The organism is Paracerasibacillus soli, from assembly GCF_042432965.1.
Lineage (GTDB): Bacteria > Bacillota > Bacilli > Bacillales > Amphibacillaceae > Paracerasibacillus > Paracerasibacillus soli.
In genome coordinates this window covers 72,900-130,570 of record NZ_JBHLWL010000017.1, presented here as the reverse complement: position 1 = coordinate 130,570, position 57,671 = coordinate 72,900, and the positions used below count along the sequence as shown (strand labels likewise).

Here is a 57,671-nt window from a genome sequence, read left to right as displayed (position 1 = left end):
TTATCGGTTACATTGGACCAAATGGTGCAGGGAAAAGTACGACGTTAAAAATCATTTTAGGTCTTGTTGATGGGTATGGTGGAAAAGTAGAGGTGTTTGGAGAAGATATTTTAACTGGAAATCATGCCTATAAGAAGAAGATTGGTTATGTACCTGAGAATGCGGAGATCTATGATAACTTGACTGCGTGTGAGTATTTAACCTTCGTAGGGGAATTGTACGGTCTTGATGCGGAAGAGGCTGAGCAAAAGGCAGAGAACTTAATGCAGGCGTTTGAAATGGCAGATGTTTTCCATGCGCGTATTTCCTCATTTTCTAAAGGAATGAAGCAAAAGGTGTTGATCACTTCTAGCCTCCTACATGATCCGGATTTAATATTTCTGGATGAACCATTAAGTGGTCTGGATGCAAATAGTGTCATGATTATGAAAGACATTTTAGAAGAACTTGCTAAACGTGGTAAGACAATCTTTTATTCATCGCATATTATGGATGTTGTAGAGAAAATAAGTAATCGCATTGTGTTAATTGCTGATGGACAAATTCGTGCAGATGGTTCATTTGAGGAACTCCAAGTGGAAAGTAAGGAAGGTTCCTTAGAAAATATATTTAATCAATTAACAGGATTTGACGAACATAGAGAAAAGGCCGAGCAGTTTGTCAAAATTATTACGAATGAGAGTGTCCGAGAGCAAGTAACGGAAAATGTGAGAGATGGGAAATCAGTAGGTGATGAAAATGAGTGATTTTCGTTCCCTAAAGATTTTAGATCGCTTTCAATCTCTGTTTCATAAATTACATATTGATTATGACATGATGCGAAAGATTATTAAGATGAAATTGACAATGGATAAGCGAAGAGTTCCAACCATTTTTAATCAAGATATGTCTAAAAAGAAAGCAGACACGAATCAGTTTTTGAAGTCATTGCTAATTTATGGGCTTTACGGATTAATACTAGTTCCGTTTATGTGGATTGACCATTATATGATGCAGATGGCAATTATATTTGGAATGGCAATGTTTATTTTAATGACATCTATGATTGCTGATTTCTCGTCGGTATTACTCGATGTCCGTGATAAAACAATTTTAGGTACGAAGCCGATTGATACACGAACAATTAATGCAGCAAAATTAATTCACGTTGGTATATATTTGTCACTTATAACCGGGGCGTTTTTAGTTATCCCGTCTGTATTTATGATTGGTGTGCAAGGCTTTTTTGTATTTCTGCTCTTTTTTTTAGAAGTTATTTTTTTAGTGTTATTTATTTTGGCGATAACTGCACTCATTTATATTTTTATCTTGAAATATTTTGATAGTGAGCGACTAAAGGACATTATTAATTATGTACAAATATTTTTAGCCATTGCCGTTGTTATCGGCTATCAAGTGCTCATTCGGCTATTTGATATAGTTGATTTAAATATTGTCTATCAATTTTCTTGGTGGCATCTACTCATTCCGCCTATATGGTTTGCCGCTCCTTTTCAACTGTTCTTTAATCAAGACTTTTCTTTTGGCATTGCATTACTTTCATTGTTAGCGGTGATTGGACCGGTTGTAGCCTTTATGCTGTACTATCGATTCATGCCTGTATTTGAAAGCAATTTGCAGAAGTTAATGGAAGAAACGGAAAAGAAGAAAAGGAAACGCCGGCCTCTTTTAAACCTTTTTGCGAGAGTTGTTTGTTTTAATAAAACGGAACGGGCTTATTTTAAGTATGCATCTCTTATGATGAGTCAAGAGCGTGATTTTAAATTGAAGGTATATCCATCGTTAGGTATGGCACTCGCTTTTCCGTTTATTTTCTTACTTAATAATATGAACATGGGGACATCTGTAGACTTTACAACGAGTAAATTATACTTCATGATTTATTTTATAAATATTATTATTGGTACAGTCGTCTTTATGTTGAGGTTTTCGAGTAAGTATAAGGGGAGTTGGATTTTTCAAGTAACGCCTTATACGGATAGTGCTACTGTGTATAGCGCAACATTGAAGGCGTTTATTGTGAGGTTATATGTACCTATATATCTTCTTGTAGCAATCTCATTTGTTTTTATATTTTCAGTAAGAATTATTCCAGATTTAATCGTTATATTTGTGGCGGCCATCTTATATACATTGATTTCTTATGTAATTGTAAATAAAGGAGCTTATCCATTTTCTGAACCGTATGAGGCGGGACAACAAGGTGGAAACTCGTTAACGCTTTTCTTACTCATGATTATTGTCGGAGTGTTGGCATTCATTCATTTTATTATGTTGCATGTAACTTTTGGCTTGTATATTTATTTGGGAATATTGCTTATCGCCACGTTTGTAGGATGGAAGATAGTTTTCAAAAGGAAGTAGTAAGTAGTGAACAAAAGATAGCTAGCAATTGGCCTTTACTAGCAGTCTTGGCAACAGTTATCGTGATTGGTGGAGCGGTATTTGTTGTGTATAGGTGAAAGAAAAGGGGGGTGCATTATCATATGCCAGTCTGTAACCAGTGCCAAACGAAATGGACGTTTGGCCAAACATGTAGAAAGATGTTTACATTAAATACAAGTATGACTTGCCCAAGTTGCGGAGAGTCACAATATCCGACAGCGAAGACAAGGAAAAAGAATACACTCATTTTATTGATATTGCCAATAACGTTTATTTTAAAATTAATATTCTCCCTTAGCCCTGTAACAACGCTTGTCATATTGATTAGTACGTTAATAATTGCAGTAAGCACATATCCCTTTTGGCTTGAATTATCCAACGAAGAAGAGGCATTGTTTTAGTGCTGCCTCTTTTCATTTTGCCTGTTTTTTAAAAGGATTGTTGTTTTGACACAATCGTCGTTAATTTTCACATGCCTCTCATGTTTATAGCAAACTTGGAAAGGAAATATGCAGGAAAGAGTACGTTAAAAGGTGGGGATACGATGGATTTGGCACGTTTATCTCAATCGTTTCAGGTCTTTGCTGAAAGGGAATGTCGTCATTCAAGTCAATTATACTACCATTTAGCTAAACAAATTTCCCGTGATGATCGTTTGCTAGAACTATGCAAGCAGACAAGATCAGGGCAGCCTGTACCAAATATGTTGTTTGGTGCTGTACATTATTTATTGTTAAAAGGAAAAGGGAAGCAACAACTTCACAACTACTATGCGAGTATGACAGAAAATCCAGTAGATGCTGTAGAAGCATATCCCGTATTTCGAGCTTTTTGTCTTCAAAATGAACAGGAGATGACGCATCTTTTACAAACGAAATTGGTGCAAACAAATGAAGTGAGACGTTGTGCATATTTATTACCTGTTTTTTCCTATATTTATGAGAAGATAAATAAGCCGCTTGCCTTAGTAGAAATCGGCACAAGTGCTGGCTTTCAATTGTTGTGGGATACATATCGCTATGTGTACAACGGGAGTACGATTGGAGACGATAAGGACGGTTATATTATTTCAGAGGTTAAAGGGGAGCAGCAACCATACATACCAAAAGAAATGCCAAGTGTAAATTGTCGGTATGGCCTAGATTTGCATATTAATGATGTGATGAACGCCGAAGATTACTTGTGGTTACAAGCATTAATTTGGCCAGAACATGAAGACCGCCGCATGTTATTCCAGATGGCTGCTAATCAAGTGGATCGATATCAAGATGAACTTCATTTCATGGAAGGAGATGGTGTACAATTACTTCCACAAGTTGTGGATAAAATCTCCGAAGATGCGATTGTTTGTGTGTTTCATACACATGTAGCAAATCAATTTCCAGAAGCATTAAAAAATCGGTTACTTGAAAACATTCGTTTCATTGGAAAAAGGCGCGATATCTTTCATGTTTACAATAATATGTGGGATACAAAGCTGCATATTGATTCCATTGTGGACAAAAAAGAACATAAAAAGATTGTGGGGACAACTGATGGACATGGACGCTGGTTCACATGGGAACTTTAAATCGTAACTTTTCTCCGCGTAGGTCATAGTATAGGAGTATGATATGTTTCGTGTGGGGGAATTTCATGAATACGTTTTATAATGGTTACTATGTTCCCGTAATATGGGGAGCAGCATTTTATCCATACCGCTGTTATGACAATCCTCATTCTTTAATCTCTTGTGGAAGAAATGAATATATAGATTATCCACATGTGTATAGAAAGGATTGTGCGTATCCCCAAAGAACAACTATGTATGCGGAGACGCAACGGCAATTTCCAGAAGTTGATCCAAAACTTTTGCATGAGTCGGCGAATATCTCAAGAAAGTTAATGCAAGATGCAACGCTTGTTTTAAATCGGTTTGCTAGTTCATTAGAGTTTGGAAAACAGGTGATGACCGCTGCCCAGGAATCTAAAACAGAAGAGGTGCTTCGGTTAATTAAATCAACCGGTGCAGATTCAGCATCAGAAGTTCACTTTAATCCAGATTCTTTGCGTGTAAAATTTGAGTCAAAGACGAGTCAGGATGCGGATTGTTGTCAGCTATTGATTATTTTGAAATGGAGATAAACTGAGAGTACGATAAAAGCGTCGTGTGGCGCTTTTTTTATTTGCATAAAAACTCCCATTTACATTTGTTTATAAGTATAAATCGTAATGATATCTCCAATATCCATGAGAAGTGTGCTTGAAAAAAACTGTTGACAAGTTTATCATTTTTTGAAATACTAATCTAGGAAATTAAATATTGGTACCTTTAAATCAGTCCTGTGAGGCTGACAAGGGCAGCGGATGAGTGAAGCGATATTTGACCTACGTGCTTAGTGGGGGAAATATCGTATATTCACGGTAAAAACAGGCTACTTGTCGGAACACGGCAAATAGCCTGTTTTTTTATGTAGTCAAGCTACCATGGTACCAAATTCAAATAGAGGAGGAATTTGGTATGAAAAAAGTAGATAAAGAGTTCTCATTGGAGGCTGTACCCCAATCAAGTAGACATGGATTTTGGCGGATGTTAGTGGTTATGTTAGGGTTGACATTCTTCTCGGCGAGTATGTGGTCTGGGGGAACACTTGGTGAGGGGTTAACCTTTATACAATTTATGGGGATTGTTTTAGTAGGTAACCTTATTTTAGGTGCTTATACAGGTGCACTTGCATATATGGCTGCTAAAACTGGATTGTCCACACACTTACTTGCTCGCTATGCTTTTGGAGAAAAGGGATCCTATTTATCTTCCTTTATGCTCGCGTTCACACAGATTGGATGGTTTGGTGTAGGGGTAGCAATGTTTGCTGTTCCGGTTCATAAGGTAACAGGAATTGATACGTATGTATTAATTGCAATCGCGGGTGTGCTTATGTCGATCACCGCATTTTTTGGTATGAAGGCATTGGCTATCATTAGTTTTATTGCTGTACCACTTATTACAATTTTAGGGACAACATCTGTTTTCAAAGCGACAGAATCAGTTGGTGGCATGCAAGGTCTACTAAACTATGAACCGTCAGAAATGATGGGGCTTGCTGCAGCTTTAACAATTTGTATTGGCTCATTTATTAGTGCTGGAACGCTAACACCGGATTTCACACGATTTGCAAATACGAAAAAATCTGCGGTTATTTCAACTGTAATTGCATTTTTTATTGGAAACTCACTGATGTTTGTTTTCGGTGCGATCGGTGCGATTGCAACTGGACAAGCGGATGTATCCGAAGTGATGTTTATCCAAGGGTTGATTGTTCCGGCAATTATTGTTCTCGGCTTAAATATTTGGACGACGAATGATAATGCGCTTTATGCTTCTGGATTAGGTTTATCAAACATTACAAAGATTCCAAAGCAAAAGCTTGTCGTGTTTAATGGAATTCTTGGGACACTTGCTGCAATGTGGCTATACAACAACTTTGTCGGTTGGTTAAATATTTTAGGAGCAGCATTACCACCAATTGGTGCAATTATTTTAGCGGATTTCTTTATATTAAACCGAGGGAATTATACACCATTTGCTGAAGTAAAACATAAAAAGATAAATTGGATAGCAATAATTGCTTGGGGTTTAGGTGTGTGTGCTGCACAATTTATACCAGGAATACCTCCAATTAATGCATTGCTTGGATCGGCATTTGTGCATGTAGTAGGCACAATACTTGTACGTAAGTTTGCTGGGAATCGCATGCAGTTAAATAAAGTGGAGGAAACAAAACCTGCACATGTTCAAGGATAGTGTGAAATAAGTAAAGTAGGAGTGGTAATGATGATTATAAAAAATGCAACATTGCAAAATAGAACTGGTAACTGGCATATAGAAATTCAAAATGGAAAGATTGTGCGTATTTTCCAAGGGGAATTTGAAGAAAAGGATGTATTGGATTTGCACGGAAAACTAGTACTTCCACCATTTATTGAACCACATATTCATCTTGATACGACACTAACAGCGGGCGAGCCGGAGTGGAATAAGAGCGGGACGTTGTTTGAAGGAATTGAACGCTGGGCACAACGAAAAAAGTCAATTACAAAAGAAGATGTTAAAAATCGTGCAAAACAAGCATTGAGCTGGCAAATTGCCCAAGGTATTCAATATGTACGGACACATGTTGATGTGACGGATCCAGAACTAACTGCACTGCAGGCCCTATTGGAAGTAAAGGAAGAATTGGCAGATGTTATCACATTACAACTTGTCGCATTTCCGCAAGAAGGTATTTTATCTTATCCGAATGGAGCGGAATTATTAGAAGAGGCATTGAAGCAAGGCGCGGATGTTGTTGGTGGCATTCCACATTACGAGTTTACGAGAGAAGATGGCGTGAACTCACTAAAGGTAGCATTTGATTTAGCTGAAAAATATGATAAGCCGGTAGATATTCATTGTGATGAAATCGATGATGAACAGTCGCGCTTTGTAGAGGTAGTTGCTGCAGAAGCGTATAAACGCGGAATGGGTGCGCGGGTAACTGCTAGTCACACTACGGCGATGGGTTCGTATAATGGCGCATACACATCAAAGTTATTTCGCTTACTTCACTTATCTGATATAAACTTTGTTTCCAATCCATTAGTTAATATTCATTTACAAGGGCGATTTGATACGTATCCAAAACGACGTGGGTTAACACGAGTGAAAGAACTACTGCAAGCGGGAAGAAATGTTTGTTTTGGTCATGATGATATTTTCGATCCGTGGTATCCACTAGGAACTGGTAATATGTTGCAAGTCGTGCATATGGGAATTCATGCTGCGCAACTAATGGGTTATGAGGAAATCATGCAATCTATTGATTTGGTAACAACAAACAGTGCGAAGACTTTGCAAGTAATGGATGAATACGGTATCGAAGAAGGAAAGGCAGCAAACTTTATTGTACTAGATGCTGAGAATAGTTACGAGGCAATTCGAAAACAGGCAGCTGTGCTATATTCCTTTAGAAATGGAAAAATGATTGCACAAACAAAACCGAGCGAAACGCATATTTTCATAGCTGACAAAGAAGCCGTTCATTTTAATCGTGCATAATAAAAAAGTAAAGCCTCAGGCATAAGTTGAACTACCATCTCCATTGTTAGGCACCATTTAACAGTTGGGAGGCAGTTCACGTGCTTGAGGCTTTTTTTAGTTTATCAAATAAGAAATATAATAATAATTAGAAAATTTATTTCAATTACAGAAGGAATATATTATAATTGGCATGATCTGTCGAGGGGGAGGGTCCAATTTGTTACAGTTTTTATTAAAAAGAAAAAAGATTATTGGTTTGCTTGTCGGGTTTATTTTTTTGTTAGGTACATATGCGACGATGAAAATGGATGTGGAGTTATTTCCGAAAATTGATTTTGATCAAGCGATTGTAATGATTGATACAGATGAATTACCTGCAACGGATGTGGAACAACTTGTGACGATACCGACCGAGCAAATGCTGACAAACGTAGCGGGAGTTAAAAGTTATCAATCATCATCTACAACGAGAGGGACTTCATTCACCATTGAGATTGATAGTGGAAAGGGAGATGAGGTTACAAAAGAGCTTCAGTCAGAAGTAAGTAGCTTGGCAAAACAGATTCCACAGGTCAATGACATTTTTGTGATGCAAGTATCCACGGATAATCCGTATGAATTTTATATGGATATTACCGGGGGAACAATGGTAGAGATGAGTGAATTTGCTAATCAAGTCGTAAAGAAGCGGTAAGAAGATTTACCACAAGTTCGGGAAGTTTTACTAGTAGGAACAGAAGAAAAAGAAATTGTTATTTCGTTAAATGTAGAAAAGATGAATGAATTCGGAATCCAACCAGACTTTATTACCTCAGCAATTCAACAGACGAACACAAGTACATCTATTGGTACACTCACCAAAGAAACGGGAAAACCAACACTTCGATTAGACACAACTTTTAAATCCATAGCGGATATTAAAAATATAAATATACCCTATCATGAAGGTACAAAAAAGTTAGCAGAAATTGCAACGATAACAGAAGAAACGAATGAACAAAGTCAAGTTGCTTGGCGGAATGGAGATACTGATTTTATTTTATTACAAATTGGCCGGACGAAGGATTATACGCAACTTGACATGTCTGAAGCAGTACGAACAGAAATTAGTAAAATAAAGCAGGAAGGATTACTTGAAAATATGCAAGTCGGAGAAATCGTGAGTCAAGCTGATTATGTTCGTAATGCCATTGATGGCGTGGTGGATAACATATTAATTGGTGGTGTTATTGCGATTATCGTGCTCCTGCTATTTTTGCGAAATATACGGGCGACAATGATTATCGGTTTATCAATTCCGGCGTCTATTTTATTAACAATGCTGATGATGAATTTGTTTGGTTATAGTTTAAACCTAGCAAGTTTAATTGGCTTAGGCCTTGGGATTGGTATGTTGGTAGATGCGTCTATTGTTGTTTTGGAATCTATCTATAAGAAAAAGCGACAAGGCATACCAAATAAAACTGCGGTAATTAGTGGTACAAAGGAAGTATTTACCGCTGTTATTTCATCCATGTTAACGACAATTGTCGTCTTTCTTCCAATCGGGATTTTAGATGATGATGTCGGGCAAATTGTATTTGTATTAGCTATTGTGATTGCTTTAACATTAGTTTGTTCGGTCGTCATTGCTTTTACATGGATTCCTGCGCTAGCAGAGAATTTCCTCAAAGTAAAAGTAAAGAAAACGAAGCAAAATAGAGGAATTATTTATCGATACGGTCAACTCATTGCATGGATTACAAAGAAAAGACGCCGTAGTGTTGGGATTATTACGCTGTTCTTTGCTGTTTTTATTAGTTCCTTTTTACTTGTAACAAAAATTCCAATGACTGTTATGCCAGATATTTTTAACCGTTATGCGGAAGTGATGATTGAGTTGGAGCCAGGAGTTGCGCCGGAGCAACGGAAGGAAATTGCTTTAGAAGTTCATGAGCAATTACAAAATATTACGGATGTCGCGTATGATTTAGTGATTGATAATGATGATATGCTCATTACGCTTATTAATATGACGCCTGAAGACGAACAAACGATGGAACAAGTAAAAGTAAATGAAGAAATTATGCGTTCCTTGCGGCAATTGGAAAAGGATTACCCAATTGTAAATGTACTATCTTCAACGGAAGGTACATTTGGTTTGCCGGTGCAGTTAACAATTAGTGGGGAAAGTCTAGCCGGCTTGGTAGAAGTTAGTAAACAAGTTACAGCAGAACTACAAAACATAAACGGGATTCGTTCAGTCGTGTCTGATGCAAATCATTTTTCTGAGGAATTACTCGTGCAATGGAATGAAGTGAATTTACAAAAGGATCATATATCCAAGACGGATGTGCAACAGCAAATGACATTTTTATTTCAACATGTTCCAGTAGGTTCATTGGTGAAAGATGGCCTAGCAAAGCCGATTAATTTAAAGGCAAATCAAGCTATTACGAAACAATCTACATTGTTAGATTATGAAATTAATACAGCGATAGGTCCTAAAAAATTAGCAAACTATATTTCTTTAATGCCAGTTACGACTCCAACAACGATAGAACGCCAAGATGGTGAAAGGTATGTTCGAGTAATGGCAGATATTGAAGATAGGGATTTGGGTGCTGTGAATCGTGATGTTCAAGCGTTATTAAAGAATATGGAAGTTGAAGATGGTTACACGGTTTCGTTAGCTGGTGAACTAGAGGCACAGCAAGATGCGTTTATTGATTTGCTCGTTATCTTTGCTGTATCATTATTTCTTGTTTTTCTTGTCATGGCAGTGCAGTTTAATAGTATAAAACATCCCATTATCATATTATCCGTCATTCCTATCACGATAACAGGAGTAATCGTAGGATTATTTATCACGCAAAAGGAGTTAAATATTTTATCTGGAATTGGCGTTATTATGTTAATTGGTATCGTGTTAAATAACGGTATTCTTCTTATTGATCGCGTGAAGCAGTTGCGTGCACAAGGTATGCATACAAATGAAGCAATCGTATTGGCGGGTAAAGATCGGATTCGTCCAATCTTTATGACAACATTAACAACTGTAGGTGGGATGATTCCACTCGCCTTCGCTACTGGAGCATCAAGTGGCTATCAATCACCACTAGCTGTTGTCATTATATCTGGACTACTGTTTTCAACATGCATCACATTAGTATTGATACCTGCTATTTATTTATTGTTTGAACATATGGAAAGCGGATTAAAGAAAATATTTACTAGAAAGAAAGAGAAAAAGGAATTGCCCCAAGAAGATATAGCATGATAAATTAATTCCTGGTAAAATATCATTGAAAATTAGACTTAAAGTATGATAGACTTTCTAGCGTTTCGTGTTAAAATAGAAGTATAGTGTAGATAGAACAGTCTGAATCTTGATTATCATATGTTTTATATAGTAATTTTACATGAAGGAATTGAAAATGCGATAAAGAAGGTTATATCATGAAACTTTGGATGAGAAAAATTGCAGTCACGCTCATTGCTATCGTTACGCTTGGTATGTATGTTCCGCCATTTCATGTGACAGATGAAGCGGATAATAAAGATGCATATGCATCCAAGTCAAATGTAGATGAAACAGTATCAGCAATATCTACTGTTGAAATTGAAGAAATCAAACATTTAGATGAAAGTCATCATTTCGTAAAAGATGATTATATACAAGACTTAACAGAAAAGGCAAAGGAACAGGCGGTTACGAAGCTTGGTCCTAAAATTGCAGAGCAAGTAGAGGATGAATTTGCAGCAAATATTTTACCGGCGATGGAAAGTGTATTAACGACGGTTTTGGAACAGGCGGCAGATGATGATGTACCATTTTATGCCATAACAGAACAGCCAGCACCTGGAATTGGTGAGAGAATTTTTCATGTTTATGATGAACGAAATCAAAAGGACATTGCCCGATTTCACGTACGTCGTGACAACCGTCCACTAGAAGGGTATTGGTTTAACTTTCATTATCATTTAAGCCATGATAATTTTGAACAACACCATGAAATTGGCGAAATTTATTGGGATAAAAATATGCCACCAAAGTGGATGGCGTAATTTCATATAAATCTAAAAGTCTAAAAAGCTAAGTATCTGCAGGGTACTTGGCTTTTTTGTATGGGCATAATTGCTTGAAAACTTGCTGCAATTATGTATTCCTCCCACTACATGATGAAAAGACAAACTGTCCTAAAGAAGTGATTCCCATCTAGTGGGCAATCAATAATGGTGGTGCTCTCAACTAGATAAATGGATAAAGTAATTGTAGCTAGACGAAGGATAAAAGTTACGGCTCTCCTAAATAGTTACCTGAATCTGTTGACATTGTATGAATATTTATTATATATTGTATTCAACAATGTTGAATCAAAGTAAACCTAATTGAATACGATATAGTAACGTATTGAACGTTATGAAATGAAAGGTTGAAAATATATTATTTTTGACGGAGGGGAGTTAGGAGTGAAACGTTGGCCGGAATTTGTGCAAATCAAAGAAGTAGGACCACGAGATGGGTTACAAAATGAGAAAAAACGTGTAGCAACAGCTGATAAAATTGCTTGGATTAACATGTTATCGGAATCCGGCGTTACCGAAGTAGAATATTCATCTTTTGTCCATCCAAAATGGGTACCGCAGTTGTCAGATGCACATGAAGTTGGGAAAAAAATTGTACGGAATCCACAAGTTTGTTATTCTGCCCTCGTTCCAAACATGAAAGGACTTGATTTAGCATTAGAAGCGGGAATTGATAGTGCCTCTGTTTTTATGTCAGCAAGTGAAACACATAATCAAAAGAATATTAATAAAACCATTGCAGAAACTTATCCAGTATTAGGTCAGGTAATAGAAGAGGCAAAAAGTGCAGGCAAACGTGTAACAGGTTATGTTTCTACCGTATTTGACTGTCCTTATGAAGGAAAGATAGAACCAGAAGCAGTTATCCGGGTTTGTGAACAGTTATTTGAGTTTGGTGTGGATGATTTGTCACTCGGTGATACAATTGGATCAGCGGTGCCATCGCAAGTTGAGGAGTTACTTCAAGCAGTATTAAAAAGATATCCGAAAGAGAAAATTATTATGCATTACCATGATACACGTGGAATGGCTATCGCAAACATTATGACATCCATGGAGTATGGTATTAACCGTTTTGATAGTTCCATCGGCGGTCTAGGTGGTTGTCCTTATGCACCGGGTGCTGCAGGAAATGTGGCGACAAATGATATTTTATATTTATTGCACGGTATGGGAATTAAAACAGGTATAGATGAAAAGAAGATTCGTGATGCCTCCTTATATATTCAAAATAAGTTGGGAAAACTGCTCCCAAGTAAATCATTGGCAGTCGCAGCAGCAAAGGCTAATGGATAGAGCCAGATATAAAGGGGTCAGACCCATGTGGGGGTCTGACCCTTTTAATTAGTCATACGTTAACGCGTACCATCCAGCAATTTCAACTATATCATGTGTCATGCTTGATTTCTCTCCAAAAACGAATAGATTCTCAGTCTAAATAAATATTCAATCTAAATATGGATTAATATGGACAAGTACGTCCTCTACCTCTTTATGGTTTTGAATGAGCGCCTGTTTTACATATAGCGCTATATCGTGTCCCGATTTTACTGTTATATTTGGATCAACACTTATTTTAATATCAATAATAATATAACTGCCGTGTGTTCTTGCGAGTAGTTGATCAATCCGTAGAACGCCATCTACATGTTGCACTGTAGCTTGATAAACTTGGATTTCATCTTTGCTAAGTACTTCTTCTAGAATGACCGAGGAAGAGGTCTTCACCAATTCGTAGCCAACCTTCATGACAATAATAGAAACGATAATACCAGCAACCGCATCTCCGTAAACTAAAAACGTAGCTTGTAACTTATCTCCTAGTATCGCTAATCCCACTCCAGCAAGGGCTGCCAGAGAAGATAGCGAGTCAGAACGGTGGTGCCAAGCCTCGCTAATTAATGCTGTACTTTTATATTTATTTCCCAGCCAATATTTGTAATAAAACAGTATTTCTTTTATGATTACGGAAGCGATTAAAATGATAAGTGCTAGTTTACCAGGTGCTTGGGGAACTTCTCCAAAGAAGACCTTGATAGATGAAATGCTAATTTCAATGCCGACAATAATTAATAATAAAGCGACAATAACCGAAGCAATATTCTCCGCTTTCCCATGGCCATATGGGTGTTCCTCATCTGGAGGTTTATTTGCTATTTTAACTGCGAATAAAATGACGACAGATCCAACTACATCTGAGGCAGAGTGAAGTGCATCGGCTAAAAGTGCACGGCTTCCAGATAAAAGGCCACCAATCGCCTTTAAAATTGTAAGTAAAATATTTACAACGATACCAATCCATGTTGCAATAATGATTGGCCGTGAGTTTTCCCGCATCAAATCACCACTCTCTATCCATTCCTATCTATCGTAACAAGCGAACCCCATGTGGGTCTATAGCAAGGTTTTTTTAAATTTAAACAAAAGAAGAAAGGTGCAAATTTGTTTCGTCTGGTAAAGATGTGAATGGTGAGAATTGTTGCGACTCTTGACCATGTGGGATTCGTATTCTATGATTAAGGCACGATACAAAGAATAGATAATGTTGGAATATAATGCCATGCCTATTGTTTTCACATGATGAAAGGGGAGAATGAAAATCGACCTGCAACAGATCGGAAGAAAAATTAGACAAGCGAGATTAAGCATAAAAAAGACCCAACAACAAGTTGCTGATCAATGTGGCATTTCTAAAAGTATGTTATCAAAAATAGAAAATGGCCAAACAGCCTCTGCAGTTGCAACACTATCAAAAATTAGTGATGCACTTGAAGTACCGCTATCATGGGTACTTGATAATCGTCCCGAGACAGATTTAGTGCTACAAGCAAAGTCTGACCGACAATATCGAGTAGATGATAATAATAGTATGGGATATTCATATGAGCTATTAGCACGTCCGCGTTTTGCAAATATAGAACCAACGATTGTGCATGTTACACCAATGGATTCAAATTATCGCAATGAGCCATACACCCATTCCCAAGATGAATTTATTTATATATTAGAAGGATCTATTTATTTGTTTTATGATGGGGAAAGGCATTTGATGGAAAAGGGAGATACTGCTTACTTTAAAGGCACAAAGCCACATTTGTTTATGCCTGTAGATAACGAAGGTGCAGAAGTTTTGACGATGTTTATGAATCAGGTGAATGATTCATTGTAATCCTATCATGCATATACAATGTCTAGGTCAATATAACAAACCTAGGAAAAGGATGAAAAAAACTGCATGAAATCGACGTTCACTTCATGCAGTTCATGCATTATCAATTTTATCCTTTAGCTATTTACTAATTCACGTTCTTCCATTTTATAGATTACTTGTTCGGTTGATTTTTCAGGTTCTTCTTTTACACTTGATTTTGAGTCTCTATGGGCTTGGATAAAGTCATGCGTTTTTTTATCATCTGTAGATTCACTTCTAGATGGCGTACTTCCTGTAAAAATATGATCGTATTTGCGCACTTCATTATCCGACTTTCTTAGTGCGATATGTTTGTAATCAAATGCAGTTGGTGAACTTAATCCACATGAAGCCCCTAACATAAATAATCCCTCTCGCATTGTTCGTAAGTAGTTAGCAGTACGGAATCTCTTCTCTTCTACAACAACACCGGCCTCTAGATGTGGTAAATGTGATGTAATACCAACTGGACATAAGTTTGTATGGCATTTCGCTGCATTAATGCACCCAACTGTATTCATGGCGGCACGTGCTACATAAATTAAATCTGCTCCAAGCGATAAGGCAACAGCCATTTTATTTGCAGTAGCTAGCATTCCTGAAGCAATGATTTTAACTTGATCACGTACACCATATTCACGTAATGTTTCATCTAATATTCGAATACCAGAGAAAATTGGTAAACCAAGGCTATCCGCCATTTCTTGATAGGTTGCACCTGTTCCACCTTCTGCACCATCAATCGAGATAAAATCTGGGTGTTTGCCAGTATCGCGCATATACTTAGCGAGTTCGTCAAAGGTATGTTCGTCACCAGCAACAACTTTTATTCCAATAGGTTTACCAGTAATGTCTTGCCAATGGGTAAGTAACTGAAATAATCCATCCATGTCGGAAAATAACGGAAATCGATTTGGACTTTCTACATCATGTCCCATTTCAACACCGCGGATTTCAGCAATTTCTGGTGTGATTTTTTCTTTGGGTAACTTGCCACCACGCACTTTTGCACCTTGTGCTAGTTTCATTTCAATTGCTTTTACCTCTGGACGCAATGCATTTTCTAAAAATGTCTCTTCATCATATTTGCCATCTTTTCGTGCGCCGAATAATCCGGAGCCAACTTGGAAAATTAAATCTGTCGTTCTTTCTTTGACGATACCGTGTTCGAGTAATAAAGCTACACCCTTTTCGGCGTCTTCACCAAAGCGTTTTTTTAATTCGAAATGAGAGGCATACGTATTTTCTTCAATAAACTTTATCATTCTTCTACTTAAACGATCGCTTGGTACAAAGCTCGAATCGATAATTTCGTACACTTTTGACAAATGATATGGTGAGATGCCACCTTCACCTGTATTCATAAAACTACCGCCACTAATGGCTACCCCTTGTGCTAATGCTTTTACTGCGCTCTTAGATAATGCCCCATAACTCATAGCTGAAATCCCGATTAATCCTTTTACATAAAACGGATGTCTTCTATCTTTTCCAAGCACGACTCGATTCTCATCTGTTAAGTACCAAGGTTTGATATCTACTTGATTACGTTTTTCTTTTCTACTCGTAATAGATTCATTCACAATTTGGTACGTATATGTTTTCATTAGTGGTTGATTATCAACTTCTAATTCATCAACATTTAACGGAAACATTGCATTTGTGAGATAGAAATCTGTTTTCTGGAAGTCCTTTTTTGACCCGAAGCCAATGACAGTGTTTGCGTATTTGCCCGCCTTTGCAATTGTCTCCTGTGTATCTCGATCAACTGGACGCCCCTCTTTATCATTTAAAAACCAATACTGTCTAAATTCTGGTCCAATCATTTCAAAGAGATAACGCAATCTTCCCAAAACTGGATGCGTTTTCAAAATGGAGTGCTGGTTTTGATATTTATCTTTAATAAATAAATAGATTAAAAGTACAATGAATCCATAAAACATGATTAAAGGAAGCATTTTAAGAAAAGATATGAACATGGACAGCATAAACACCTCTACTTTTGTTTGATCTGAATCCCAGGTACTATTGTACCAAAAATAATAGGAAAATGATGCCCTTTCGTTAAAAGATTTTTTAAAAAAGTAATCGCTTCATTTTGACCAAGTAATATCACTATATTCAAAGGGAGTAGGGCTTAGAAGTATTTCCCTTTCCTCCGTGTTTTTTAGTTGGAGCATTTTTATTGTCGGATAAATGGGCTGAGACTTCCGCTTCAAAAAAATGGCAGGATTAAAGTTTTTGGTTGATTGTGTATATATTCATTATTACAATTTTTAAAATAATATGTACTTTTTAAATTTATTGTTATATAATAGGATATAAGCGGATATAAAGGATTGCTGTCTCTGAAACCTTTTTTGTTGAAATAACAATCAACTAATTGGTGATATGAAAAAGTCTTAAAAGAAAGATGGTGATAATATGATTAGTGAAAAGATTAAACAATTACGTGAGGAACGAGGCCTTTCCCCTGATCAATTAGCCATTCATCTTCAATTTGCAAAAAGCACAATTTGGAGTTATGAAATGGGGAAAAGAGAGCCAAGCGCGATACACTTAAAGAAAATAGCAGATTTTTTTGATGTGTCCACAGACTATCTATTAAACAGAGTAACAGTATCCTCCACTATGTTAAACCTCCAAGATCAAGATCTCACAGAAAAGTATACATTTCTACTTGATAAACAAAAAATCACAAAAGAAGAATTAACAGAAGCTATTGCATATATCCGTGCAAAGCGGATGATGGATGATGAAAGTATATCTGTATAACTTAACGATACTTAAATAATAATGAAAATACAGTCGGGCTTAGATGCTTATCTAAGCTCTTTTATGTCGAGTCTATGGACGGAAAATGATGTGATTGTTGATGATGAAAGGTATTCATTTGAAAAAACAGATTGTTGTTGCGTCGTTTTTCACGTACCATATAATTATAGTATTAAACACTAAAATAAGAGTAGGTGCATGCGTATGCTTACAAGTGAAGTAAAAGCAAAATTAATGGATGTTGTTGGCGTAGATAATGTGGAGGATGATCAAGCAAGTTTGCTAGCTTATTCCTATGACTCTACTCCAGGTTTTCAAGCAATGCCAAATGCGGTTGTTTCCCCACGCGATAAATACGAAGTAGCCGCAATCGTAAACATATGCAATGAATATCAAATACCTATCGTACCACGTGGTTCAGGTACAAATCTTTGTGGAGGGACGACACCATTAGAGGGTGGGATCGTGCTCATATTTAAACATATGAATCAAGTGTTGGAATTGGATGAGGAAAACCTAACAATAACCGTGCAGCCAGGTGTTTATACGAAAACGATTCTTGATGCAGCACTCGAAGTTGGATTGTTTTACCCACCAGATCCAGGTTCTATGCACATCTCGCAAATTGGAGGTAATATTAGCGAGAATTCCGGTGGTCTTCGTGGCTTAAAATATGGTGTTACCCGTGATTATGTATTAGGACTAGAAATCGTTCTTCCAAATGGAGAAATAATTCGAACTGGCGGGAAATTAGCCAAGGATGTTGCTGGTTATGACTTAACTCGCTTATACGTGGGTGCGGAAGGAACATTAGGTGTGATTACCGAAGCAACCTTAAAGCTAATCCCTAAACCTGAAACAAAGAAGACGATGCTAGCTTTATATCATGACCTAGAAGCTGCGGCAACGACAGTATCGGCTATTATTGCCAATCAGATTATCCCCGCAACACTGGAGTTTTTAGATCAACCAACTGTACGAGTTGTCGAGGACTTTGCTAAAATCGGATTACCAACGGAAGCTGCAGCAGTTTTATTAATTGAGCAAGATGGACCGCAGGAAGTCGTGGCGCGTGATATTCAGAGGATTACACAACTTTGTCGAGAAAATGGAGCTTTTGAGCTATCTGTTGCAAAGTCAGATAAAGAAGCGGAACAATTAACAGAGGCAAGAAGATCCGCATTGTCGGCTCTGTCACGGCTTATGCCGACAACCATATTAGAAGATGCAACTGTACCACGTTCGGAAATTGCAAATATGGTAAACGCGATTACAGAGATTGCTCATAAATATAATGTAAATATTTGTACGTTTGGTCATGCCGGTGATGGGAATTTACATCCGACGTGCTTAACTGATGCACGAAATACCGAAGAAATGGAACGTGTGGAGCAGGCGTTTGAAGAAATCTTTGCAAGGGCTGTAGAACTTGGTGGAACGATTACGGGCGAACATGGGGTAGGCGTGATGAAATTACCATATCTACATATGAAAGTCGGAGAAGCAGGGATTGAGGCCATGCGCAGTATTAAAAAGGCCCTTGATCCACATTACATTATGAACCCAGGCAAAATGTTTACCAAATCTTCTCGTGAAAGAGTGGTGATTCATAAATGATGGATATGGTAGAAAAGGAACGTATACAGCAGGCCTTTAAAGAAAAGATGGACTATGATGAATTAATGAACTGTACGCGTTGTGGATTTTGTTTGCCAAGCTGTCCCACATATATTGAAACAGGGCATGATGAAGTCCATTCCCCACGTGGTCGTATCGCATTAATGAAAGCGCTTGTAGATGGGGAGATTGACCCAACTGAAGAAGTGAAGGCATCTATTGATATGTGTCTAGGATGTCGGGCATGTGAACCGGTTTGCCCTTCTGGTGTAAAATTTGGCCGTTTATTAGAGCAAGCCCGTGATGCTATATCTCAAGCGCATAAGCAATCGCTAACTGAAAGAGCTTTACGGGGTGTATTTTTCAAAAATATTTTTCCATATCAAAAGCGGATGATTGGCTTAACTGGTTTACTCGGATTTTATCAACGTTCAGGCGCGCAAAAACTAGCGCAATCGATTGGTATCATGAAAATTTTCCCGGGAAGTATGCGTGATATGGAAAAGGTATTACCAAAGGTTCCTAAGAAAAAGGCGCTAAAAAATCGACCACACCATTTGCAGCCTTTGACGGAAAATAAAACGAAAAAGGTCGCATTTTTTTCGGGTTGTTTAATGGACACGATTTTTATGGATACAAATGATGCTACAACGAAGCTTCTCCAATATGCAGGGTGTGAAATTGTCATACCAAAACTACAAGGGTGCTGTGGGGCGCTTCACGGTCATAGTGGTGAATTAGCGCAGGCCCGTGAACTAGCAAAAAGAAATATTATTGCATTTGAAGAGGCGGAAGTAGATTATATTATTACAAATGCAGGTGGGTGTGGTGCATTTTTAGTAGAGTATGGGCATTTATTGAAGGATGACCCGGAATGGTCTGAACGCGCATCGTTATTTGCACGTAAAATTAAAGATATTACAAGCGTTTTAGTAGAATTAAAGTTTCACCAGTTACCATTAAGACTGGATGAGCAAATTGTGACGTATCAAGATTCTTGTCATTTGAAAAATGGCCAGAAAACGTTTAGAGAGCCCCGGGAATTACTTCAATCTATTAAAGGTGCTCAATACGTAGAAATGAAAGATGCAAGCCGATGTTGTGGTTCAGCTGGCATATATAATATTGTTCATGCTGACATGGCCATGCAAATTTTAGATTATAAAATGGAGCAGGCACAGCAAACAAAAGCAAAGACAATCGTGACAGCTAATCCGGGTTGTTTATTACAAATGAAACTCGGTATTGAACGTGAAGGATTGACAGGAAAAGTGGAAGCGGTTCATATTGTAGATCTCCTTCTACAAGCATATGAAAATGTACATCCAATAAATAATGTTGAAGAGGAAGCGGCTGTGACGGTTTAATCATGTTAAATAAAGAGAACCATAAATAGATAGGTAACGCATCGCTTATCAAAATAAGCAGTGGGTCTATATTTTGCTATCACGTCCTGTGCGTCAAAGGCTCAAGCCATGCCCGTGGAAAGTGACCGCCTGTAGTGCAAAGTAACGGGTCTAATAGATGTAAAAGTTTTTAGAAACAGTGAGAAACAATAGGCGGAAAAAAATAATGCCTAAACATAATATACGAGGAGTACACATATGGATAAATGGTTATATGTAGTTTATGCGATCATACTTGCAGCGTTATCTTTTTTTACTGGTGAAATTGTAACATTTATCATGCTTGGTTTTATTTTATTAGCTTTGATCAATATAAATAATACATTAAAAAAACTAGTGCAACATCAAGAAACAAATAAGTAATAACAAGGAGGATAAAAGTGGCGACAATTGAAGATTTTACGAAGTTGGATTTGCGAGTAGGTACAGTTGTAGCGGCTGAGCCTTTTCCGGAAGCGAGAACCCCTGCGATTAAACTAGACATCGATTTTGGAAAATTAGGCATGAAACAGTCATCAGCCCAAATAACAAAACGTTATGAACCAGCACAATTGATTGGCAAGCAAGTGGTGGCTGTCGTTAATTTTCCACCAATGCGTATCGCGGGCTATAAATCAGAAGTACTTGTGTTAGGTGGCGTACCTGAGCAAGGAGACGTTATATTATTAAATGTAGATGAACAAGTGCCAAATGGTACGCGTATTTCTTGATAAGCTGCGCGTGTTCATCAGCGATATCGTTGCATGTTGTTCAAAAATAGCATGACGCGAAAATATGAGGATTCGTTGTATAGGATATCATGACTTAGGGGAGGAATTAATGATGAATGAGAAGATCACCATAAAGGTAAATGATAATGGGTCATTATTAGTGAAAGGTAATGTAGAATTGGTGGATGCAGAAGGAAATACATTTGAGACTAAAAAGGCCTTTTCCCTCTGCCGTTGTGGACATTCTAGTCGTAAGCCTTTTTGTGATGGAACACATAAGAAAATAGACTTTGTAAGTGCACCTCGAGCTGAATAAAATAATAGTAAAAAAACCGTAATGACTTTAAAAGATGTTTCCCAAAAGAGAGATTTTCTACTTTAACATTCGGGAGATACCAAAGCTCACTACGGTTTTTTTATAAATTTCTTAGTTGTCCGGGTGACTAGCTTCTAATGCAATTACAATCTTATCATGTGTAATGGTATATTTTATACTGGAAATATTTATTTCAATTTGTTTGGCAGCATCTAGCAAATTATTTGTATGAAAGGTATCTTTTATCTCTTGTTCATTTATAAAATGAAAGAAGTATGTTTGTTGATTTTGATTTTTTTCTGTTAAAGGAAACTGTTTATTAGGTAAATGGTTTGTAATAAAACCGAGTGCTCCATTTTCTAATGTAAATGTTCCGGATAGTGCGATGTTTCCTGTGAATGTAATGATCGTTTGCGCGTCGTTTTGCACAACATCGCTAATGGTCATGTTTCCATATTGTTGTCCCTTTTCCACATTATCTGGGTGAAATACAGGAGAATGCTGTACAGAGGATTTCTCCATTTTTTGGTTTGACTCAATAGTAGCATCATATCTCTCCATATACATATCGGCATCTTCTTCTGCGTCCATCATCGCATCCATTTTAGACTCTGCTGATTCTGAGGCGGACTTTTTATCGTATGCAAACTGATTATGAGGGAAGATGTCAGTAATAAAGATAATGCCAATCATTACAGACATGATAACAGCTCCTAAAGCAATAAAAAACTTCGGTTTAAAATATGGGCTTGTCGGTTTTGTTGTATGCTTTTTTTCTTCTAATAGTTTTATTTTATTAAAAACACGTTGTTTATCGTGCTTTGAGAATTTTACAGGTAATTTTTTTTCCAGTTCCTTATTTATTTGACGATACTGCTTATCCATGGATTGCACCTCTTTCCGCTGAAATAAGCGTTTTTAAACGGCTTCGTCCTCTATTTAGTCTTGTACGAACAGTAGCTTCCTTCACATGCAAAATTCGGCTCATTTCTGCTGTTGTTAATTCTTTAAAATAAAATAGGATAATAACTTCGCGATATTTTAATGGAAGATCCATAATGGCAGTAATCATTTCAGAACTTTTGCTTTCCTCTAATACATAATCCTCTGGCGTCTTTACGTCATTCTTATGGGGGCTACCGCCAAACTGGATGAGCTTATCTTTTAATCTTTGATTGCGATTTTGCCAACTTCGCAAATGGTCCTTGCATTTATTAATGGCAATCGAATAAATCCAGCTTTTTAAGGCGGATTTTCCATGAAATGTATGCAGCTTCTGATAAACCGTTACGAATACTTCCTGTGTTACATCATCTGTATCGGCAAAGTTTTTCATGTATGTATAAACAAGGCGTTTTATTTCATCCCCATATGTGTCCATGATTAGTTCAATCGCAGCAACTGGATCATCAAGTTGCAAAATGGTGTTATCTATATGAGATTGTTGCATAGAATTTGAGTGGCCCACTCTTTTTCCTCCTATGTGGATCGTTCATTTGTATGACGTTATGACTTGGAATAATGTTTCTTATTTTTAGCGTTAAAGTTTATATTCGTGATGATACAACAATTTCCCTGCTTTTTAATCATCTTTGGAAATGTATTGCAACATCCACCGATTCACTTCTTCCTCAGATTCCGGATCGTGCTTGCTGGCGCATCTTTTCGTAATATTATGCTTGCGTTCCGCTATCATCGTATCGAAATAACATAAAATTATTTTTGTATACAACATTTGAACAGTAGTCCCAATAAGGTAAGGTGAATAAATTGTTTTAGAATACAAAAACTAACGAATAGCAAGAATGGAGGTTATTAAAATGGGAGACCATGGAAGTGAAAAAAATAATCAGTTCAAGGAAAATAAAAACTCTGGCGAACATCGTAATGGGAGAAAAAGTCAGTTTAAAAATCATAATTCCCAAGGCGACGAAGAGCCGAACGAGTATATAAGTAGAAAGAGAAAGTAAGTGAGAGGGTCTGACCCCTTAACGAGGGGGGCAGACCCTTTCTGTGTTAGCCTCTTCTTTACATGTCGGGAGGAAAGTCCTGTGTGAAGTGGAAATACGTATTATTAGGACTTTTGTTTCGGGATATTTATTATATGGTATACTCTTTATGGAAGGAATAGGGGGGTCTTTTTGTGAGGGGTGTACTATTAAGTACGGTTCTTCTTTTTGTAATACTAACAGGATGTTCCCATAGTAGAGAAAACGTAGAGGAAATAAAACAACAAGAACTGGAAAAGACAAACAATAAAAATAAAATAGATAGTAAAAATAAAAAAGATGAAGCGCAAGCAGAAGCGGATATTGATCATAACTTTGGTAGCGATTATAAAGAATCTGGTTCTTATGTTGCATATCATGATGCGGAAGATCGACTTATTTTGTTTCATAAACTGGATGGAAAGGAAATTGTTTTAGAAGATACCTTTCCAGTAACGTCATATGAGTGGTATGATCACTACTTATATTACATTGTTAAAACAGATGAACAAAGTGAAAGGGTACCCATTCAATCATTATATCGAGTAGATACTTCTAAACGTAAAATACAGCCTAAAAGCTTATTTGTTGGAGAAGTGGAAAATGAACATAACAGTTTTTCTAGTTTTGCTAGTTTCGATATTAATAAAGATGGAGAAATCGCTTACGTTTTACAGTTAGGTTTTTTAGAATCAAATTATTGGTATGACTATTACATAACGGATGTAAAGTTTAAAAAGCATGATCAAATTTTAAGGCAGCTAGGCGAATACGAAAGCGTAATGAATGATTTTAAATGGAGCGATAAGCAAATACCTTTAGTTATTGATTTGCTAGTCCAGTATCAATTTGCCATTTATGACAGTGGGGAAGTACATATTTTGATTGATGATGTATCCCCAATTATAGGAGAAGATATCGCTCAAATTCAAACGGTATCAGTCTTGAACCAAGATAAGTATGAAGTAACACAATATAATGAAGATACGGCACAAGTAGAACGTTATGAGTTAGACATTGTAGAAAAAACATATCAGAGGATGCCAAAATAAAAAAGCTGTAGCAACTTGCTGCAGCTTTTTGCCTGTAAAATATTTTCAATGATAAGTAAAAGATGAAAAGTCCAAGTCAGTTTACTTATCGTTTGCTAAGCCATAATACCCCTGTTTTTACCCACCTTGGAACGAGTCCTGTTAACGGCTGTTGAAACATATTTCCAAACCCGTCATTTTTGCCAAGCGAACCGAGTGTCCCTCTTAATTTAATTTCTTTTGGTACTTTTGGTTCTTTGTTTTGTAAAATGGCACAAAGAACATCAGCAACTTGTTCCCCTTGAATCCCTGCAAGTTGTGCACTTGGTGAATAATCTGAGGATGCACAATCACCAATTGCATATATATTTGGTTGCGCTGGAATTTGGAAGAACTCGTTCACAACAAGTTGATCGAACTTATTCTTTTCGTAAGGTAATGCAACTGCCAGGTGATGTGGTTTCACTCCAGCTGTCCATATCGTGACATCGTTTACATAACATACCCCATTATTACAAACACCATCTTTTTCCACATATTCCACATTTGCGTGATGGAGTACTTCTACATCGTTTTTTAGCATCCAATCTGCGACATGTGCTTGAATGATGGGATCAAATCCGCGCAGTACGGAACCACCACGGTCTAGTAAACGGATGTTGAGGTCTTTACGGCTTTCTCTAATTTCTGAGGCAACTTCTACTCCGCTCAAACCAGCCCCTACTACTGTAACCTTTCCATAGGCATTTAAGTTTCCGACAGACATTCCCGCATGCCTGGCTTTAGAAAAGGACTGCACACTTTCAGTATATTCCTCTGCACCAGGAATACCGTGATAATTATCTTCGCATCCAAGCCCAATTATTAAATAATCATAGGAGACAACGGTGCTTTTGCCTTTAAAGTAAATTTTCTCGTTAGCTGTATCGATTTTGTTAACTTCTCCATAAACATATGTCATACATGCAGCTTCCGGATAATCTACTCGCACATCTCGATCGGCTGAAGTCCCTGCTGCAATGGAGTAAAATTCAGTTTTTAAAGAATGATACGGATTTTTATCAATTAATGTAATTTGTATATCTTCTGGTAGATTTTTATTTATTAGTCCAGTAGCAACTTTTAAACCACCATATCCCCCACCAAGAATCACAACGTTTTTCATAAGCAAGCCCCCTCATCCATGTTGTAAATGAATCTTGTTATAAATTTGCAAAAAAACGAAGCAAACTCATATTGTTTGATCATGTGCTCTTGTAATCAATCTATCCATCTTCAAGATTATCAAAAAAGGGCAGTAAAAACTAGAGAGATGTGATATTTCTTTAGAATAGAAGGAGAAAAGGGGATATTTAACAATTTCTTGCGTTTTCTGAATGGATGATTGTGATTGGAACAACTTGGACTTTTACTAGATATGGGTACCTTACTTATGAATCTGTGCGTCCCTTTGGCTTTTTAAAAGGACGTTTTACAAGCGGAAAGTCTGTTATCAAATAGATGTTTCATGCAAGACTCTTGTGTGATGAATAGGAAGTTTATTTGTTATTGCTGTCATGCTCATGATGAGGAGGAGTAGAAATAGAAATGACCATTGTTTCAACAGATGTATGATCATGAATCCCAAAGTTAGGACAAAACAAAAAGGGTGACCATCTCGTTACTATAGTAAAACGAGGGGTCAGACCCTTATAACGGTTTGCTTTTAATTATGCTAGGCGTTTGATACGCTCGTCTAAATCAGGGTGAGTAGAAAATATGGCTGTCTTTTTTCTACCGCTAATTTTAAAAGCTGCAATCGATGTGTCATCTTTGCTAATCCGGTTTGTGTAAGCTTTTAATGACTCCAATGCATGACGCATTTTGTCTTTACCAGCTAAATCTGCTCCGCCACGGTCTGCATGGAATTCACGGTGCCGTGAGTAAGCAAATACAACGATGCTTCCTAGAATTGAAAAGACCAGTTGGAAAACAATGATCGCCGCAAAATGTACAATTGGGGCCAATTCATCACGAACGAAACGTGAGACAGCAAACGCAACAATACGAGCAAGGAATACGACAAATGTGTTTACAATTCCTTGTAATAACGTCATGGTTACCATATCGCCATTTGCAACGTGTGCAACTTCATGCGCGATAACACCTTCTACTGCATCCTCGTCCATTTCCACGAGTAGTCCCCGAGATACTGCGACAAGTGAACGTTTTTTAGTAGGACCAGTTGCAAAAGCATTCACTTCTGCAGATTCATAAATACCGACTTCTGGCATGTGAACCAAGCCAGCTGCACGTGATAGGCGGTGTACCATGTCTACTACCGCGCGTTCTTCCGACGATAAAGGCCCGTTCGGATCAAGAACACGAACACCCATCATTCGCTTTGCCATCCAACGTGACATTGCTAGAGAAATGAATGATCCCGTAAAACCGATTACAGCACTAACAATCAATAGTGGCCCTAATAATAATTGTCCATTTTGAATGTAGTTACTACCGAAGATTGAAAAGATGATTGAAATCGTGAGTAATACAAGCACGTTCGTTAATAAGAAGTAAAATATTCGCTTCCCCATTTTTTCCCCTACCTTTTATTTTTAAGTAATTATATTATATGGTGGTATCCAATATAAAACAACATAATTGAGATATTTGATATAAAGGTCCTATATGAATTAAAAGAGAGCGTCAATTGGAAAATTATTATTTAAAAAATGCAACACGATTCGTCAGAAATAGACGTAAGAGCGAATAAGTTCATCCACTATATTTACTCTATTAACATCATTTAAAGACCATATATTTTTATTGTATGAATGGATGAGGATTAAAAACATATTCTGTTATACTAGAATAAAAGATGAGATAAAGGGGAGAAGATAAATGTCAGATATGATGAAAGCCATTCAAGATGAATATGCAGACGATTATGCTTGGTGTTATGGATGTGGTAGATTAAACGAACAAGGGCTACATCTTAAAACATATTGGGATGGGGATCAAACTGTAACAACGTACACACCACGTGAAGTACACATGGCAATTCCAGGCTTTGTATATGGGGGGATTCTTGCATCTTTAATTGACTGTCATGGGACTGGCTCGGCTGCGCTTGCGCTACATCGAAAAAATGGTCATGAGCCAGGCGATGGAATTGAACCGCCAAGATTTGTTACGGGATCGCTCCACGTTGACTTTATGAAGCCAACCCCGAGTGATGTTCCATTAAAAGCAATTGGTACAGTAGAAGAAATTCATCCAAAAAAGTGGAAAGTGACGACTCGCGTTTTCGCTGCAGATACGTGCTGTGCGAAAGGAGAAGTGGTTGCTGTCGTAATGCCTGATACTTTTAAAAATTAAAATGTTTCGGATGCGTAAGGAGCGTACTTATGATGGAAAAGTTAACGATAGATGCACTATTAAATGTGCTGGGTGAATTATTTTCTGATGAAATTTCTATTGCTATTACGAATAAAACTACTTATACATATTATCGTCCTAGTAAGCGTATCGACTTGAAAATTAAGCCTGGTGATCTTGTTAAAAAAGGAACGCTTGCTTATAAAGCTTTAGAAAATGAACAAAAGGTTTCTGAATTTGTAAATCGTGAATTGTTTGGTGTGCCATATCATGGTATGGCTGTTCCGTTCTATGAAGATGGGCAAGTAAAAGGAAGTGTATTAGCAATCCATCCAGCTTTAACGGAAGGTAAATCAGTTATTACGGTCCGAACAGCTGATGGTTGGAAGCCAATCCCATTTAGTGATGTGAAATATATTGAAGTAAAAGATCGTAAGACACACGTCTATGCTGCGAATTTCAAAGGCACACATAATAATACATTACAAGAATTTGAATATACATTACCCCATGATTGGTTTATTCGCTGTCATCGTTCTTTTATTGTGAACGTGAACCATATTAAAGAAATATATCCAGACACACATTCCACCTTTTTACTTGAAATGAATGATGGGCAACAAATTCCAGTGAGCCAAAATTATGCAAGCTATTTTCGTAAGTTATTAGGATTTTAGACATACAGTGGACCCTAAAAGTCTCGTCTCACTTTGGAACAGCATCATTTATATGGCATGCTAACTCAAAATATGGTCACTTAAGAAATATATTATGTACTTTAAACGGAAATATTGTTTTTCCGACAGTAATTCCCTCACAGAACAATCTGTAAGTTAAAATAACTTTTACAATGATGAAGTGAAGAGGGATGAATGTATGGGGGAAAAACTTGAACGTATCCAAGCCTCGAGTTTGCAACAACGTGTTGTAACGGCTCATGAGGCAGCTAGTTGGATTCAAGATGGAATGACATTGGGGTTAAGTGGATTTACACGTGCAGGTGATGCAAAGGCTGTTCCGTTCGCATTAATCGATAGAGCGAATATAGAGGAATTTAAGGTAAATATATTTACAGGTGCTTCATTAGGATCAGATATTGATCGGTTGTTTGCTGAAGCAGGAATTGTAAAAAAACGTCTACCTTTCCAAGCGGATGCTACCATGCGACGCAAGATAAATGAAGGGGCACATTTATTTGTTGATCAACATCTGTCACACACTGCAGAAATGTTACGAACTGGTGCATTGAAGCAAATAGATTACGCTATTTTGGAAGCGGTTTCTATTAAGCCTGATGGCACCATCATACCTACTACGTCGGTTGGAAATTCATTGTCATTTGCGGAGAATGCAAAACATATTATCGTGGAGATTAATATGGCACAGCCGGCAGACTTAGAAGGATTACATGATCTGTATAGTCCAGAAATGCAAGGTGAACGAAAGCCTATTCCGTTAATGAACTGTGCTGATCGTATCGGCCATGATGGAATTAAAGTTGACTTAGAAAAGATAAAGGGAATTGTCTTTACAGAACAACTAGATTCACCATCACCTATTGTGCCGCCGGATGAAGAGACACAACAGATTGCCGACCATTTAATTACATTTTTACGTGAAGAGATCAAGGCAGGTAGATTATCAGAAAATCTTGCACCACTACAATCGGGGATTGGTTCCGTGGCAAATGCTGTATTACACGGTATGTTAGCATCTGAATTTGAGAATTTAGAAGTATATTCTGAAGTATTACAAGATGCTGTTTTTGATTTAATGGATGCTGGTAAAGTTAAAACTGCATCATGTTGTTCTATTACACTATCAGATGAAAAGATGAAACAAGTGTATGGAAATTTTGATCAGTATAAAGATAAGCTGGTCATGCGTCCACAAGAAATATCGAACCATCCGGAAATAATTCGCCGACTTGGGTTAATATCTATTAATACGGCACTAGAGTTTGATATCTATGGAAATGTAAACTCTACACATGTTACGGGAACAAAGATGATGAACGGCATTGGAGGGTCGGGAGATTTTGCTCGTAACGCGCGGTTAGCAATTTTTGTTACCAAATCTATCGCTAAAAATGGGGATATTTCTAGTGTTGTTCCATTTGTTTCACATGTTGATCATACAGAACATGATGTCGATGTTGTCGTTACGGAACAAGGTTATGTTGACTTAAGAGGATTAGCACCAAGAGAACGCGTACCATTCATTATTGAAAACTGTGTTCATCCAACTTACCGACGACAAATGTGGGATTATTATGAGGAAGCACTTGAACGTGGCGGACAAACACCACACGTGTTAGAAAAGGCATTTTCTTGGCATGAGTGTTTTATGAAACATGGTACGATGCTGCAAAATATAACTGTATAACTTGTGCTTATATGGTGGGGATTCAACATAGAAGAAAAGCCAGTTTTCCTTGGGGGAGGAGGACTGGTATTTTTTGTTACATCATGGATGAATGTGCTGTGAAAATGAGGAATTGTCATCTAATCACTTGTATGCCATAATAAACTTGTGATAGAAAATGACTACGGAGGGGAACCTTGTCATGAAACGAATATATACGGGAAAGACGAAAGACGTTTATGCGTGTGAGGATGGAAATTACATATTAAAGTTTAAGGACGATATGACAGGAGAGGACGGCGTTTTTGATCCGGGTTCCAATACAGTCGGTTTGCAAATAGAAGGGGCAGGAAAGGCAGGATTACGACTTACAACTTATTTTTTTGAGTTATTAAAGAAAAATAATATTCCTACCCATTATCTATCAGCGAATATGGATGAAGCAAAAATGAAAGTGGTACCAGCCACATCATTTGGTGATGGGCTTGAAGTTATTTGTCGTTATCGAGCTGTCGGAAGTTTTATGCGACGTTATGGGAAATACGCATCAGAAGGACAGACTTTGGATGGTTTTGTAGAAGTGACGATTAAGGATGACGAACGTGGTGATCCGCCTATAAGTAAAGAGGCTTTAGAAATGCTTCATATTATTACCCCAAGTGAATATGACCAAATGGTGGTGCTCACGAAGGAGATCTCAGCAATTGTGAAGGCAGAATTAGCTCGTAAAGACATAACATTATATGATATTAAGCTTGAGTTTGGAAAAAACCAGGCCGGAGACATAATCTTAATTGATGAGATTTCTGGCGGAAACATGCGTGCTTTCAAAGGGGGACAAGCTGTGTCGCCACTTGAACTAACAGAACTGATTGTTGAAAAGGTGTAGAACAATAGGCATGATAAATAACCGGCTATCACTCCTAAATAAAGAAGCGATAGCCGGTTAATATATCTTTGGTATTTCATGTAATCTCCAAGGGAATAGTTATCATGCCATTAATGCCGCAATAATTTCATAGGATCGCAACCGCTCTTGTTGGTCGTAGATTTGTGAAGTAATAATTAATTCATCAGCGGCTGTTAATTCGATAAACTTTTCTAATTCCCTTTTCACTGTATCAGGTCCACCAATAATGGAAGAACGAATTTCATTTTCCTTAGAAGGTTCCACTGGTGAAAAATCAGCTATTTCTCCAATTGGAGGTTTTAAAGTTGTTGGCATTCCGCTACGTAAGGCGATTAGCATTTGCTTCTGAGTAGTGGCCAACCATTGTGCTTTTTCATCGGATTCAGCTGCAATGATATTTAAGCCGAGCATCGCATATGGCTTGCTTAGTGCAGCGGAAGGTTCGAATTGTTCCCGATAAGATCGCAGTGCTGGTAATGTATAATCAGGTGAAAAATGGCTAGCAAATGAGAATGGTTTCCCTTTTAAGGCGGCAAGTCTTGCACTAAAGTCACTTGATCCTAATAGCCAAATTGGAATATTTGCTCCTTCACCTGGAATAGCACGCACACGTGATTCCCCTTTAAAATAACTTTCTAATTCTTCTACTTGTAACGGAAAATCTTCTACTCGTTGATTTAAAGTACGGCGTAATGCGTAGGCTGTTACTTGGTCAGTGCCAGGAGCTCGTCCGAGGCCTAAGTCAATCCGTCCTGGAAACAATGCTTCTAATGTACCGAACTGTTCAGCAATAACAAGCGCAGCATGGTTTGGGAGCATGATGCCACCAGAACCAATTCGAATTTCATTAGTAGCTTGTCCAATTTGTCCCATCACAACGGAAGTTGCCGAACTTGCAATACCAGGATTGTTATGATGTTCCGCGATCCAATAACGATTAAAACCCCATCGTTCTGCGTGCTGTGCTAAATCTATACTATGATACAATGCAGTAGGAATATCGCTACCTTCACTTACAGGTATTAAATCTAAAACAGAAAGCGGTATATGATGAAATGTTTTTGCATTTGTTCTTTTCATGATAGAAACCCTCCTTAAGTCAAGGATACGACGGTTTGCATTTTAATGCGAAATATTTGTTTAATATAATATGGTGGAAACTTCTTCTTATTGCAATCAAACAAGTGTTAGAGTAGTATAGAAACGGAATGAAAAACCAACGCTGATAATAATAGTAACGATTAGAAATGAGGGTAACAAATGGACAAAGTATCCATTTATGGCATGACATTTGAGAATCTCCAAGCTTGGCTTTTAGAACATGGACAAAAGCGTTTTCGCGCGCAACAAGTTTGGGATTGGTTATATAAAAAAAGAGTACGTGCATTTTCAGATATGCGAAATGTGAACAAAGATTGTATTGAACTACTCGAAAATCATTTTGTTTTGGATTCATTGGAAGAAGAAATTAAACAAGAATCAAAGGACGGAACGATTAAATTTTTATTCCGTTTAGCAGATGGACATTTAATTGAAACGGTTTTAATGCGTTTTCCTTATGGGCTTTCTGTATGTGTTACAACGCAGGTTGGCTGTAATATCGGATGTTCTTTCTGTGCAAGTGGCCTATTAAAAAAGAAGCGTGATTTAAACGCAGGCGAAATCGTTGGGCAGATTATGAAGGTGCAAGCTCACTTAGATGAAAAAGGGAAAGATGAGCGCGTCAGTCACATCGTTGTGATGGGCATTGGGGAGCCGTTGGATAACTTTGAAAATCTTATGGCATTTTTACATGTTGTAAATGACCAAAATGGATTAGCTATCGGAGCACGCCATATCACGGTTTCCACGAGTGGTTTGGCACATCGAATTTATGAGTTTGCGGACCAGAAGCTTCAAGTAAACTTGGCTATTTCTTTACATGCACCGAATAATGAATTGAGAACACAAATTATGAAAATAAATCGTGCTTTTCCAATTGAAAAGTTAATGAAGGCTGTCGATTATTATTTAGAAACGGCAAATCGCCGAATTACGTATGAATATATTATGTTAAAAGATGTGAATGACCATAAGGAAGAAGCACGCCAACTTGCTAAACTACTTCATAAAAAACGTCATTTATCTTATGTGAATTTAATTCCGTATAATACTGTTGATGAACATAATCAGTATCAACGTAGTGACACCGATCAAATTCAAGTATTCTATGAAACATTAAAGGAAAATGGCATAAATTGTGGTGTGCGTTGGGAAAATGGGGCAGATATTGATGCAGCGTGCGGACAGTTAAGAAGTAAACAAATAAAAAAAGAACAAGTAGGATAATAACTTGAAGATGAAACTGTACAACATGTTTAGCGTAAAAAAGCTAACTGATGTGCAGTTTTTTGTTGTTTAACTTATGTAGATGTCCAGTCAGCCAGAGGGATGTCAGGAAACAAGTGTATAAGTTAAGCATTATCGGTAAAAGGAACCGTATTACAACATTGGTCTTAAACAATAGAAGTATTTCATTTCGTAGATGAAGAACAATATGTGACAGAAAAGGTTTGAGAACTTTATTATGAGAAAAGGTCCCCTTCTTTATACACATTAAAATAGGGGACTGTTCTAATTTCCGAGATTTATCCGCTCTGATATTGGCAAATCTAGTAGACCATTTTTTGCTGTTACTCTATTTTTACCATATTTTTTTGATTCAAAAAGTAGTTGATCAGCGTATATATATGCTTTGTTCATCTCCAACTCCTCACAAGTTTTATAGTAGTACATGCCGAATGAAGCCGTTAATTGAATGTTGATTTGTTGTGATTTGTATTCAGCCTTTATACGTGCAGCCGAAACCGAAGCCCGTATTTGTTCTACTAAATCGACACATTCAACATAAGACCTTCCGCGGAGGAAAATTGTAAATTCCTCGCCTCCACTACGAAATAAGTAATCCTTGTCATCTAACTGACCTTGGATGGTGGCTGCAAAGTGTTGGATTGCAAGGTCCCCTACAGCATGATTGTATGTATCATTAATTTTTTTAAAGGAATCAATATCAGCAACAATGACACCGATAAATTCATCTGCGTTATTTAAACTATCCATTGTTTTATCCATAAATGCTCGATTATAGACTTCTGTTAGAAAGTCTGTATAAGCCATTTGTTCAAATTTATCGCGTTCGACTTTATGTTGCATGCTTTGGTGTTTTTCCATGAAGGAACGACTTACAATATAGTTTAAAATAAAAAGTGCAATGATCATTTCCCAGCGTTCTTCTAAAAGTAGCAGGTAGAGTAGTCCATTTGAGAAGGCCATTTTTCCCATGTCTAACATATCTCTCGTTTTAATGAATGAAATTGCTTCTTTAAATGTTTTTAAGTCACCATTAAGAAAGAATACGGTAATTAAATTGATATCCGAAATTAAGGAAGAGACGATAACGAGTAAAATCATTAAAAACCAAAAGGAAAACGGAATATGTGCAACCTTTGGATAAAGACTGTGAAATATAAAGAACATGGTTGTATTACAAATGACAAATGATCCGATATTATAAAATGTATGTAAGAATTCCTCGTCGTCTGCGGTGTTGGTTATTTTTCTATAAAAGAAGTCAATAAAACGCTGTACAAATTCAAACATAAAAATCCCAATCGGGCCCGCGAACAAGCCGAATGACGAACTGTAGTGGATACCATAGTTCATTTTAACGGCACCTTTTGTCACGACAATTTGTAAATGTGAGTAAAGGGTTGTAAAAAACCAGTAAAGAAAAATAGCCTTTATAAAGAGAGAGTTTTCAATTTGAGCTGTGCCAAATAAAATAGTGGAGATAAATGAAATAGAAAATAAAGTAAGGATATAAATTTTTAACCGCAATTTCTCCCTCCATTCTCTAAATATTACTTTGGAATTTAAAAATAGGACTTATTTACTAGATTGTAACATAAAAGGTTCAGGGAAAACCATAAAAAGTCTATATTGCGAATATTTGAATCGATGGGTGAAGGTGCGAAGTAGTAATTTGCAAAGTATAAAGCAGAAATATCGTCGTGTGGATGTTAGCACTCATGAATCTTCCTCCTTCAATTACCTATAAATACTCGCTACGGTACTTAAAAAGCACAAAAAAATACCTATAGATGAAACACATTTTAACAGTGTTAAATCTATAGGTATCAATTTCATTTTGTATAATGAAATCATGCTATTTTTATAATGCTGTATATCCACCATCAATAGGAAGTTCTACACCAGTAATATAAGAAGCGTCATCGCTAGCTAAAAATAGGATAGCGCTTGCGACTTCTTCTGGTTTACCTAAACGGCCCATTGGAGTCATTGCGTTGATTTGTGCAAGTGCTTGATCACTTGATTCAAGGCTAGCTACCATAGGTGTTTGGATTACACCAGGGAAGACAGCATTTACTCGTACACCATTACGAGCATATTGTGTTGCAGCAGCTCTTGTAATTGCACGTACAGCCCCTTTTGATGCGGAATATGAGTTTAAGCCCATTCCAACTTGAGATGTAATAGATGATAAGTTAACAACGGCACCTTTTTTGTTTTCAGTCATATAAGGAACTGTATATTTCATTCCAAGCATTGTTCCAAAACCGTTAATTTTGTTGAGAAATTCCCAATCTTTATAATCAAGTTCATCAATTGTTTTTTCTGTGCTAACACCAGCGTTATTTATAAGTATGTCAATTTTACCAAACTTTTCTTGAACATCTTTTGTTAAGCTTTTCCAACCTTCTTCTGAAGTTACATCTAACTTCATTCCGTACACATTTTCCTTTTCGCTTGCTTTATTTAAAGCATCTTCATTGATATCAGCTGCGATAACTGTAGCACCTTCTTTAACAAAGCGGTCCACGATCATTGCACCAATACCAGAAGCGCCACCAGTTACTATTGCAACTTTATCTTGTAAACGTCCCATATTAAATTCCTCCTAATGTAATGAGTAATAGAATGAACTACGTTTTTTGAGCATTAATACTACATTCATCCTAAATAAACATACTACACCTATTATACTTCGTTTAAAAACAAAAAATATCCACTGAAAAAACGATGTCAAAAAAAATTCGCGAAAAATTCACAGGTCAGTCAAATTCTGCCAAAATTTTTAATGAGATTTAAGCATTTTAGTAGAAAAAAACTTAAGAAAGTGCTAGTTATCACTGCGATTGGAAAAATCCCCTTTTTCAAGTACAATAAGTATATCATTTACGTCGGGGGAAATAAGTATGATTACGATTAAGGAAATCGCGAAATTAGCGAATGCATCAAGCTCCACTGTCTCGCGTGTTTTGAATGATTCAGGGTATGTTAGTGAGGAAACGCGTAAACGAGTATTAAAGGTGATTGAAGAAACAGGATACATACCTAGTGAACAAGCTAAATCATTACGTACGAAAAAAACGAGTGTAATTGGAGTTATTATTCCGCGACTTAGCACAGATACTACAAGTCGATTAGTAAATGCGATAAATGACGAACTTGCGAAAAAGGGGTATCAAATTATTTTAACAAATACAAATTTACATGCTGAAAAGGAAGTTGAGCACATAAAATTATTGCGCAGTCGTCAAGTGGATGGGTTAATTTTAATTGCAACGAATGTAAATGATGTACTATTAAAGGAAATTAGGAATTCCCCTACCCCAATTGTCGTGATTGGTCAAGAAATTCCAGGAGTTTCTGTTATTGTGAATAGAGATTTTGAAGCGGCTAAGCAAATGACACAGCTCATAATAGAGAATGGACACAACAAAATTGGGTTTATTGGCGTACATGAAACGGATAAAGCAGTTGGTGTGGATCGAAAGGCCGGTTATTTAGCCGCGCTAAATGGTGCAGGTATTCCTGTAAATGAACAGTGGATAGTGGATGCTAATTTTGATTATCAAACTGGCTATCGTGCAATGAAACAGATGATGGAGCAATCTACAATAAAGCCGACAGCTGTTTTAACTGTGACAGACACGATTGCAATTGGTGCGATGCAATATATGCATGAACATCATCTTGCTATACCAGATGATATAGCAATTACAGGTATGGGGAATTCAAAAGTGTCGCAATACATTGTACCTTCATTAACGACCATTGACTTTTTGAATGAGCAAACTGGAAAAGAAGCTGCACGCTTAATTTTAAACATAATAGATGGAAAAGAAAAAAGGCCAAAAAAAATTCAAATGAAGTATAGAATTATTAAAAGAGATAGTGTATAATTCGTTTTACAGGATATGGGATCGATTTCATAATTTAAAAATAGGATTGTATGCGTCATATTTTTGTGGGGAATCCGTGCTTAAATAGATAGGCACGATTTTTATCATAAATATGGGAACGATTCCATATGCATAGAGTAAATAAAAAGGTGTTTCAACATATGTATGAATGGGAATTGTGGTATCGATACCACACACCTGAAATACATATATAAAATAAATATAATAAAAAGGAGAGGTGAAAAACAATGAAAGAGAATCAACGTATTGCGAAAGGGATTATAGCAGCTGTTGGTGGTGAGGGAAATATACGTTCCGTTGCGCACTGTGCCACAAGGCTGCGTATTATGGTGAATAATAAGGATGAAATTGATCAAGAGAAAGTGGAGAACATTGACAAAGTGAAAGGTGCCTTTTTTAATTCTGGTCAGTTTCAAGTTATTTTGGGGACAGGTACGGTAAACCGTATTTATGAGGAAATAGAAAAACTTGGAATAACAGGAAAATCAACATCTGAACAAAAAGAGGAAGTGAAGGAAGAACAAAAAGGTTGGAAGCGGGCCATTCGTACTTTTGGTGACGTGTTTGTTCCAATTATCCCTGTACTTGTTGCAACCGGTCTCTTTATGGGTGTACGTGGGCTCGTGATGCAAGAGGAAATACTTGGATTGTTTGGGCTGACACCAGCAGATATCTCTGATAACTTTCTATTGTTTACAGAAATATTAACAGATACAGCATTTATATTTTTACCAGCATTAATAACATGGTCAACATTTAGGGTCTTTGGTGGTACACCGGTAATTGGTCTTGTACTCGGTTTAATGCTCGTCAGTCCTTCTTTACCTAATGCTTGGGGAGTAGCTGGTGGTGATGTACATGCGCTCATGTTCTTAGATTTTATCCCTGTCGTAGGTTATCAAGGTTCTGTGTTACCAGCATTTATTGCGGGAATAATCGGGGCAAAATTAGAACGGAAAATACGAAAGCATGTACCTGAGTATTTAGATTTAATTGTTACTCCGTTTCTAACATTGCTCATTATGATTACGCTTGCATTATTCTTGGTAGGCCCGATCTTCCATATTGTAGAAGATTATATTTTGGATGCAACAGTTGCAGTTCTAAATTGGCCATTAGGAATTAGTGGTTTATTGATCGGCTTTTTTAATCAAATTATTGTGATATCAGGTGTGCATCATATATTTAATTTAATGGAAATAAAACTACTTGAACAGTTAAATTTTAATCCATATAATGCAATTGTTACTTGTTCAACTGCTGCGCAAGGTGGTGCGGCGTTGGCGGTAGGATTAAAAACAAAATCGAAAAAATTAAAAGCATTAGCATTACCTTCATCATTATCGGCATTTTTAGGCATTACTGAACCGGCTATATTTGGGGTTAACCTTCGTTATGGTAAACCGTTTATGATGGGATTAATCGGTGGTGGCATAGGCGGGTTTGCTGCTTCGTTATTAAAATTAAAAGCTACAGGTATGGCCATTACCGTTATTCCGGGTACGTTACTTTATTTAAATCACCAGATCATTGGATATATATTTGTAAACGTACTTGCAATTGTGGTGGCTTTCGCATTAACATGGATGTTTGGTTATTCTGATAAGAAAAATATTGTGAAAGAAACGAATTAGATGGTATGTTATGCTGTACATTGCAATGAGGCTGGGACAATGTGAAGGGGTTAGCCCCTACGTCCTAGCCTTATTGTACGAAAAGGAAGTTTTATACAACAGCGTGGCTTTTATGCAACATGACCAAATTGTAAATTTTATCGCTATTGAGCGGTTTAGGTCAATTTAGGGAAATGAAGAGGTTATAAAAATGTGAAAAGAGGAGTTTGTTATGGGAAAAGGTGTTATTACGCTTGGAGAAGCTTTAATTGACTTCATACCTGTTGATAACAAGCAATTAACTTATTCAAAAAGTCCGGGAGGTGCCCCCGCTAATGTAGCGGTTGGATTAGCAAAGCTTGGGACAAATGCAACATTTATTGGTAAAGTTGGCGACGATTTACTTGGCCATTTTTTAAAAGACACATTAGCATCTTATCAAGTGGATATAAGTGGAATCGTGATGACAAGGGAGGCACGAACTGGATTAACATTTGTGTCTCTAGATGCGACTGGTGATCGCTCTTTTGAATTTTTCATTGACCCAAGTGCTGATCAGCTTTTACGTAAAACGGACGTAAGAGAAGAACTCTTTCAGACAAGAAACATATTCCACTTTGGTTCCATTTCATTGATTCATGCTGATGCCAAACAAGCAACTTTGCAGGCCATTCATTATGCGAAGACAAATGAGATGCTTATTTCCTATGATCCCAATTTACGACTAGCTTTATGGGAAAATGAACGCGCAGCAAAAGAGACGATACAATCAGTTTTAGAGGCGGTTGATGTGCTTAAACTTGCAGAAGATGAATTAATGTTTTTAATGGGAAGCATGTGTAAATCATCATTACAAAAATTAGCAGAGCAATATCAGATTCCGCTTATCTTTGTGACGCTAGGAAGCGATGGCAGTATAGTTTATTTTCAGGGTGAGGTTGTTCATGTACCTGCATTAGAAGTGGAAGTAGTTGATACAACAGGTGCTGGAGATGCATTTATGTCAGCAATACTTCATCAATTAGATACATTTTCAAAACCTTTACAGCAAATCATGATAAGTGAAATAAAGAAAATGACTGAATTTGCAAGTGTATCCGGTGGATTGGCTACGACATCAAAAGGAGCAATGACAGCATTGCCAAATAAATCAGCGCTCAAACAATATTTATCTACTTAATTAATTCAACATGTAAAGGAGTTATGCTGGATGAACGAACGGGAGCGACAACTAATCGCATCTGTACAACAACGTATAGAGAAGATGCGTAATCAAGTGCAACGAGACCCATATCGTTTACATTATCATCTCATGCCACCTGTAGGCCTATTAAATGATCCAAATGGATTCGTACAATTTCATGGTGAATTCCACATTTTTTATCAATGGAATCCATTTGAAACAACACACGGTGCTAAATTTTGGGGGCATTATGTATCCGCTGATTTTGTGGCATGGAAGGAGCAACCTATTGCGTTGGCACCGGCGGAAGATTATGAACGGAATGGATGTTATTCAGGTAGTGCAGTAGAACATCTGGGGAAGTTGTATCTCTTTTATACTGGAAATGTAAAAAAAGGTACTAAGCGTGAAACGTATCAATGTTTAGCTGTATCAGAGGACGGTATCCATTTTGAAAAGAAGGGACCAGTGATTGACTTACCTGAGGGATTTACTGCACATTTTCGCGATCCGAAGGTGTGGAAGCGTGGTAATACATGGTATATGGTAATTGGCGCACAAGATAAGCAAGAACAGGGCTGCGTTGTGATGTATTCCTCTGCTGATTTATATAACTGGAAATATGAAAAGATCCTAGTTGGTTCTATGCGTAATGGGCTTGGGGAATTCGGATATATGTGGGAATGCCCGGATTTGTTCTCTATAAATGGAGAGGAAGTTCTTATTTTTTCACCACAAGGAATCGAACCAAAAGGGACGTATTATCAAAATGTGTTTCAGTCAGGTTATGTACTCGGAAACTTAGACTATGAACAACTTCAATTTGAACACGGAGCATTTGCGGAACTTGATCGTGGGTTTGACTTTTATGCCCCGCAAACGACAGAAGATAATCAAGGTCGCCGCATACTAGTTGCCTGGATGGGGATTACAGATGAACAAGAACAACTACAGCCAACTATAAAAAACGGTTGGGTTCATGCGCTAACAATTCCGCGAGAAATACAATTGCGGGGTAATAAAATTTATCAGCAGCCTGTTCAAGAATTAAAAAAACTAAGGGGACATGAAGTAGCATACGCTGGTATTACCATCAATCATGAAACAAAAACTTTTGCGGGTATATCTGGAGCGGCACTCGAATTAGTCATAGACAATATGGAAACTCATGAAGTAGAGGAATTTTCAATTACATGTCGTAATCATGTTGAAATAGTCTATCGGAAAGAACAGCATCATTTAACTTTGCGACGGAGAACATTTGATAACCAAAAATGGGAAGAAAGGGTATGTGCGATAGACAATTTAAGGAAATTACAAATTTTCTTAGATGTATCCTCGATAGAAATATTCGTAAACGATGGGGAGGAAGTTTTTACCGCTAGATTCTTCCCTGACCCAGAAAATAAGGAGATTGTTTTTGCGAATAAGGGAAGTGTTTCTTTTGATTTACAAAAATGGTCTCTGCAAGCAAGCGGAGGAAATGAACAAACTACACGGCTAAAGTAACTACTTTAGCCTTATCCGTCTGCTAGGTGATATCTGCATGGGATGGTAATTCCTGAATGCGCTGAGGGTTTGTATATACATTCATTTTCTTTCCGCGGACAAAGCCAATCACTGTAACACCGAGGTCATTTGCAAGTTCTAATGCCAAATCAGTTGGTGCGGATTTCGAAATGATAATGCCTATTCCAATCTTTGATATTTTTAATAATACCTCGGAAGATACGCGTCCACTAAAAACAATTACTTTATCTTTTAAATGGACATTATTTTGTAGAACATGCCCATATAACTTATCCAGCGCATTATGACGCCCGATATCTGTTCGAACTTCTAAAACGCAATCAACAGTACATAATGCAGCGTTATGAACGCCACCTGTTTGCTGGAAGTACTCAGATTGGTTTTGCATTTCTTCCATCAAATGATAACACTGTCTAGGTGATATCATTTGATGACTTGTTACTGTTTTTGCAGTACGGACATCACTTTTAAAGTAAAATTGTCTACTTTTTCCACAGCATGAGCCGATGACTCGTTTAGAATGATCGTGATGTTCCATGTTTAAAGGAACATGTAGTTCAACATACGCAAATCCACGTTCTTCATCTACCGTAAGTGCCATCACGTCATCACGTTTTCGAATAATTCCTTCTGATGCAAGAAAGCCAAAGACGAGATCATTCATTTCAGTTGGGGAACAAACCATTGTCGCAAACTCTTCTCCATTTACGAAAATGGTCAGTGGATATTCAGTTGCAATGGATTCATCGACGACTGCATAATGATTATCTTGATAGCGCACGATTTGCCAATCATAGCGGACTGTTTCATTCATGCTTATCACCAACCTTTCATATATGATGTGTTATAGAATATGCAAGCGGAATAAAGTGTGTGTTGCAAAAAAATCTTGCCGAGACTGGGACAAACACAGTATCAGACCTCGCCATTAGTACATGTAGAATGGGGTGCTGAAGTTTTTATTCGTTATAGTAATGCTCAGCCCTTGATGTCCCAGTCTCTTTAAACTTGGCAATGGTATGTGTCTTTATTATCAACAAGTTAATGCACGCATTTAATCATGAGTAGATGAAACGTGGAAACTCCTTTCATTAAAGCTCCACATGATGATTAACTTGGTTCCATTTCTAATTCCTCAACTCTTTTTTCTACATATTTTGTATCTTTTTGAGCGTAATATGTTTCTGCCCGTTCAACAATGGCGGCTGCTTGATATTCGGGAATACCCGCAAATTCCTCATAAACTCCTTTTTCAATGAGAACATTACCTTCTGGCCAGTGTACTTCAATATTACCTTCTCTAATTGGTACAAATTTTGCCCGTCCGTTAAACGTACCATACTTGTTATAGACGACAATTGCTTCCCCTTCTGCAATTTGGTGTTTTTCTCCATCCTTTTCATTCATTAATACATCATAACGATCCGCATCGTTAAATGGATCCTTTTCTCCATAAATCATAGAGTTAAACTGTTTACCGCGTCTTGTTGTGACGTAAAAATGCCCTTCTGGCTTTCTTAATTCAGGAATTTCTACTGTTATGAGGTTCCCTTTTCCATCAGGGGTTGGGCAAACGCCATCTTCACAGAGCCAAGCTCCTCCCCATTGGAAGACGTCACCTTTTTCCTTTAAATGTTGTATGCCATCATAATTTGGTGCTGCTTCAGCAATTTCTGCACGTATTTCAGCGGCTTCTTTAAAGTCAATAAGCTCGGCTGCTTCTGGCTTTACACGTTTTGCTAGATCAACATATATTTCCCATTCACTTCTTGCCTCCTCGATTCGTGGCCCTTTGATTTCGGGCGAAAAATAGACCATTCTTTCAGTAGAAGTAGATGTACCACCACCAGGTTGCTCATACCTTGTCATGGCGGGTAATACAATGACGGCCTCTTTTGCATCAACAAGAGTAGACGTATTGAAGATAATATCTTGGTGAACGCGAATGTCAACGCTAGCTAAACATTTTTCCACGAACTCAGGATCTGGCATTGTTTCTAGAAAGTTACCACCAGACATATAATAGAGTTTGAGTTTTCGTTCATGATCTTCGGGCAATTGGGTGTTTTCTAGAGATACTCCTACGATATCACCTTGCCATTCAGGGATATCGAAGTTCCATACTTTTTCGACTCGTTCTCTATTCGGTGCATCCATATTCCCTCCAGGTAAGACGAATGGATCTGCTCCCATTTCTCCGGAACCTTGTACTCCAGAATGTCCTCTTATTGGCATGACACCACAATGTTCTTTACCGATAAAACCGCGTAATAATGCGAGGTTTGCAACTTGAGATACATTATCTGTAGCAAAGCGGTGCATCGTTAAGCCCATTGACCAAACAAAAACTGCAGACTTTGAGTTTGCGAGTAATGTAGCGAGTTCGGCCATTCTTTCCCTCGTCAATCCTGATGATTTTTCAAGCTGTTCCCATTTGTAAGCGGTTACCTTTTTCTTTAAATTTTCATACCCATTGACATGTTTTTGGACAAATGTGTGATCAATGGCAGAACCAGCTATATTATCTTCCATTTCAAACCAATGTTTCATAATACCGTGCATAAAGGCAATGTCGCCGCCGATGTTTACTTGATATACATCATCCGCAATTTTTGTGCCGAAAAGCGCAGACTCCGCGACAGAGGGAATCCAATATTTATCCATGGATGGTTCGTAGTATGGATTAATGATAATAATTTTTGTACCTTTTCGTTTTGCTGCATACATATATTTTGTTGAAACTGGTTGGTTGTTAGCTGCTACCGAGCCCCAAAATAATAAGACGTCCGTTCCAATCCAGTCTTTATAATTACAACTAGAGGCACCGATTCCAAGTGATCGATTTAAAGCGGTTTTTGATGGTGAGTGACAAATTCGTGATGCATTATCGATGTTATTTGTACCTAAAAAGCGGGAAATCTTTGCAGCGGTATAGTATACTTCGTTCGTTATCCCGCGTGATGTTAAGTAAAATGCTAACTGTTTTGGATCGATAGCACGAATTTTCTTAGCAATTTTATTTAGCGCGTCATCCCAGGATATCCGTGAGAAACTACGATCACCCGGTTTCCGGATTAATGGATATGGGATTCTGCCTAATTTCCGTAGCTCTGTACTAGATAGTTTTCGCAGGTCATCAATGTCCGCGTGTAGCATATCTTGTTTCATTGCACCGATTGTATTAAGACGTAGGACATTTAATCGCGTTGTACATAAATGTGGACCAGTTAATGTTTGGTCCTTTAATCCCGCAACACCTAGTGCACAACCATCACAAACACCTTGTGTTAAAATTCGTGTTGCATAAGGTAAGTTATCTTTGTTTTCCCAGACAACTTTAAGTGTATCCCGGACATGATGGGGCTTTATTTTCCCCAAACCGAACGGTACCTTGCTTACCCATAAACTTGGATCGGGCTTTTTTGATAGTTTAATAGGTCCGGTATGTTTCGTTTTACCCAAATATATCTCCTCCTCGTATTATATGTATTGATTAAAAAAGAGAAAATGTTTCTTTTACCAAACTAATTCAGCAGGGATTGCCATACAAGAGAAAACGCCGCCTCTACTGGTACGGCGTTCGCCTAGATTCTAGCATACAAACCGGATAATTGAAATGAAACGGAATAGTCTTATGTGTGAATGGAAACTAATTTGTTACTTTTACAGGATGTAATGTACTCTTTTCCGTCTCTGTTGCTTGGTTCTCCCTTAATCGTTTCATATCAACTCGAATATATAGGGATACGAAAAGTGCGATAGCAAACATGGCTCCAAATATAAACATTGTTAAATTATAACTATTAGATGAATCATAGATAATGGATAATAAGATAGGACCTGCCAATCCGGCCATTGCCCATGCAGTTAAAATATACCCGTGAATGGCACCAAGTTGTTTTGTACCAAATAAATCTCCTATGTATGCCGGGACCGATGCAAATCCACCACCGTAACATGTCATGATTGCAAAGATAAGAACTTGGAAAATGATTGGATTCGTAGTAAATGGAATCATGACAAAAGCAATAACTTGAATGATGAAAAATGCAGTATACACATTTGGACGGCCAATATAATCAGAGAAAGAGGCCCACATAATTCTTCCTCCACCATTAAATAATCCCATGACTCCAACCATTGCGGCGGCAGCAACAGCTGTCATTCCGGTTATTTCTTGTGCCATAGGGGAGGCAACTGACAAAATTGCAATTCCACATGTTATATTAATGAAGAGCATCAACCATAACATCCAAAAGCGACGCGTTTTAACTGCTTCATTTGCTGTCAGTTGTGAAAGGTCTGGTTTAATTTTTGTCTTATTAGCTTGCCCGTCTTCGATGAATCCCTTTGGTGCCCAACCTTCAGGAGGTGGTGATAAATATTGAGATGACAGCATCATCACGATAAAGTATATGGCACCCAGAATAAAGAATGTATTCGATATACCGACTGAACTGAGTAATGATTCTGCGGCTGGTCCACTAATGAGAGCAGCAAAGCCAAATCCCATAATTGCGAGTCCAGTAGCTAGACCACGACGATCTGGAAACCACTTTACTAATGTAGAAACAGGCGCGATATAACCAATGCCTAAACCAATTCCACCGATAACCCCATAAGATAAATATAATAAATAGAGCGATTCGATTGACGTAGCTAGTCCCGAACCAGCGACCCCGACACCGAAAAATAAAGCTGCAAGCATTCCGGACTTTCGAGGTCCGTTCTTTTCGACGAATCTCCCCATAAATGCGGCGGACGTTCCTAAGAAGAAAATAGCGATACTAAAAGCAATGGAGATTTCAGTTGTATCCCATCCATATTGATTAGCTAAAGGATTTGTAAACACACTCCAAGCATAGGCAGATCCAATTGAAATATGAATACCTACGGCAGACAAGGCAATAAGCCATCTGTTTTTTACTTTGTTCATTTGCTATCCCCCTTTGAAAATTCAAACGATTATAAATTTAATTCATATCGTAACATGACAACGTTTACATTGCAATACTAAAAATGAATAATAAAAGGGGTCAGACCCTTTCAAGTCTAACCCCCATTTTAGGAATCTTGTGCTCTTTGTTTTGTTTCATTAATTGGTGATGGTGATTCCTGTTCCGATTCGACATACAATTTTCTACTTGGCAGGGCAATCACAACATTTTCTGCATCTAAAATATCTAGTATTTTTAAATTTATTTCTTCTTTCACCTTTAAATACGCACCCCAATCGGTCGTATTCGTAAAGAAGTATAAATATAAATCTAATCCATTTGCGCTGAAGTCATCACATGTTACAAATATTGTTTCCGGATGTACCTCTGGATGGTTTTTAAGCAATTGGTCGATTTCGTTCACGACTTTTTTTATCTTTTGGGAGGGGGTATCATACGCAATCGTAATGGTGAACGTAATGCGTCTTTTTCCCATCTTACTCCAGTTTGTAATCGATTCATTTGCTAATGTTGCATTTGGGACAGTAACAAGCGCTTGGGCGAATGTCCGGATTTTTGTACTACGGAAGGTAATATCTTCAACGGTTCCTTCAACACTAGGTGTTAAAATCCAATCCCCGATTGTAAAAGGTCTTTCTGTTATGATAATGACCCCGCCAAATAAATTAGCGAGTGCATCTTTAGCAGCTAATGAAAAGGCAAGACCACCAAGACCAAGTCCGGCGATAAGTCCGTCAATTGGATAATCTAGTTCTTTTAAAATGATAGTTAATCCAATTGCGATAATTACAATTTGCAAAGCTCTTGATAAAAAGGGGATGAGGATTTCGTCAATTTTAAAATTTGTCTTTTCATTAATTTTATTAAATAAAGTAGAAGTTGTGGCAGCCATGTTTAATAGCCCCCATGTAATACAAAGTATAATCGCTATCCGAATAAAACGAATAAACATAATACTTTCATGTTTTAAATATGGGTAGTAATATACAGCAACATATAAACCAATGATCACGACAATCCATTGTATAGGTTTATTAAAAGCGTGGTAGATTGTAGAAAATAGATTTCCCTTAGACTTTTTACTAACTTTTAATAGGATGGAAAAAATATATTTTGCAAATATCTTTCTAAAGAATAGAAAGACAAGTAAGATTCCAATTGAAATTCCTAGTTTTATTAAGTGTTCTGGCGATATGAACAATTCCCATGTCATAATCCGTACCCTCCCTATTACATCACACTATATGATAAATAAAAGCGTAATATACAAAAGTTTACCATATATAGTAGACGTTCAACAATGAATGAGTAGGATAAATGAGTAGGATTAAAGTGATCGATTTGCTTTTTTAACTTGTGGTTCTTCCAGGAATTCCTCTAATTCTCTTAATTTCGCCTGAATGATACTATGCATCATATCATAATGATATAAGTTCATCGGTAAAGCACTCCTTTTATGTTTGTTAATATCATCATATATTTTTTTATAAGCTTCGTCGTCGGCTCAGAGATTGAATTTGAAGGTGGATTTTATCTGGCTTTTGATTTACTCTGCATACTACTAAAGTCGGAGTCACACATATAAGATAGATAAATGGAAGGGTATGGTGTGAAACTTTCATCCATCCTTATCCGTAATATGATTGAGAGTGAGGAGAGTAAATATGCTTCAAATAAACGAACCAAATCATAGGATTGCCAAAGAGGCCATTGCCGTTTGGCGAATTTCCAGTGTAATTTCACAAGTGATTGTGCTAATCATTGGTGGTGCACTAATATGGGCTAGTTATAACTTCCACTGGTACGCGTGGATACCTACCGTTTTATGGGTTTTACTAGGCATTGATATTGTATATGCGTGTTGGGAAGTAACGATAGAACCGAAGCTCAAACAGAAATATTGGCGTTACGGAATATCAGAGGAGTTTGTAAAAATCAAACAAGGGATATTCCATAAGAGTTATACGGTTATTCCAATGACAAAAGTACAATATGTGGAAGCAGAACAAGGACCAATACTTAGAAAATATAAGCTACATGCAATTCATATAGGAACGATGACATCTTCACACACGATTCCGGCACTCCCAGATGAGGAAGCATTACAACTGCGAGAGAAAATAGCCCACCTTGCCAAACTGAAAGAAGTGGAGTGAATATTTTGGAACCGAAAAGAATGCATCCAATGAAAATTGCTTTCCTATTTTTAACAACGTTGAAAAATAGCATTTTTGTTTTTTTATATTTATTTGTACTTCATTTTAATGACGTATCCATGTTTATTAAAATAGCACGGATTATCTTTTGTGTATTTCTAATTAGTAGATTAATTGCGATTATCGTTGAGTGGTGGAAGACGACATACGTGTTAACAAACCAATCCATTGATGTTTCACGAGGCTTATTTCGTAAAAAATATAGTCGCATACCGTTAGAGCGTGTACAAAATATTCGCTGGCAAACGCCGTTTTACTTTCAGCCTTTCCAGTTGACGATATTATTATTGGAAACAAGTGCAACAGATGATCGTGCTTCTGTGAAGTTAGTTGGAATTAAGCGTGATGAAGCAAAGCGAATTGAACAACAATTACATGATTTTAAAGTGGCCAAAACGACAGACATTCCAGATTTTGCACAAAAAGATGATGAATCGGTGCAAGCGGAGCAAGGTGAAGAGCGGATCGTTCATTTCAATCCGACACGAAAGGATGTAATAAAGGCTTCTTTCTTATCCTTTAGCTTTCTCGCTTTTATTCCCATCCTTGTTACTTTATTCAAAAATATGGAGGATGTTGTGGACATTGAAGAACAGGCGGAAGGAGTTTTTGCATATTTAACAAGTTCGTGGATTTCCATCACAATCACCATTTTTCTTTTAGTTTTGATCGCGATAACCTTTGGTGTTGTTCGAACATACTTAAAATACGGAAAGTATGAGATCTCCTCAGATGAGGCACATATTTATATTGAAAGTGGTGTCTTAAGTGAACGTGCATTTACCATCCGCAAAGAAAATGTCCAGGCGGTGAAGATTACACAAAACCCATTAAAGAAACTACTAGGACTGTCGGAAGTAATTTTAGTGAGCGCTAGTAGAGATGATGATGAGGAAGCGGTGAATTCACTTTATCCATATTTACCAAGTAAACGTGCACAAACTTTATTGGAAGAATTGTTGCCAGAGTTTCAGTTTACTTCAGATTTGCAAAAGCTGACGAAACAGGCACTTATTGTTCGTATGTTACGTTTGCCTTGGAGTTGGCTTATTGCGACAGGACTCATCATCTGGTTGAAACCTGAATGGTGGTTTGTATCGCCAATTTTATTCATTGCAACGTATCTGTCGCGATTCTTTAACTACCGAAATACGCGTTTTGTTTTTCAACAACAATTTATTCAAATGAAAACAGGTGGCCTATGGTCGACCGTTTTTGTGACAAACCGAAAACGAGTTATCGAAATAAATATGGAACAATCCCTGCTACAACGGAAATTTGGACTTTCGACGATTACGACATATAATCGTACGAAGCCGTATCATGCTGAAACCCTTGAAGATATTACGATTCATCATGCAGAAGATTTTCAAAATTGGTATGACCAACGAAGAGAGGAAATTCAGATAAAATCTACTTAGTCATACATTTTAACACGGATATTTTGATTATATTGTGTATGAGGTGCAATATTTCAAATTGACAAAAAATATTAAAGTAACTAGTATTGAGGTGACGGAATAAAAACGCATGTTTATATTTTGTTATATGGATAACTAAAGGGGAGTTGGTGAATGATTGGTAGAAAAATATTCGGTGAAGGACTTACAAGCGGTGGCGAAGGGGAAGATGGTACCGCCACCATGTGATGAAACGATGCAAATTACTGTGGAAAGTGCAGACAGTGGCGTCGCCTATGGTGTTTGGCAAATTGACGAAAAGTTTATCAATGGACTCGGTGTCGTGATGGGTGGATTTCTTTCTTCTGCTGCGGATATTATGATGGCGTATGCGATTACCTCCATGCTAACGGAAGACCAAGGATTTGCAACGATTGATTTACATACGACATTTCATCGCCCGGCTTTCAAAGGAGAAATCACGGTAATGGCAAAAGTGGAGAGGCTTGGTCGAACATTAGCCTACGTAGTCGCGGATATAACACAAGCTGAAAAGAAAGTCGCATCAGCTGTTTCCTCTGTCCTCATTATGCAACCAAAAGAGAGTTAAAAGGAGAGAATGATCATGATATATCGGTATAAGGAACATATCCCACATATCGATGAAACAGTATTTATTGCGGATGGTGCAAAAATTATAGGTGATGTAGAAATTGGTGCGTATTCAAGTGTGTGGTTTCATGTTTTAATCCGCGGCGATGAAGGTCCGATACGCATTGGAGAGAGATGTAATATACAAGAAAACACAATATGCCATCTTTATGAGCAGTTTCCTTTAACTTTGGAAGATGAAGTGTCAATCGGTCATCAGGCAATTATTCACGGTTGCACACTACGTAAAGGTGTACTTGTAGGGATGGGGGCAACTGTATTGGATGGGGCGGATATTGGCGAATATACAATCATCGGTGCAAACAGTCTTATTCCACCAGGGAAAAAAATACCGCCGCGATCATTAGTAGTTGGCTCACCAGGTAAAGTGGTAAGAGAATTAACTGAAAAGGACTATCATATGATAAATGAAACGATTGAAACATATGTAGAAAAAGGCCAAGCATATAAAAGCCGAGAGATATTTCAAAAAATCCGCTGAAATAATGCTGCCGATACCATCTCTTTAAACTTGAAAAAAGACCACCAATTCCCTATGTTCGAAATCGATAGAAAAGACAAAGATAGAAGTAACTTAGAAGAAAAGGTTAAATCATGATAGCTAATAGAGCGAATGATTCGGATGCATCGTGATGCATGTCCGAGTCTTTTTATTATTTGTTAATCGACTGTATATTCCTTTTCAGAAATTCGAGGGATTGAAGCATGTAACGGGAGATGTACCAAGTAGTAAAAGTATCATTCGTGCAATTAACAATGAGTAGGGAACATACGAGTCCCCTACTCATTGAAGTTTTGCATACAAAACATTTAATCATGTTCTCCAAGTGCAAAAACAGTTTCAAAAAATCGCGTAGCTGGTTTTTGAAGCATTTGATAATAATCAGTAAATAGTGAAGCGGCTGCATCACCAAGCCAATCCTGCGGCAATAATGGTTCAGGTAAGTTCGGATCAATAAATAGAAACTTTCGATATTGATGCACGAGCCAAGCGCTTTCTACAAAGCAACTTCCATCTGATAGTTCCCCTTTTTCTAATTTACGCTTCGCAAGTATATATTTTTCACTATACTCTTTAATAAATAAATCATAACGATGATTCACTTCGCTTAAATCCCAACATTTTTGTACGAGTGCTGTTTGATCTTGCATCCCTATGTATGTAGCTTTAAAAAAAGAAACATATTCCTTTATATCATATTTTTCTATTAATCTCGCTACTTCCTCCTCCATAGGGTTTGGTGTAATCCAACAACTATTTGCTAGTAATCCAAAGCCACTCCAAACAAGTTCTTGACGTAATTCATCACGGACATGGCGCTTTTCCTCTGGGATTGTATAAACGAGCATATACCAATTCTGATCCCATCTCGGTGCTTCCGTTTTATATATACGTTTGGATGCTTCTTCCATTCGGGCCTTACCACGTTCTGTAAGATAGTAATAGCTTTTATTGCCACGTTTTTCGGCTTGTACCCAACCTTGTTTATTCATTCGCGATATGGCTGCACGAACTGCTTGTTCATTGTGCCCAAATTCTTCTAGTAAGCGAATTAAACTTCCTATCCAAATCACATGGTCATAATGCCGAATGTAGTCACCGTATAGTGTGAAAATCATTGATCGTGTATTAAACTGTTTCTCCATGTTTCTGTCCTTTCCATATTTGTTGAAGCTCCTATATGCTCAAAGCTCAATTGTTATCCACTCTATATTTTAGCATGAATTACGATAATATTTCATGCTTTTGTAATAAAAATAATACGAACGTAGTAAAGGTGTTATATAAGGAAATAACTACAACAATCTTCGTATCAGTAGTTAGAAGCTTTCTATTCCACTTTTTATTCTAAATTTTATAAAAATACGCTTGATTAAAGTATGACGGTTTGATAAAATGACGTTAATATAACGTGATGGGGGTTATGGTGTATGTATCATTATGTGGAGGGTGGAGATTCAGTATCCAATGATCGACAACAAATAGATACAGAAAAATATGAACAATTCATGAGAAAAATTGAAGCGGGTGAAAAGATTGAAGCTGATGATTGGATGCCTAATGATTATCGTGAAGCGTTAATAAAGTTAATCTCAATGCATGGTATGAGTGAAATCATGGGGGCGTTGCCTGAAAAAGAGTGGGTACCGAAAGCTCCGTCCTTAAAGCGGAAATTGGGGATTATGGCAAAGGTGCAAGACGAAATGGGGCACGGTCAATTATTATTACGTGTAGCAGAAGATTTACTAACGCCGTATAACAAAACACGTGATGATTTAATTCAAGATTTACTTTCCGGGAAATTAAAGTTTCATAATGTGTTTCATATGCCAACGAAAACATGGGCAGATGCAGGTATGATTGCTTGGCTTGTCGATGGTGCAGCGATTATTACGCAAACGAATATGCTAGATGCTTCTTACGGTCCGTATCAAAGAGCTTTACAACGAATTTGTGCGGAGGAAGTATTTCATGCACAGCATGGTGAAGCGATTATTATGGCATTAGCAGAAGGAACGGAACAACAACGTGCAAATCTTCAAGACTCCCTTAACAGATGGTGGGAACCTTTACTCATGTTCTTTGGCCCAGCATCCGCTGAAACAACCGGTTCATCAAAACAAGATATTATGATTAAATACCGAATTCGTAAAAATAATAATGAGGAATTAAGACAGGCATTTTTAGATAAATATTTACCACGCGTGTTTGCGCTTGGATTAAAAGTACCAGATGAAACCGTCTATTATGACAAAGAAGCGCACCAGTGGAAATACAAACAACCTGATTGGAGTCAGTTTAGAAAAATTATTAAAAATGAAGGACCATGTTCAAAAGAAAGGCTAGCATTACGTAAAATAGCATACGATAAAAATAGTTGGGTACGCGAAGCCCTTGCTTAAGAGAGGTGGGTGAATAGCCATGGGTGAAAAGGAAAGTTTTTACAATGTTTATGAAGTGTTTAGTAAACGAGGGCATAAAGCACCTATGCAGTATCAATTTAGTCTATTGGCTCCAAATGAGGAGATGGCATTGATGATGGCGCAAGAAAACTTTATGCGCCGGGAAGAAGTTATCGATGTGTGGGTTGTAAAGCGTGATGCTATACGAAAGATGACGAGTGAGGAAAGAGAAAATTGGACGAAACGGTTAAAGAATAAAGACTATCGTACAACACGGGGCTATGGCTATTTACGGAAAAAGTGGAATGATAAACAATTAGGCATGCTAGATGAAAAGGAAATCTTCTCTTGGAAAGAGGTGAAAAAGCAATGATTGTAAAAACAGCGGCGGAGGCAAAACAAGATCGAACTTATATAAAAGCACTAACGGAATTATTATATCAATTAGCAGACGATGATTTTATTGTTGCCTATCGTGGTTCAGAATGGCTTGGCCTTGCACCACATATCGAGGAGGATGTTGCTTTTTCATCCATTACACAAAACACAATGGGGCATGCTTTTATGTATTACCAGCTACTTGAAGAACTTGGTGAGGGAGAGGCGGATAAGCTGGCACATGAAAGACAAGCAAAGGAACGTAGAAATGCCATCTATTTAGAAAAGAAAAATGGTACTGGTACATACTTGGAAAATCCACAATTTGATTGGGCGCTCACAGTCGTGCGTCATTATTTTTATGAAGTATTTAAAAAGGTAAAATTGGAAGCGGTTTCAACAAGCTCTTATGAACCGTTAAAGTTGGTAGCACAAAAAATATTAATGGAACAGACGTATCATCTCGCCCATTGGGAATTATGGATTACACAATTAATCCATTCAACAAAAGAGGCAAAAACACGTATTAGGGAGCGGATTGTTGAAGCATGGCAAGAGTTTGGAGACTGTCTGGAATTAGGTGTATGTCATGAAGACATGGTGAAACACCAATTAATTACAGGGGCTCAATCTATAAGTGAGCAATGGCTAAAACGAGTTGAAGCTACATTAGGAACGGTTCCTTCAGGTATGCCAAAAAGCCGTCTTGGAAATGGGAGGCAAATGGAATATACGGCAGACTTAGTAGATGCAATTTCTGTCTTGACAGAAGTTTATGTAAGTGACCAACTAGCTGTTTGGTAAGTCGTTATTGGAGGGATAAAGGTGTCAGATCATATGGAGGAAGTAATTGCTGTGTTAAAACAAGTAGATGACCCAGAACTTCCGTCGGTAAGCGTATTTGACCTAGGGATGGTTCATGACATTGAAATAGAAAAATATCAGATTAAGATTACAATGGTCCCGACATTTGCAGGCTGTCCTGCATTAGACTTTATTGAACGTGACGTAAAACGAGCTGTTGAGCAGCTTCATTGGGTGGAAAAGTGTGATGTTGTATTCTCTTTTCAATATCCATGGTCGACAAAAGCGATTACGGATGTTGGAAAAGAACGATTAAAAAAGCATGGCATTGCACCACCACCAGATCAATTTAAGCCGGGGGAAGCGTGGACCGTTTATTGTCCATTTTGTAATTCGGATTATACATCAATGGAAAATGTATTTGGACCTACCGCATGTCGCAGTATTTTATATTGTATGAACTGCCGTAATCCATTCGAGGCGATGAAGCCTGTTGTAGCACAAGTGTAAAGGAGAGTTATTTGTTAGATTCAAACTTTCATAGCTAGTGTAATAAAAAAATATATTAGGGAGGCATATATCATGGCAAAAGTAATTGCATTGTATAAACAACCAGCAGACAAGGAGAAGTTTGATGCGCATTATTTTAATGTGCATGCACCATTAACGCAAAAGATTCCAGGATTACGAGATATGAAGGTAACGAAAATAATCGGTTCACCAATGGGAAAAAGTGATTATTACTTGTTGTGTGAAATGATTTATGACGATTTAGATGCACTACAAACAGCAATGAAAACAGATGAAGGTAAGGCATCCGGAAAAGATGTGATGCAATTTGCGGGTGATCTTGTAACGTTGATGATTGGTGAGTCTGTAGATGAATAAATCATGTATACGGACATCTGTGGAAGATGATATTGGGATCATTCAGTTGTTTCGTCCCCATGTGGCAAATGCTTTAAATCGCAGTATGGTACTGGAAGTTGTCGAGCAAATGGAAGCATTTGATCAGGATAAGAATGTGCGAGTTATTGTACTGAAAGGAAATGAAAAGGCATTTGCTGCTGGAGCAGATATTGAAGAAATGCTCCATGAAACAGCTCTATCCTTTGAATTACAAGATCCGTTTCGCGATTGGGATAGATTGCTAAGAATAAAAAAGCCGATTATCGCCGCAGTAGAAGGATTTGCATTAGGTGGTGGTTTTGAATTAGCACTTCATTGCGATTTAATTATTGCTTCGGAACAAGCACAGTTTGGATTTCCAGAAATTAAATTAGGCGTATTACCAGGAGCCGGTGGTACACAGCTTTTAACAAGAGCGATGGGAACGCGGAAAGCATTGGAGTGGATTTGGCTTGGAGAATTTATGAGTGTGAAAGAGGCGCATACGTTTGGAATTGTAAATCGTATCGTTGCCCCTGAACTAGTCGTAGAAGAAACAATCAAACTAGCGAAAAAGATAGCGAAGCAAGCACCAATTGCTGTACGGCTTATAAAGGAAGCAGTGATTGCAGCAGAGGACTTATCATTACAAGATGGGATGAAGTTAGAGCGAAAAAACTTTTATCTCGCTTTTGATTCAGCGGATCAAAAAGAGGGAATGCGGGCATTTCTTGAAAAACGGACTCCATCGTTTAAAGGGGGATAGAAACATGGCTTATGAAACAATTAAATTAGTAGAGGATGAAGGAATTGCAACCATTGTTCTTAATAGAGCGAAACAATATCATGCTTTTACCCCAACGATGAATAAGGAAATAATCGCTATGCTACAAGCCTTAGATAGAGATGAAATGATTCGCGCCATTGTGATAACTGGAAGTGGTAAAGCATTTTGTGCTGGTGAAGATTTAGGAGGGGTAGATGACCAGACAGACCATGGAGAGTTTTTACGAACTCGTTACCATCCGATGGTGCGCGCAATGCGACACGTGCATAAGCCAATTATAGCTGCAGTAAATGGCGTTGCAGCAGGGGCTGGGATGAGTCTTGCATTAGCTGCAGATTTTCGTATTGTACAACGAGGAGCAAAATTTGTAAGTGCCTTTATGAACATCGGTTTAATTCCAGATTCAGGCTTCATTTACTTTTTACCCCGTCTAGTAGGTTACGCGAAGGCATTGGAAATTGCCACTTTAGGAGAAACGATAAGTGCGGAAGAGGCCTTGGCATTAGGTTTGGCAACAAAAGTAGTGACAAAGGAAGATTGGGAGCAGGAAGTAAAGAAATTTGCAACACAATTAGCGCGTGTTCCGACGAAGGCATTTTCATTAACGAAGCGCTATATGCATGACGGCATGCATTTACCTATGGATATAGTGCTAGAACATGAAGCGCAAGCCCAACGCATAGCAGGCCAAACAGAAGATCACCAAGAAGGAATGCAAGCATTTATAGAAAAAAGACAGCCTCATTTTAAAGGAAAATAAAATTGCAAAGTTCATAGCATCATAGCAGCCCCAAACTGTTCAGTAGTGAAAACTTGCCTTTAAACTTAATTAGCTCGCTAACATCGCTACGGGAAAACACTGCGCTTTCCGCGGGCGGCTGATGGGCCTCGGT

The 57,671-nt window shown here is 37.6% G+C and carries 52 protein-coding genes and 1 pseudogene (1 of these 53 only partly in view); 39 read left to right on the top strand and 14 right to left on the bottom strand.

Annotated features, from left to right (window positions below; all coding sequences use genetic code 11):
• The 10 genes and pseudogenes from ACFFIS_RS05530 to ACFFIS_RS05485 form a co-directional block, all read left to right on the top strand.
• Window positions 1–746, top strand: partial view of an ABC transporter ATP-binding protein gene (locus ACFFIS_RS05530; RefSeq protein WP_390186517.1) — the 3' portion only. It extends 106 nt beyond the left edge of the window; only the last 746 of its 852 coding nucleotides appear in the window; its start codon lies off the left edge, out of view; its stop codon occupies window positions 744–746.
• Window positions 739–2,364 (top strand): hypothetical protein, encoded by a 1,626-nt coding sequence (locus ACFFIS_RS05525; RefSeq protein ID WP_390186515.1) that lies wholly within the window; start codon window positions 739–741, stop codon window positions 2,362–2,364. The genes ACFFIS_RS05530 and ACFFIS_RS05525 overlap by 8 nt, the downstream gene beginning before the upstream one ends.
• 122 nt (window positions 2,365–2,486) lie before the next feature.
• Window positions 2,487–2,786 carry a TIGR04104 family putative zinc finger protein gene (locus tag ACFFIS_RS05520; protein ID WP_320380442.1) on the top strand — a complete coding sequence of 100 codons (300 nt, stop codon included), beginning with the start codon at window positions 2,487–2,489 and terminating at the stop codon, window positions 2,784–2,786.
• 143 nt (window positions 2,787–2,929) lie between these two features.
• Window positions 2,930–3,955, top strand: coding sequence for a DUF2332 domain-containing protein (locus tag ACFFIS_RS05515; RefSeq protein ID WP_390186513.1), 1,026 nt, complete (start codon window positions 2,930–2,932; stop codon window positions 3,953–3,955).
• A 65-nt stretch (window positions 3,956–4,020) separates the two neighbouring features.
• Window positions 4,021–4,509, top strand: a complete 489-nt coding sequence (locus tag ACFFIS_RS05510) for a YuzC family spore coat inner layer protein (protein ID WP_320380441.1) — start codon at window positions 4,021–4,023, stop codon at window positions 4,507–4,509.
• Between the two features lie 376 nt (window positions 4,510–4,885).
• Window positions 4,886–6,169 (top strand): cytosine permease, encoded by a 1,284-nt coding sequence (gene codB / locus ACFFIS_RS05505; RefSeq protein ID WP_390186512.1) that lies wholly within the window; start codon window positions 4,886–4,888, stop codon window positions 6,167–6,169.
• A 30-nt stretch (window positions 6,170–6,199) separates the two neighbouring features.
• Entirely contained in the window at window positions 6,200–7,462 is a 1,263-nt protein-coding gene (gene codA, locus ACFFIS_RS05500) for a cytosine deaminase (RefSeq protein WP_320380440.1), read from the top strand.
• Between the two features lie 172 nt (window positions 7,463–7,634).
• Window positions 7,635–10,703: pseudogene (locus tag ACFFIS_RS05495) on the top strand (efflux RND transporter permease subunit).
• 179 nt (window positions 10,704–10,882) lie between these two features.
• Window positions 10,883–11,491, top strand: a complete 609-nt coding sequence (locus ACFFIS_RS05490) for a YpjP family protein (protein WP_320380437.1) — start codon at window positions 10,883–10,885, stop codon at window positions 11,489–11,491.
• A gap of 405 nt (window positions 11,492–11,896) precedes the next feature.
• On the top strand, window positions 11,897–12,808 hold the full coding sequence (locus ACFFIS_RS05485; protein ID WP_320380436.1) for a hydroxymethylglutaryl-CoA lyase: 912 nt from the start codon (window positions 11,897–11,899) through the stop codon (window positions 12,806–12,808).
• A gap of 150 nt (window positions 12,809–12,958) precedes the next feature.
• On the opposite strand, the gene ACFFIS_RS05480 is transcribed toward ACFFIS_RS05485, so the two are convergent.
• Window positions 12,959–13,849: a cation diffusion facilitator family transporter gene (locus ACFFIS_RS05480; RefSeq protein WP_320380434.1), complete on the bottom strand. Its 891-nt coding sequence runs from the start codon at window positions 13,847–13,849 to the stop codon at window positions 12,959–12,961.
• 256 nt (window positions 13,850–14,105) lie between these two features.
• Between ACFFIS_RS05480 and ACFFIS_RS05475 the strand changes: the two genes are divergently transcribed.
• Window positions 14,106–14,681, top strand: coding sequence for a helix-turn-helix domain-containing protein (locus ACFFIS_RS05475; RefSeq protein ID WP_320380433.1), 576 nt, complete (start codon window positions 14,106–14,108; stop codon window positions 14,679–14,681).
• A 116-nt stretch (window positions 14,682–14,797) separates the two neighbouring features.
• Here the strand turns inward: ACFFIS_RS05475 and ACFFIS_RS05470 are convergent, their stop codons facing one another.
• Window positions 14,798–16,681, bottom strand: a complete 1,884-nt coding sequence (locus tag ACFFIS_RS05470) for a glutamate synthase-related protein (RefSeq protein ID WP_390186508.1) — start codon at window positions 16,679–16,681, stop codon at window positions 14,798–14,800.
• A 445-nt stretch (window positions 16,682–17,126) separates the two neighbouring features.
• Here ACFFIS_RS05470 and ACFFIS_RS05465 point away from each other — a divergent pair, with 445 nt between their 5' ends.
• From ACFFIS_RS05465 to ACFFIS_RS05440, 6 genes are all read left to right on the top strand, one after another.
• Window positions 17,127–17,477, top strand: a complete 351-nt coding sequence (locus ACFFIS_RS05465; protein ID WP_320380432.1) for a helix-turn-helix domain-containing protein — start codon at window positions 17,127–17,129, stop codon at window positions 17,475–17,477.
• 204 nt (window positions 17,478–17,681) lie between these two features.
• Entirely contained in the window at window positions 17,682–19,094 is a 1,413-nt protein-coding gene (glcD, locus tag ACFFIS_RS05460) for a glycolate oxidase subunit GlcD (protein WP_320380431.1), read from the top strand.
• Window positions 19,091–20,461 carry a (Fe-S)-binding protein gene (locus ACFFIS_RS05455; protein ID WP_390186506.1) on the top strand — a complete coding sequence of 457 codons (1,371 nt, stop codon included), beginning with the start codon at window positions 19,091–19,093 and terminating at the stop codon, window positions 20,459–20,461. The genes glcD and ACFFIS_RS05455 overlap by 4 nt, the downstream gene beginning before the upstream one ends.
• Before the next feature lie 237 nt (window positions 20,462–20,698).
• Window positions 20,699–20,863: a hypothetical protein gene (locus tag ACFFIS_RS05450; RefSeq protein WP_320380430.1), complete on the top strand. Its 165-nt coding sequence runs from the start codon at window positions 20,699–20,701 to the stop codon at window positions 20,861–20,863.
• A gap of 17 nt (window positions 20,864–20,880) precedes the next feature.
• Window positions 20,881–21,210: a chaperone CsaA gene (gene csaA / locus ACFFIS_RS05445; protein WP_320380428.1), complete on the top strand. Its 330-nt coding sequence runs from the start codon at window positions 20,881–20,883 to the stop codon at window positions 21,208–21,210.
• A gap of 109 nt (window positions 21,211–21,319) precedes the next feature.
• On the top strand, window positions 21,320–21,526 hold the full coding sequence (locus ACFFIS_RS05440) for a CDGSH iron-sulfur domain-containing protein (RefSeq protein WP_320380427.1): 207 nt from the start codon (window positions 21,320–21,322) through the stop codon (window positions 21,524–21,526).
• A gap of 111 nt (window positions 21,527–21,637) precedes the next feature.
• Here the strand turns inward: ACFFIS_RS05440 and ACFFIS_RS05435 are convergent, their stop codons facing one another.
• Together ACFFIS_RS05435 and ACFFIS_RS05430 are read right to left on the bottom strand one after the other, a co-directional pair.
• Complete coding sequence (locus ACFFIS_RS05435; protein WP_390186504.1) at window positions 21,638–22,411, bottom strand: hypothetical protein; 774 nt, start codon at window positions 22,409–22,411, stop codon at window positions 21,638–21,640.
• On the bottom strand, window positions 22,404–22,994 hold the full coding sequence (locus ACFFIS_RS05430; RefSeq protein ID WP_390186503.1) for a sigma-70 family RNA polymerase sigma factor: 591 nt from the start codon (window positions 22,992–22,994) through the stop codon (window positions 22,404–22,406). Before ACFFIS_RS05430 ends, ACFFIS_RS05435 begins: the two co-directional genes overlap by 8 nt.
• A gap of 352 nt (window positions 22,995–23,346) precedes the next feature.
• On the opposite strand from ACFFIS_RS05430, the gene ACFFIS_RS05425 reads away from it, so the two are divergent.
• Window positions 23,347–23,496, top strand: coding sequence for a hypothetical protein (locus ACFFIS_RS05425; RefSeq protein WP_390186500.1), 150 nt, complete (start codon window positions 23,347–23,349; stop codon window positions 23,494–23,496).
• A gap of 173 nt (window positions 23,497–23,669) precedes the next feature.
• Window positions 23,670–24,566 carry a hypothetical protein gene (locus ACFFIS_RS05420; RefSeq protein ID WP_320380422.1) on the top strand — a complete coding sequence of 299 codons (897 nt, stop codon included), beginning with the start codon at window positions 23,670–23,672 and terminating at the stop codon, window positions 24,564–24,566.
• 85 nt (window positions 24,567–24,651) lie between these two features.
• On the opposite strand, the gene ACFFIS_RS05415 is transcribed toward ACFFIS_RS05420, so the two are convergent.
• Both ACFFIS_RS05415 and htpX read right to left on the bottom strand, forming a co-directional pair.
• Window positions 24,652–25,710, bottom strand: a complete 1,059-nt coding sequence (locus ACFFIS_RS05415) for an NAD(P)/FAD-dependent oxidoreductase (RefSeq protein WP_390186498.1) — start codon at window positions 25,708–25,710, stop codon at window positions 24,652–24,654.
• Window positions 25,711–26,254: 544 nt separating this feature from the next.
• Window positions 26,255–27,121 (bottom strand): protease HtpX, encoded by an 867-nt coding sequence (gene htpX, locus ACFFIS_RS05410; protein WP_390186496.1) that lies wholly within the window; start codon window positions 27,119–27,121, stop codon window positions 26,255–26,257.
• Between the two features lie 307 nt (window positions 27,122–27,428).
• Between htpX and ACFFIS_RS05405 the strand changes: the two genes are divergently transcribed.
• The 4 genes from ACFFIS_RS05405 to ACFFIS_RS05390 all read left to right on the top strand — a co-directional run bounded on the left by ACFFIS_RS05405 (window position 27,429) and on the right by ACFFIS_RS05390 (window position 31,158).
• The gene (locus ACFFIS_RS05405) at window positions 27,429–27,905 is read left to right on the top strand and encodes a PaaI family thioesterase (RefSeq protein WP_390186494.1); all 477 of its coding nucleotides are present in this window, start codon (window positions 27,429–27,431) and stop codon (window positions 27,903–27,905) included.
• Window positions 27,906–27,937: 32 nt separating this feature from the next.
• Window positions 27,938–28,582 (top strand): LytTR family DNA-binding domain-containing protein, encoded by a 645-nt coding sequence (locus ACFFIS_RS05400; protein ID WP_320380650.1) that lies wholly within the window; start codon window positions 27,938–27,940, stop codon window positions 28,580–28,582.
• A 199-nt stretch (window positions 28,583–28,781) separates the two neighbouring features.
• A complete protein-coding gene (gene scpC / locus ACFFIS_RS05395; protein ID WP_390186492.1) occupies window positions 28,782–30,290 on the top strand; it encodes a succinyl-CoA:acetate CoA-transferase ScpC in 1,509 nt (502 codons plus the stop codon).
• Between the two features lie 181 nt (window positions 30,291–30,471).
• Window positions 30,472–31,158: a phosphoribosylaminoimidazolesuccinocarboxamide synthase gene (locus ACFFIS_RS05390; RefSeq protein WP_320380418.1), complete on the top strand. Its 687-nt coding sequence runs from the start codon at window positions 30,472–30,474 to the stop codon at window positions 31,156–31,158.
• Window positions 31,159–31,260: 102 nt separating this feature from the next.
• On the opposite strand, the gene ACFFIS_RS05385 is transcribed toward ACFFIS_RS05390, so the two are convergent.
• A complete protein-coding gene (locus tag ACFFIS_RS05385) occupies window positions 31,261–32,259 on the bottom strand; it encodes an LLM class flavin-dependent oxidoreductase (protein WP_320380417.1) in 999 nt (332 codons plus the stop codon).
• Between the two features lie 180 nt (window positions 32,260–32,439).
• On the opposite strand from ACFFIS_RS05385, the gene rlmN reads away from it, so the two are divergent.
• A complete protein-coding gene (rlmN, locus tag ACFFIS_RS05380; protein ID WP_320380416.1) occupies window positions 32,440–33,507 on the top strand; it encodes a dual-specificity RNA methyltransferase RlmN in 1,068 nt (355 codons plus the stop codon).
• A 285-nt stretch (window positions 33,508–33,792) separates the two neighbouring features.
• On the opposite strand, the gene ACFFIS_RS05375 is transcribed toward rlmN, so the two are convergent.
• Complete coding sequence (locus tag ACFFIS_RS05375; RefSeq protein ID WP_390186490.1) at window positions 33,793–35,055, bottom strand: GGDEF domain-containing protein; 1,263 nt, start codon at window positions 35,053–35,055, stop codon at window positions 33,793–33,795.
• 334 nt (window positions 35,056–35,389) lie between these two features.
• The gene (locus tag ACFFIS_RS05370) at window positions 35,390–36,124 is read right to left on the bottom strand and encodes an SDR family NAD(P)-dependent oxidoreductase (RefSeq protein ID WP_390186488.1); all 735 of its coding nucleotides are present in this window, start codon (window positions 36,122–36,124) and stop codon (window positions 35,390–35,392) included.
• Window positions 36,125–36,434: 310 nt separating this feature from the next.
• Between ACFFIS_RS05370 and ACFFIS_RS05365 the strand changes: the two genes are divergently transcribed.
• From ACFFIS_RS05365 to ACFFIS_RS05350, 4 genes are all read left to right on the top strand, one after another.
• On the top strand, window positions 36,435–37,424 hold the full coding sequence (locus tag ACFFIS_RS05365; protein WP_320380415.1) for a LacI family DNA-binding transcriptional regulator: 990 nt from the start codon (window positions 36,435–36,437) through the stop codon (window positions 37,422–37,424).
• Between the two features lie 248 nt (window positions 37,425–37,672).
• Entirely contained in the window at window positions 37,673–39,079 is a 1,407-nt protein-coding gene (locus tag ACFFIS_RS05360) for a sucrose-specific PTS transporter subunit IIBC (RefSeq protein WP_320380414.1), read from the top strand.
• 211 nt (window positions 39,080–39,290) lie between these two features.
• Window positions 39,291–40,238, top strand: a complete 948-nt coding sequence (locus tag ACFFIS_RS05355) for a carbohydrate kinase family protein (protein ID WP_390186485.1) — start codon at window positions 39,291–39,293, stop codon at window positions 40,236–40,238.
• Between the two features lie 30 nt (window positions 40,239–40,268).
• Entirely contained in the window at window positions 40,269–41,750 is a 1,482-nt protein-coding gene (locus ACFFIS_RS05350) for a glycoside hydrolase family 32 protein (protein WP_390186483.1), read from the top strand.
• Between the two features lie 22 nt (window positions 41,751–41,772).
• On the opposite strand, the gene fdhD is transcribed toward ACFFIS_RS05350, so the two are convergent.
• From fdhD to ACFFIS_RS05330, 4 genes are all read right to left on the bottom strand, one after another.
• Window positions 41,773–42,585 (bottom strand): formate dehydrogenase accessory sulfurtransferase FdhD, encoded by an 813-nt coding sequence (fdhD, locus tag ACFFIS_RS05345; protein ID WP_320380412.1) that lies wholly within the window; start codon window positions 42,583–42,585, stop codon window positions 41,773–41,775.
• Between the two features lie 296 nt (window positions 42,586–42,881).
• Window positions 42,882–45,233 carry an FdhF/YdeP family oxidoreductase gene (locus tag ACFFIS_RS05340; RefSeq protein ID WP_390186481.1) on the bottom strand — a complete coding sequence of 784 codons (2,352 nt, stop codon included), beginning with the start codon at window positions 45,231–45,233 and terminating at the stop codon, window positions 42,882–42,884.
• Between the two features lie 187 nt (window positions 45,234–45,420).
• Complete coding sequence (locus tag ACFFIS_RS05335) at window positions 45,421–46,707, bottom strand: L-lactate MFS transporter (RefSeq protein ID WP_390186480.1); 1,287 nt, start codon at window positions 46,705–46,707, stop codon at window positions 45,421–45,423.
• A gap of 128 nt (window positions 46,708–46,835) precedes the next feature.
• The gene (locus ACFFIS_RS05330; RefSeq protein ID WP_390186479.1) at window positions 46,836–47,942 is read right to left on the bottom strand and encodes a mechanosensitive ion channel family protein; all 1,107 of its coding nucleotides are present in this window, start codon (window positions 47,940–47,942) and stop codon (window positions 46,836–46,838) included.
• A 451-nt stretch (window positions 47,943–48,393) separates the two neighbouring features.
• Between ACFFIS_RS05330 and ACFFIS_RS05325 the strand changes: the two genes are divergently transcribed.
• From ACFFIS_RS05325 to ACFFIS_RS05310, 4 genes are all read left to right on the top strand, one after another.
• Window positions 48,394–48,885: a PH domain-containing protein gene (locus ACFFIS_RS05325; protein ID WP_390186478.1), complete on the top strand. Its 492-nt coding sequence runs from the start codon at window positions 48,394–48,396 to the stop codon at window positions 48,883–48,885.
• A gap of 5 nt (window positions 48,886–48,890) precedes the next feature.
• A complete protein-coding gene (locus tag ACFFIS_RS05320) occupies window positions 48,891–50,366 on the top strand; it encodes a PH domain-containing protein (protein WP_320380409.1) in 1,476 nt (491 codons plus the stop codon).
• A gap of 208 nt (window positions 50,367–50,574) precedes the next feature.
• Window positions 50,575–50,955 (top strand): PaaI family thioesterase, encoded by a 381-nt coding sequence (locus ACFFIS_RS05315; protein WP_320380648.1) that lies wholly within the window; start codon window positions 50,575–50,577, stop codon window positions 50,953–50,955.
• 15 nt (window positions 50,956–50,970) lie between these two features.
• Complete coding sequence (locus ACFFIS_RS05310; RefSeq protein ID WP_390186477.1) at window positions 50,971–51,498, top strand: gamma carbonic anhydrase family protein; 528 nt, start codon at window positions 50,971–50,973, stop codon at window positions 51,496–51,498.
• A 329-nt stretch (window positions 51,499–51,827) separates the two neighbouring features.
• On the opposite strand, the gene paaX is transcribed toward ACFFIS_RS05310, so the two are convergent.
• Window positions 51,828–52,664, bottom strand: coding sequence for a phenylacetic acid degradation operon negative regulatory protein PaaX (gene paaX, locus ACFFIS_RS05305; RefSeq protein WP_320380408.1), 837 nt, complete (start codon window positions 52,662–52,664; stop codon window positions 51,828–51,830).
• Between the two features lie 285 nt (window positions 52,665–52,949).
• Here paaX and paaA point away from each other — a divergent pair, with 285 nt between their 5' ends.
• The 7 genes from paaA to ACFFIS_RS05270 all read left to right on the top strand — a co-directional run bounded on the left by paaA (window position 52,950) and on the right by ACFFIS_RS05270 (window position 57,538).
• Window positions 52,950–53,921 (top strand): 1,2-phenylacetyl-CoA epoxidase subunit PaaA, encoded by a 972-nt coding sequence (gene paaA / locus ACFFIS_RS05300; RefSeq protein ID WP_320380407.1) that lies wholly within the window; start codon window positions 52,950–52,952, stop codon window positions 53,919–53,921.
• A gap of 19 nt (window positions 53,922–53,940) precedes the next feature.
• Entirely contained in the window at window positions 53,941–54,294 is a 354-nt protein-coding gene (gene paaB / locus ACFFIS_RS05295; protein WP_320380406.1) for a 1,2-phenylacetyl-CoA epoxidase subunit PaaB, read from the top strand.
• Window positions 54,270–55,103, top strand: a complete 834-nt coding sequence (paaC, locus tag ACFFIS_RS05290; protein ID WP_390186474.1) for a 1,2-phenylacetyl-CoA epoxidase subunit PaaC — start codon at window positions 54,270–54,272, stop codon at window positions 55,101–55,103. Before paaB ends, paaC begins: the two co-directional genes overlap by 25 nt.
• A 21-nt stretch (window positions 55,104–55,124) precedes the next feature.
• Window positions 55,125–55,613, top strand: coding sequence for a 1,2-phenylacetyl-CoA epoxidase subunit PaaD (gene paaD / locus ACFFIS_RS05285; RefSeq protein ID WP_320380403.1), 489 nt, complete (start codon window positions 55,125–55,127; stop codon window positions 55,611–55,613).
• A 72-nt stretch (window positions 55,614–55,685) separates the two neighbouring features.
• Window positions 55,686–55,991 carry an EthD family reductase gene (locus tag ACFFIS_RS05280; protein ID WP_390186473.1) on the top strand — a complete coding sequence of 102 codons (306 nt, stop codon included), beginning with the start codon at window positions 55,686–55,688 and terminating at the stop codon, window positions 55,989–55,991.
• Window positions 55,984–56,757, top strand: a complete 774-nt coding sequence (locus ACFFIS_RS05275; protein ID WP_320380402.1) for an enoyl-CoA hydratase/isomerase family protein — start codon at window positions 55,984–55,986, stop codon at window positions 56,755–56,757. Before ACFFIS_RS05280 ends, ACFFIS_RS05275 begins: the two co-directional genes overlap by 8 nt.
• 4 nt (window positions 56,758–56,761) lie before the next feature.
• Complete coding sequence (locus tag ACFFIS_RS05270) at window positions 56,762–57,538, top strand: enoyl-CoA hydratase-related protein (RefSeq protein WP_320380401.1); 777 nt, start codon at window positions 56,762–56,764, stop codon at window positions 57,536–57,538.
• Window positions 57,539–57,671: the final 133 nt, after the last annotated feature.

Coding starts and splice junctions, on each gene's coding strand:
- ACFFIS_RS05525 (WP_390186515.1), top strand. CDS start 739: ATGAGTGATTTTCGTTCCCTAAAGATTTTAGATCGCTTTCAATCTCTG.
- ACFFIS_RS05520 (WP_320380442.1), top strand. CDS start 2,487: ATGCCAGTCTGTAACCAGTGCCAAACGAAATGGACGTTTGGCCAAACA.
- ACFFIS_RS05515 (WP_390186513.1), top strand. CDS start 2,930: ATGGATTTGGCACGTTTATCTCAATCGTTTCAGGTCTTTGCTGAAAGG.
- ACFFIS_RS05510 (WP_320380441.1), top strand. CDS start 4,021: ATGAATACGTTTTATAATGGTTACTATGTTCCCGTAATATGGGGAGCA.
- codB (WP_390186512.1), top strand. CDS start 4,886: ATGAAAAAAGTAGATAAAGAGTTCTCATTGGAGGCTGTACCCCAATCA.
- codA (WP_320380440.1), top strand. CDS start 6,200: ATGATTATAAAAAATGCAACATTGCAAAATAGAACTGGTAACTGGCAT.
- ACFFIS_RS05490 (WP_320380437.1), top strand. CDS start 10,883: ATGAAACTTTGGATGAGAAAAATTGCAGTCACGCTCATTGCTATCGTT.
- ACFFIS_RS05480 (WP_320380434.1), bottom strand. CDS start 13,849: ATGCGGGAAAACTCACGGCCAATCATTATTGCAACATGGATTGGTATC.
- ACFFIS_RS05475 (WP_320380433.1), top strand. CDS start 14,106: ATGAAAATCGACCTGCAACAGATCGGAAGAAAAATTAGACAAGCGAGA.
- ACFFIS_RS05470 (WP_390186508.1), bottom strand. CDS start 16,681: ATGTTCATATCTTTTCTTAAAATGCTTCCTTTAATCATGTTTTATGGA.
- ACFFIS_RS05465 (WP_320380432.1), top strand. CDS start 17,127: ATGATTAGTGAAAAGATTAAACAATTACGTGAGGAACGAGGCCTTTCC.
- glcD (WP_320380431.1), top strand. CDS start 17,682: ATGCTTACAAGTGAAGTAAAAGCAAAATTAATGGATGTTGTTGGCGTA.
- ACFFIS_RS05455 (WP_390186506.1), top strand. CDS start 19,091: ATGATGGATATGGTAGAAAAGGAACGTATACAGCAGGCCTTTAAAGAA.
- ACFFIS_RS05450 (WP_320380430.1), top strand. CDS start 20,699: ATGGATAAATGGTTATATGTAGTTTATGCGATCATACTTGCAGCGTTA.
- ACFFIS_RS05440 (WP_320380427.1), top strand. CDS start 21,320: ATGATGAATGAGAAGATCACCATAAAGGTAAATGATAATGGGTCATTA.
- ACFFIS_RS05435 (WP_390186504.1), bottom strand. CDS start 22,411: ATGGATAAGCAGTATCGTCAAATAAATAAGGAACTGGAAAAAAAATTA.
- ACFFIS_RS05425 (WP_390186500.1), top strand. CDS start 23,347: ATGGGAGACCATGGAAGTGAAAAAAATAATCAGTTCAAGGAAAATAAA.
- ACFFIS_RS05415 (WP_390186498.1), bottom strand. CDS start 25,710: ATGAAAAACGTTGTGATTCTTGGTGGGGGATATGGTGGTTTAAAAGTT.
- htpX (WP_390186496.1), bottom strand. CDS start 27,121: ATGGGGAAGCGAATATTTTACTTCTTATTAACGAACGTGCTTGTATTA.
- ACFFIS_RS05405 (WP_390186494.1), top strand. CDS start 27,429: ATGTCAGATATGATGAAAGCCATTCAAGATGAATATGCAGACGATTAT.
- ACFFIS_RS05400 (WP_320380650.1), top strand. CDS start 27,938: ATGGAAAAGTTAACGATAGATGCACTATTAAATGTGCTGGGTGAATTA.
- scpC (WP_390186492.1), top strand. CDS start 28,782: ATGGGGGAAAAACTTGAACGTATCCAAGCCTCGAGTTTGCAACAACGT.
- ACFFIS_RS05390 (WP_320380418.1), top strand. CDS start 30,472: ATGAAACGAATATATACGGGAAAGACGAAAGACGTTTATGCGTGTGAG.
- ACFFIS_RS05385 (WP_320380417.1), bottom strand. CDS start 32,259: ATGAAAAGAACAAATGCAAAAACATTTCATCATATACCGCTTTCTGTT.
- rlmN (WP_320380416.1), top strand. CDS start 32,440: ATGGACAAAGTATCCATTTATGGCATGACATTTGAGAATCTCCAAGCT.
- ACFFIS_RS05370 (WP_390186488.1), bottom strand. CDS start 36,124: ATGGGACGTTTACAAGATAAAGTTGCAATAGTAACTGGTGGCGCTTCT.
- ACFFIS_RS05365 (WP_320380415.1), top strand. CDS start 36,435: ATGATTACGATTAAGGAAATCGCGAAATTAGCGAATGCATCAAGCTCC.
- ACFFIS_RS05360 (WP_320380414.1), top strand. CDS start 37,673: ATGAAAGAGAATCAACGTATTGCGAAAGGGATTATAGCAGCTGTTGGT.
- ACFFIS_RS05355 (WP_390186485.1), top strand. CDS start 39,291: ATGGGAAAAGGTGTTATTACGCTTGGAGAAGCTTTAATTGACTTCATA.
- ACFFIS_RS05350 (WP_390186483.1), top strand. CDS start 40,269: ATGAACGAACGGGAGCGACAACTAATCGCATCTGTACAACAACGTATA.
- fdhD (WP_320380412.1), bottom strand. CDS start 42,585: ATGAATGAAACAGTCCGCTATGATTGGCAAATCGTGCGCTATCAAGAT.
- ACFFIS_RS05335 (WP_390186480.1), bottom strand. CDS start 46,707: ATGAACAAAGTAAAAAACAGATGGCTTATTGCCTTGTCTGCCGTAGGT.
- ACFFIS_RS05330 (WP_390186479.1), bottom strand. CDS start 47,942: ATGACATGGGAATTGTTCATATCGCCAGAACACTTAATAAAACTAGGA.
- ACFFIS_RS05325 (WP_390186478.1), top strand. CDS start 48,394: ATGCTTCAAATAAACGAACCAAATCATAGGATTGCCAAAGAGGCCATT.
- ACFFIS_RS05315 (WP_320380648.1), top strand. CDS start 50,575: ATGGTACCGCCACCATGTGATGAAACGATGCAAATTACTGTGGAAAGT.
- ACFFIS_RS05310 (WP_390186477.1), top strand. CDS start 50,971: ATGATATATCGGTATAAGGAACATATCCCACATATCGATGAAACAGTA.
- paaX (WP_320380408.1), bottom strand. CDS start 52,664: ATGGAGAAACAGTTTAATACACGATCAATGATTTTCACACTATACGGT.
- paaA (WP_320380407.1), top strand. CDS start 52,950: ATGTATCATTATGTGGAGGGTGGAGATTCAGTATCCAATGATCGACAA.
- paaB (WP_320380406.1), top strand. CDS start 53,941: ATGGGTGAAAAGGAAAGTTTTTACAATGTTTATGAAGTGTTTAGTAAA.
- ACFFIS_RS05280 (WP_390186473.1), top strand. CDS start 55,686: ATGGCAAAAGTAATTGCATTGTATAAACAACCAGCAGACAAGGAGAAG.
- ACFFIS_RS05275 (WP_320380402.1), top strand. CDS start 55,984: ATGAATAAATCATGTATACGGACATCTGTGGAAGATGATATTGGGATC.
- ACFFIS_RS05270 (WP_320380401.1), top strand. CDS start 56,762: ATGGCTTATGAAACAATTAAATTAGTAGAGGATGAAGGAATTGCAACC.